Origin of the sequence: Streptomyces sp. NPDC057950, assembly GCF_042887295.1 — a bacterium.
In the GTDB taxonomy this organism is placed as follows: Bacteria; Actinomycetota; Actinomycetes; order Streptomycetales; family Streptomycetaceae; genus Streptomyces; species Streptomyces kaempferi.
In genome coordinates this window covers 141,704-197,153 of the sequence record NZ_JBHVPP010000001.1, presented here as the reverse complement: position 1 = coordinate 197,153, position 55,450 = coordinate 141,704, and the positions used below count along the sequence as shown (strand labels likewise).

Below are 55,450 nucleotides of genomic sequence, written 5' to 3'. Positions count from 1 at the left end.
CTGCTTGAGTCCGTGCGCACCCACGTGGGGCAGGGGCTGAACGTGGGCGCCGTGTGCGAGGAGCTGGTGGAGGCGGTCGTACCCGGGTTCGCGGGCATCACCGTGGTCGAGGTGATCGAGGACGTCGTCCACGGAGAGGAGCCTCCGCAGGTGCCCGTGCACGAGGACACCATGCTGCGGCGGGCCGCCTTCCGCGGTCCGTTCTCGGCCTACCCGGTCGGAGACGTGCGCCCCCTGCCGAGAGGCACCCCGTTCGCGCGTGTGCTGTCCGACCTCCGGCCACGCCTTCTCCCCATCGGGGAGGACACCGACTGGCTCACCGCCGACCCGCCCCGCGCCGAAGCCATCGAGCGGTCCGGCGCCCACTCCCTGATCGTGGCCCCGCTGGCGGTGCGCGGCCAGGCTCTGGGCGTGGTCAGCTTCTACCGCCACGGGCAGGAGGACCCCTTCACCCAGGACGACGTCGCGGTGGCCTCGGCCGTGTGCGCGCACGCTTCGCTCTGCGTCGAGACCGCCCGTCGGTTCATGCGTGAGTGGATCATCGCCGCCACGGTCCAACGCAGGCTTCTGCCCCAGCACTCGGGCACACCGAACACCATGGAGATCGCCCGGGTGTTCCTTCCCGACCCGGACGGCGGCGGGGCCTGGTCCGACGCGATCGCGCTGCCCGGCGCACGGACCGCGCTGGTCGTCGGTGACGTGGCGAAGGAGGGCATCGGAGCGGCCGTCACGGTGGGAATCCTGCGCACGGCCGTCCACACTCTCGCCGCCCTGGACCTGGAGCCCGACGATCTGCTGGCACGGCTGAGCGACACCGCGGGCCGTCTCGCCAGGGCCTGCGCCTCCCTGCCGCCGGGGGACCCGATGTGCCGCGAGTCGCTCACCGCCGGCTGTGCCGTCGCGATCTACGACCCGGTGGAGCTCACCTGCACCCTCGCCCGAGCCGGGCTCCCACAGCCCGTCGCCGTCCTGCCCGACGGCACCTCCAGCGAACTGCCCGTCCCACCGGGCCCCCTCCTCGCCGAGACGAGCAGCGCCCCCTTCCCCTCGACCACCGTGGACCTCCCCGAAGGCAGCACCCTGGCGATCGGTACGACCACCGCGGCGGGCAGGGTCCTTGCCCCCTCCGGTTCCCTGCGCCCGCTCCTCGACTCCGTCGGTACCAGACCCCTGCCGGAACTCTGCGGAGACCTCGCGACCGCGCTCGCGGATGACCGCCCCACCGGTGACACACTGATACTGCTCGCTCGTACGCATGCGCTGCCCGCGGACCGGGTGCGGACGGTCCCGCTGCCGGCCGACACCGAGGCCGCGCCCATCGCCCGTCGCGCGGCGCGCCACCAGTTGGAAGTCTGGGGGGTGGACGAGGAAACGGCCTTCACCACCGAACTCATCGTCAGCGAACTGGTCGGCAACGCGATCCGTCACGGCGCCCCGCCCCTGCGCCTACGGCTGATCCTCGACCGGATGCTGACCTGCGAGGTCAGGGACGGCTCGAGCAGCGCCCCCCACGTCAAACACGCCCGCACGGTAGACGAGACGGGCCGTGGGCTGTTCATCGTCGCCAGCCTCGCCGGCCAGTGGGGCGCCCGCCATCACCAGCACGGAAAGACCGTCTGGGCGGAACAGCCCCTGCAGGACGCGGGGTCCTCCGGATGAACCGGATCGCCCCCAGTGAGTCGAAGTGCCCGCGCGACAGGGAAACAGGGTGGCGCGGACCACGCCCTCACCGCCGGGCCGCGCACGGCCGGGCCGGACGGTCCGTCGACGGAAGGTGAACGCACGTGCGTCATTACGAACTCGTGGTTCTGGGAGCGGGCAGCGGCAACATGCTGCCCGACGAAGAACTCGCCCATCTCCGCACCGCCATCGTCGAACCCGACCGCTTCGGCGGCACGTGCCTGAACCGAGGCTGCATTCCGAGCAAGATGTTCGTCGTCGCCGCCGACGCGGTCGAGGACGCGCGAGCGGCGGCCCGTCTCGGTGTCCACGCGACCGTCGAGCACGTCGACTGGAAGGCCATCCGCGACCGGGTGTTCCACCGCATCGATCCGCTGCACGCGAGCGCGCTGGACTACCGCAGGGAGAACGGCATCGACGTGTTCACCGAGGAGGGACGGTTCGTCGCGCCGAAGGTGGTGCAGGCGGGGGACGAGCGGATCACCGCCGACACGTTCGTCGTCGCGGTCGGATCACGGCCCGTGGTGCCGGACATCCCCGGTCTCGACACCGTCAGGTACCACACCTCGGACACCATCATGCGGATCGACGAGGTGCCCGCGTCCATGGTCGTCATCGGTGGCGGTTTCATCGCCGCCGAGTTCGGCCATGTCTTCGGCGCGTTCGGCTCCGACATCACGATCGTGCAGCGGGGGCCGCGCCTACTGATGGCGGAGGACGAGCAGGTGTCGGCGCGCTTCACCGACCTGGCGTCGCGGCGCCATCGTGTGCTCCTCGACGCTGCGGTCACCTCCGTCGAAGGGCGTGAGGACGGCGTCGCGGTCACCGTGTCCTGCCCGGACGGCGACCATGTCGTGCGCGCCGCGGCGCTGTTGGTGTGCGTCGGCCGCCGGCCCAACACCGACAGGCTGGACGCCGCCGCCGGTGGTCTGGACCTCGACCGGCACGGCCACATCGTGACCGACAGCGCCTACCGCACGTCCGTACCGGGGGTCTGGGCCCTGGGCGACACGGCGAATCACTTCCAGCTCAAGCACGTGGCGAATGCCGAGGTCCGGCTCGTGCGGCACAACCTGCTCCACCCCGAGGACGTACGCGCGCTGCCCCACCAGGTCGCCCCGCACGCGGTCTTCACCAGCCCGCAGATCGCCGGCATCGGGCTGACCGAGCAGGAGGCCCGCCGTCGCGGCATCGACCACCTCGTGAGTGTCCGCGCCTACGGGGACGCCGCGTACGGATGGGCGTTGGAGGACACCACCAGTTTCGTGAAGATCCTGGCCGATCCCGTCGAGCGGACGATCCTCGGCGCGCACATCATCGGGCCCCAGGCCGCCACGCTCATTCAGCCGTTGATCCAGGCCATGGAGCTGGGTCTGACGGTGGACCGGATCGCCCGGGACCAGCTGTACATCCACCCGGCACTGACCGAAGTGGTCGAACAGGCCCTGCTGGCCCTGTAGTCCCCGCCCGGGAGGGGGCGGCCGCGCGCTCCCCGTCCCCGTCCGCGGCGGGCGGGCGACGGGAGCGGGAACGGCCCGACGTACGGTGACCGCGTGCTCCGCCGTAACAGTTCCTCCCCCATCCGCCCCCGGTGGTGCGCGTACCACTCGAGCTGGAGACCTCATGAATGACAAGATCGCCCTGTCGACATGGCCCACCCCCCTGGAGCGTGCGCCGCGGCTGGCGGCGGCGCTGGGGCTGGGCGGGGCCGACCTCTGGATCAAGCGGGACGACCTCATCGGTCTGGGAGGCGGCGGCAACAAGGCCCGCAAGCTGGAGTGGACCGTCGGCGCCGCCCTCGCGGCCGGTGCGGACACACTGGTCACCACCGGTGCCGCGCAGAGCAACCACGCCCGTCTCACCGCGGCCGCCGGCGCCCGCCTCGGGCTCGACGTCGTGCTCGTCTTCCCCGGTACCCGCGAGAGTGCCGTGAACGGCTCCGGCAACCTCGTTCTCGACAGTCTCTTCGGAGCCAGGGTCTTCTGGGCCGGCGACAGCGACCCGAGCACGATGGCCGACGTCGCCGACGAGGTGTGCCGTCAGCTGCGCGACGACGGGGCACGCCCCTTCGCGATCCCCTTCGGCGGTTCAAGTCCCCTCGGGGCGCGGGGATATGTGGACGGCGGTGAGGAGTTGCTCTCCCAACTGCCCGACGTGGAGCACGTCGTGGTCGCCCTGGGTTCCGGCGGCACCATGGCGGGACTGATCGGCGCGCTCGGGGAGCGGCGTGTCCTCGGCGTTCACTGCGGGGCGGTGGCGGAGCCGGCCGTCACCGTCGCCGGACTCGCGGGCGCGCTGACCGGCCGCGACATCGCCCCCGATGCCCTGCGGATCCGCGCCGACCAGGTGGGCCCGGGATACGGGGTGCTGCACGAACCGGTCCTGGAGGCCATGCGAACGGCCGCGCTCACCGAGGGTCTCGTCCTTGACCCGGTGTACAGCGGGCGCGCCATGGCCGGCCTGGTCGCCGCGGTCCGGGACGGCGACATCCGCCCGGGGCAGCGCAGTGTCCTCCTTCACACCGGCGGGCTGCCGGGCCTTTTCGGGCATACGGAGACCGTGCACCGCGCCGTCGACGGCCTGCGTGCCTACGAGCCCGAGGGGGCGTCGCCCCGCACGGAAGAGTAGAGTCACTGGTTCAAGGGGTGACGATTCCCGGGTTTCAGGGATACGCCGGGATACGCCCGATCGGGGGTACGCGCGATCTGGGGTACGCCCGATCGGGGGATGCATTGACGTCTAAGACGACCGGTCATATTGTCTTCGTAGCGCCTCCGCGGATCGTCCGCGGGCCCGGCCGTGCCGCCCGCAACCGCGAGGACCGGCAGGCCGATGGGGGTCCCCACGCGGGACTCGGACCGGGCGCCGCGCATCCCCAGGAGAAACGTGTCCACGTACCAGGCATTCGAAGTCACCGGATCACGGCAGTTCGCACGGACCACCCGTGAGCTCGTCCCGCCCCGCGCGGGCCACGTACGGATCAGGGTGGAGAGCTGCGGGGTGTGCCACTCCGACGTGCTCGCCGTCGAGGGCCTCAGGCCCGATCCGTCGCAGCCCGTCGTCCCGGGTCACGAGGTGGTCGGGACGATCGACGCCGTGGGCGAGGGAGTGCGGGCGTGGCAGGTCGGCGAGCGCGTGGGCGTCGGATTCCTGGCCGGTCACTGCGGTGAGTGCGATCCGTGCCGACGCGGCGACTTCGTCAACTGCGCCGACCAGGAGCAGACGGGCACGAGCGTCGACGGCGGGTACGCCGAGGTGATGTACGCCAGGTCCAACGCGCTGGCCCGGATTCCGGAGGGCATCTCGTCGGCCGAGGCGGCCCCGCTGCTGTGCGCCGGCCTGACGAGCCTCAGCGCCCTGCGCCAGCTGGACAGCCGGCCCGGGTCGCTCGTGGCCGTGCAGGGCATCGGGGGGCTCGGACATCTCGCGGTGCAGTACGCGGCCAGGCTCGGCCACCGGGTCGTGGCGATCGCCCGCGGGGCGGAGAAGGCGTTGCTGGCGGCCTCGCTCGGCGCGGACGACTACATCGACAGCGCCGCCGAGCACCCCGGGGAGGCGCTGGCGCGACTGGGCGGCGCCGACGGCATCGTCGCGACGGCGGCCAGCGGCAGCTCGATGACCCCCCTGCTCACCGGGCTCGCCCCCCGCGGCCGCATGATCGTGGTCGGGGTCGGCACCGACCCGATATCGGTGTCCACGCCGGACCTCGTGCTCAGCACGCGCACCATCACCGGCAGCCTGACGGGAACCCCGATCGAGAACGAGGACAACCTGGCCTTCAGCGTGCGGCACGGCGTCCTTCCGCTGATCGAGCGGATGCCGCTGGCCGAGGCACCGAAGGCATACGAGCGCATGATGTCCGGCGAGGCGCGCTTCCGTGTCGTGCTCGACGCCGCACAGGCGTGACCGGGCGTGACCCGGCCTGACCCGGCCTGACCCGGCCTGATCGGGCCCGACCGGGCCTGGTCTCGGCCCCCGCCTCCAGGTCGCGCACCGGGAAGTACCCGGGGCCTGCGCCGAAGCGGTCGTCGGAGCGGGCCGGCGCGCCCCGTACGGGTTGCGAGCGGCCACCCCCGGCCCAACCGTGGACGTAGAGAGGACCGGCCGATGTCAGCTGATGTCCTCTGATGCCGGTCGACAGCAACGTATGCCCGAGGACAGGAGCAAGCCGTCATGGACATGAAGCTCGAGGTCGTGGTGGTGCCGGTCGCCGACGTCGACCGGGCCAAGGCCTTCTACGAGAAGCTCGGATGGCGGCTCGACGCCGACGTCACCGACGGGGAGGACTTCCGGGTGGTGCAGGTCACCCCGCCCGGCTCACCCTGTTCGGTCATCTTCGGCACCGGCATCAGCACGGCCTCGCCCGGCTCGTCGGAGGGCCTGCACCTCGTCGTCTCCGACATCGAGGCGGCCCGCGCCGAGCTCGCGGACCGGGGCGTCGAGGTGAGCGAGGTGTTCCACGACGCGGGCGGAGTCTTCCATCGCGTCGGAGCCGGGGGCCGGGTACCGGGCCCGGACCCGGAACGCCGGAGCTACTCCTCGTTCCTGTCGTTCAGCGATCCGGACGGCAACGGATGGGTGCTGCAGGAGATCACGACACGGCTCCCGGGCCGCTGACCGAACTCCCGGCGGCCTCCGTCCGGGCCACCGGGGCCTTCGGCACTCGCGAACCCGTTGGCCGCCGGGGGCCGCTGGCACCCGCGGACCCGGTTGCCGCCGCGAGCCTCTGACACCCGCGGACCCGGTTGCCGCCGCGAGCCTCTGACACCCGCGGACCCGGTTGCCGCCCCGGGCCTCTGACACCCACAAACCCGGTTGCCGCCCCGGGCCTCTGACACCCACAAACCCGGTTGCCGCCGCGGGCCGCCGGCACTCGCGGACCCGGTTCCTTGCGCGCGATCCGAATCTACGAGACCGGCCGGGTGACCCGCTCATCGGGCATCTCGGCGGTCATCTCGTCGGACATGTCGTGGGGGAAGCCGATCCGCAGGACGACCGCGGTGAGGGCGGCGGCGAGGACGACGGCCGAGGCCAGGATCAGGGCCTGGTGGTAACCGTGGTGGAGCAGTGGCGCGACGGCCAGGGGCCCGATGATCTGGCCGACGGAGTATCCCGCGGTCAGCAGAGCCACCGAGCGGGGGAACCGCAGATGGGCCCCGGTGGCCAGCGCGATGGTACCGATCCCGAGGAACGTCGCGCCGAACAGGAACGCGGAGATCAGCGCCGCCGCCACTCCTGCGACCAGAGCGGGCAGCGCGATGCCGACGGCCTGGATCACGAGCGCGGCGAACAGCAGGTCGGGGCGGGACCAGCGGCGCCCCAGCCAGGCCCACAGCGCCGAGGACGGCACGGCCGCCAGCCCGACCAGCACCCAGGCGCCGCTGCCGATCCACCCCGGGGACGCCTGGTCGATGGCGGCGACCAGGAAGGTGCCGGCCACGATGTAGCCGACGCCCTCGAGGGTGTACCCGGCGAACAGCGCGGTGAACCAGCGGTGCGTACGCGCGGACCGCGTCGGAGTCACGGCCCCGGCGCCTGTGACCTCGGCGCGCGGCAGTTCGACGCGCAGGTTCCAGGACAGTGCGGCGAAGACCGCGGCGAGGCCCGCGGAGGCCCACCACGCGGCCTGCCAGTCGGCGACCGAGCGCAGGGCGAGGACCAGCAGGCCGGACAGGGCGATCCCGGCGCCGACTCCGCCGAAGGCCCAGCCGGGCAGGTGCGCGGGGTGGTCGCGCAGGTGACTGAGCAGCGAGCTGACGGCGATGACGAAGATCAGGGCGCTGGCCGCACCGGCCGTCAGCCTCAGCCCGATCCACCCGGTGGTGCTGTGCGTGAAGGGCATCGCCGCCAGCGTGCCGGTCAGCACGATCAGGGAGCCGCGCAGGGCTCCGGGCGAGCGGACCAGCGCGGGACGCAGGATGCCGACGAGCGCGCCCATCAGGTAGCCGACGTAGTTGGCGGTGGCGAGGTGCGCTCCGGCCCCGGCGGACAGACCCGCCTGAGCGTGCATCAGGGGAAGGATCGGCGTGTAGACGAAGCGCCCGACGCCCATACCGGCCGCCAGGGCCGCGGCCGCCTGAGCCACGTGGCCCCAGGGTGAACCGAGCGGGCCCGCCGACCGGTCCGGGGAGCGTCGCAGGATGGGTGCGCTCATGAGGAAGTCCTTGTGGGTGCGTACGCGGTCCTCGCGGGGTGACGCGTCGGTCACGCGAGGGCGTCGGGTCCGGCCGGGTCGTCGGGGTGGGACACGAGCGGGGTGACCCTGGCCGTCATCCACGCGCGCAGCGGCAGTGTGCCGATCACTTTTTCGTGCAGCTCGTACTCGTCCGCGGCGAGCCAGACACCGATGCTGCGCGGCTCACCGACCGGGCGCCACAGTCTGAACAGGTGTCCGGCGGCCGCCAGTTTGGCGGCCCGTACCGCTTCCGCGGCGCGACGCCGGTCGACCTCGGCGGGGTCGGTGCCTTCGGGGATGGTGGTGGTCAGCTCGACCAGGAACTCTCGCACGATGTCTTCTCCGCGGGGTGTCTCGAGACCGAGATGGGCTGACGCGGCACGCCGGGTGCCGATAGCCGTGGCCCGGTCGGTTCGAAGCCGATGACGGCGGCGGCCGCCGCTCCGGGGGCGCGCTGTCGGGTGTCCATGTCCTCATCGTGTGGCTACGGCCGGGGCGGACGCCACGACCGGCTTCCTCCCCGGTGGAAGGCACCGCCTTCCACCGACGGTGCGGCGAGCGCGACTCCTCGGCGACCGTGCGGACGGGACGCGCGCGAACGGCACCGCCGCCGACACCCGGGTCAGTGCGAGGCCGCACCTACCAGCAGGGAGGAAGCCGGTCGTGGCCTCGACCGCGTCGGAGGCGGCACCGTGGAGGTTGGAGGTCCGCCGTTGTCCCGGCCGCGAGCACCGCGCGTCGGTGCCGGGCGTTCCCCTGCGTCGGCGCCGCCCCGTGACCCGCCACGGGCCGGCGGCCACGACGGGCCGGCCGGCCATCAGGAAGCGTCACCGTCGGTGTCACCGCGACCGTCACGGTCAACGTCAGGAAGAAGGGCACAGCACCATGAACAGCCTGCTCGCGGCTCTCGGCGTCACGGCGCCGGTCCTGGCCGCGCCGATGGCGGGTGGTGCCACGACCACCGCGCTGCTGGTGGCCGCGGCTCGCAGCGGTGGCCTCGGCTTCGTCCCGGCCGGTTACGCCACCACTCGGACGCTGGCCGAGCGCGTCGCCGCGGCGCGTGCCGAGCGGATCCCGTTCGGCGTCAATGTGTTCGCACCCAATCCGCTCCCGGTGGACCGCGCGGCCTTCGACCGCTACGCCGCGCTCGTCCAGGGAACGGCCGACCGCCACCACGTCGACCTGAGCGGGCACGTCCCGGTCGAGGACGACGACGCGTTCGCGGAGAAGATCGACCTGCTCACCGAGAACCCCGTACCAGTGGTCAGCTTCACGTTCGGGATCCCCGAACGGGCCGTGGTGGCCAGGCTGCGTACGGCGGGAAGCCTGGTGGCCCAGACGGTGACGAGTGTCGACGAGGCGCGCGCCGGGGCCGAAGCGGGCGTGGACGTCCTCGTGGTGCAGGCCGCCGCGGCAGGCGGCCACTCCGGCACCCTGACACCGCGGCTGCCGCCGCCCGAGGTGCCGGTCAACGATCTGATCGCCTTGATCCGCCGGGCTGTCGGCCTGCCGTTGATCGCCGCGGGCGGACTCGCCACGCCCGACGACGTCGCCCAGGTCATGGCGGCCGGCGCACAGGCCGCCATGGTCGGCACCGTGCTCCTGCGCACCGAGGAAAGCGGGGCCTCCCCCGTCCACCAAGCGGCTCTCGCCGACCCCGGGGGCCGAGGCACCGTGCTGACCCGTGCCTTCACCGGCCGCCCCGCCCGCGCCCTGCGCAACCGTTTCACCGATCTGTACGGCGACCACGCCCCGTACGGGTATCCCGCGCTGCATCACCTCACGGGCCGGCTCCGCCAACGGGCGGCCGCAGCGGGGGACGCCGACGCTCTGCACCTGTGGGCGGGCACCGGCCACCGGCAGGCGCGCCGTGAGGGTGCCGGCCAGACCTTGGCGCGCCTGGCCTCGGCTCTGTGACGCGGTCGCTCCCCGTGCCGTCGCCCGCTCGGGGGTTGCTCCACCGCCAGGCCCTCGCCCGCTCAGGAGTCGCTCCACCGTCTTTCCCGCAGCCCATTCCCCGCCGACCGCCGACCAGGCCCTCGGCCCGCCACCACCACCGCGTTTGGAACCTCTCATGAACGACTCGCTCCCCCGCACCAACGTCGACTTCTGGTTCGACCCGGTGTGCCCGTGGACCTGGCTGACATCCCGCTGGCTGCTGGAGGTCGGCAAGGCCCGGCCCCTCACCATCAGCTGGCACGTCATGAGCCTGGCCGTCCTCAACGAGGGCCGGCTCGGCGAACTGCCCGAGCAGCACCGCGTGCTGATGGGCCAGGCATGGGCACCGGTACGCGTGCTGATGGCCGCCGCCCGGGCTCACGGCCCCGCCGTACTGGAGCCCCTCTACACCGCGCTCGGTACTCGCTTCCACCTGCGGGAGGAGCCGAGGACGCGCCCGACCATCGAGGCCGCGCTGCGCGACGCCGGACTGCCCACGAGCCTCGCCGACGCGGGTGACACCGACGCCTGCGACACGGAGCTGCGCGCCTCCCACCGCGAGGGCATCACCCTCGTCGGGTCCGACGTGGGCAGCCCGATCATCGCGGTGCCCGGACCCGGCACGGACAAGATCGCCTTCTTCGGTCCCGTTGTCACACCGGCTCCTCGGGGCGAGGAAGCCGTCCGTCTGTGGAACGCCACACTGACCGTCGCCTCCACACCCGGCTTCTACGAGATCAAGCGGACCAGGACGGTCGGCCCGCTGTTCGATTAGGCAGCCCGGCCACCCGGGCTCGGGCCACCCGGGCTCGGGCCACCAAGGCTCGGGCGGCCGTGCCCGAGCGGCCAACGCCCGGCCACGGCCCGCGCACGTCAGCGCTGGAGCGCCTCGAAGGCCATGCGGAAGAACGTGTCGAAAGCGGCGGCGGACTTGGTGGCGCGCGCCTCGATCAGGGTTCCCTCCCACGCGTTGACGAGGAAGCGGGCCGTGGCATCGGGGTCGAGGTCCGCCCGTACGGCACCGTCGCGGCGGGCCTCCGTCAGGGCCGCCGCGATCGCGCCGTTCCACGTCCGCAGGCTGTCCGCGACGGCCGAGCGGATCTCCTCGCTGTGGTCGATCACGTCCGTGGCGAAGTTGCCGAACATGCAGCCCCGTGTGAAGTCCCGGTCGACGACCTCGTCCCGCAGGAACTCGAAGTGCCGGCGGATCCTCTCCAGCGGGGGCGACGTGGTGTCAGCGAGCATGTCCATGCGGCGCTCGGCGCCGTAGAGCCGCAGGGCCTCGATGGCACACTCCTCCTTGCTGGAGAAGTGGTTGTAGAACGACCCCTTGGGCGCTCCGGCGGCGTCGGCGATCTCCTTGATGCCGGTGCCGTGGAAACCGCGCGTGTGGAACGTCTCCAGCGCGGACGCCAGCAGGTCGTCACGCTTGGACGGCTTGGGCACGACGCGACACCTCCTCTGTCCTGTGGGCCCCCAGGGACGCCCAGGCAGTCAATATGACCGGACACTTTACCTGGACAGTACACCTCGGGCGAGGTTCACTCCACGGCGCCGCGGCGGCCGCAGCCCGTCAGAAGATCTGCGCGAAACAACCGACCGAAATGACGACCACGGCCGCGATCGCCGTCAGCCCTTTGAGAATCCTCGATGCCTTCATGGGGTTTCCCTCTCCTTGGTCTTTGCGGGTTCTTGTGGTCCCTGGTCCTCACCCCGGTCGCCCTGGGCTCCATGTCGCGACCATCACCGGTTCGCCTGGTGACGATGCTTGTCGTTCATCGCGTCACCTGTCAAGGTGGTGACGCACAGGGTTCGGTGCGACCAGGGCGCAGGCCGCGCGACGCGGCCGTGGAGGAGTGACATGAAGAGCAGCAATCCGGTCTTCTCCCGACGGGGGTTCGCGCGCGACGCCGCCCGCACCGAGCGGCACCCCGAGGAGCCGCGAACCGTCGGCGCAGCGGCCGGAGGCTCGGTCGGACTCCGGGTCGGCGCCGGGTCGTACGGGCCGTACACCGCGAACCCGTACGCCGATGACGGTTCTCGGAGCCCGCGCCCGTCGAAGGACGCTCCGCCCCCTGACCGATCCCGCGCCGTGGCGGCCGACGGCGCCATGACGATCGACGACGTGGTGACGCGCTCGGCCCTGACGCTCGGCACGGTGGCACTCACCGCGGTGCTCTCATGGGTCCTTGCGCCTCTGCACGACGCGGGCACGGGCGGCTCGTACGGCATAGCGGCGGGCGCGGGCCTGCTCGCGTTCGCCCTCTCACTCGTCCAGTCCTTCAGGCGCGAGCCGTCACCGGCCCTGATCCTGGCGTACGCGGCGTTCGAAGGCGTGTTCCTCGGCGTGATCTCCCACGCGACCTCGGCGTACGTCGCACCTGGTGCGGTCGTCCAGGCGGTCCTCGGCACCCTGACGGTCTTCGCCGGTGTACTGATCGCCTACAAGTCGCGCTGGATCCGCGTCACGCGCCGCTTCCACGGCTTCGTCCTGGCCTCGGCCACGGGCTTCCTGCTCCTGATGGTGGTCGACCTGGCGGCTTCCGTGTTCGGCGGCGGCGACGACCTCGGCCTGGGCAGCGGGGGGCTCGGCATCCTCTTCGGGGCCGCCGGCATCGTCCTCGGCGCCTGCTTCCTGGCACTGGACTTCAGGCAGGTCGAGGACGGCGTCGCGTACGGCGCTCCCCGGAAGGAGTCGTGGATCGCGGCGTTCGGCCTCACGGTGACCCTGGTATGGATCTACCTGGAGGCACTCCGCGTGCTGTCCGTCCTGATGCAGCAGGGCGACGACTGACTCCGCCCCGAGACCCTGGAGCCGCTCCGATCGGGCGGGAGCCTCGTACGCGCGCACGGAGCTCCTGCATGCGTCCGGCCCCCCGACCGACCGGTGGCCCTGGCACGCCCGCGCCCAAGCGTGACAGGGTCGGTGGTGATCGTGGACCGTCCGAGGACGAGGGTGAAGGGGAGTCCGTGGAGACCCAGATGTGGAACGCGCTGGCCGACTCGATGAAGGGGGCCTACGCGGCGGGGCTGGCCGAGGGCGCCGTGCCGCGGCCGGTGATCATGCCCCTGGTGCGGGGCCGACTGGTCGGGCTGATCTGGGTGCGCCCGCTCAAGTCCGGCGAGGACGCGCTCACCGGCATCGCGCAGCTGTCGAACATTGCGGCGGCGGCGGGCGCGGACGAGGTAGTCCTCGCCTGGGAGACCCACGACGTGGCCACCGCGTGCGAATTGCCCCTCAGCGACCCGGCCCCGTGCCTGAACATGGTCCACGCCACGCGGGACGGCCATGTGCTGCACCGGTTCCCCTACGAGGAACGGGTGCTGGCCCGCGATCCGGAGGGCGTCGCCTCGATCGATCCCGACTGGCGGGACGCGCCCGCGCCGCAGCCCGGCGGCGAGCTCGTGCCCCCGATCCGGGCCGCGGTCGAGTTCTCCTTCGTCCCGATGGAGATGGACCATCCCAACCCGTTCGGCGTGACCGTCGTCCTCATGGAGGAGGACGGCTACAAGGTGCGCCTGACCGAGGCGTGATCCGAGGCATGATCCGAGACGTGATCCGCGCTTCCCCGATCCAGCCGCGCGGGGCCGGGTCCGTGCCGTCACCGTCGCGGTGACCGCCTGGAAGCCGGAGCACTTCCAAGGCGACCCGGGCCTTCGGCCACGGTCACGACGGTTGCCCAGAAACCGTGGGAGCGGGCGAGCCGGCCGGGGTGGCGCTCGGCGCGGCGGCCGCGCCGCGGCCGGCCATGCGACAGCCGAGGCAGTCGGGGTGGCCGAGCCGGGCGGAGGTGTCACGCACACGCCAGTGCTGTTTGCCCACGGGGCGCGGTCCGCCGGCCTTTCCCCAGCCCGCCAGGTGGAGAAGCCAAGTGGTGAGGGCGGCCAGGACGACGACGGCACCGCCCAGCCAGAGCCCGGTGGAGGATCCGGCCGCGAGGGCCACCGCCGTCACCGCGCAACCGGTGACGGCTATGGTGGTCCCGGCCCAGCCCGCGACCGTGTGGCCCAGATCATGGTCTCCGTGCATGCCCACTTCTGCTCCTCGGGAAGGCGGGTCGGGCGAACAAGTCCGGCGGACACCCGACGCGAACCATCTTAGCTCGCGAGATAAGTAACTTAGACACTAAGGGGATGCGTGGTGGAGGGCAAGCAGCGCCCGGCGGCGACGGCCGGCCAGGCGCTCTACGCGATGGACCGGATGATCGCGACCGCGCAGTTCGGCCAGCAGGACATCGCACGGCGGCTCGGCCTCAACGTCACCGACCTCACCTGCCTGGGCTTCATCATCGAGGCCTCCACAGAGGGCCGGACACCGGCGGCGGGCGACCTCGCCGAGCAGGCCCGCCTGACCACCGGAGCGATGACCGGCGTCCTCAACCGGCTGGAGAAGGCCGGCTACGTCCGCCGCCGGGCCGACCCCCAGGACAGGCGCCGCGTCCATGTGGTCATGGAGGAATCCGCCCAGGAGCGCATCCTCCAGGTCTACGGCCCCTTCTACGAGCGTCTCGGTGCCCTGTTCGCCGACTACACCCCGGACGAGATCGCCGTGCTGGCGGACTGGCTCACCCGTGCCAAGGCCCTGCTCGGCGACTCCCTGGACGAGATCGGCCGGGAGCCGTAGCCGTCCCAGGAGTCGTCCCAGTCGTCCCGGCACTAGTCCCTCTTGCCCCGGCCGCCGGACGCCGGACCGCGCCGCACCGCACCGCACCGCACCGCACCGCACCGCACCGCACCGCACCGCACCGACGCACGAAACCCCCGTGGGCGCCGTGGCCATCGGCCAGCCGCGTCGGAGGGAATCAGCGGGCGGGTGCCCGGCTCGGCACGGTCAGACGTCCGCCACCGTCGCGGTGACCGGGGTACCGGTCTCGACCGTGCGACTGACCGTGCACAGCCGCTCGTGGGAGGCGGTGACCGCCCTCGGGAGAATCGCTCGGGCGCGGTCGCCGGGCGCGCCGTCGGGGAAACGGACGGTGAAGGTGACCGTGAGGTCGGTCATCCGGTTGCCCAGCTCGTCACTGATCTTTTCGCCGCTCACCATGACGGTGAACTCGGTGGGCTCCGCGTGGCGGGCGGTGGCGACATCGACATCGGCCGCGGTGCATCCCCCGATCGCGGCGAGCAGCAACTCGACCGGGGTGAAGCCGGTGGCGTCCTCGGGGTCGGAACCTGTGCCGGAACCGGTGCCGAAGACGATCGTGCCGCCGCGGGCGTTCGTCGCGGTGAAGTGGCCGGTACGGGTCCGCTCGATGCTGACGGAACGCAGGCTGTTGTCGGTCATGCCGTCGACAGTAGTGCCGGGTGCCGCCGGCTCGCGCGAGTGCCGGCCCGCTTCCTCTCGGGGGGCCGCGCGGGTCCGCGGGGGCCCTCTTCCCGCCCTTCACCCGTCCTTCAGCCGTCGTCCCCGGGTACGTCGTAGGACGTCTCGGGCCGTGCCACGCACAGCGCCCAGATGATCAGCGCGGAGAAGGCCATCATCACGACGGACCAGACCGGGTAGTACGGCAGGGACAGGAAGTTGGCGACGATGATGAGTCCGGCGATGACCACGCCGAGGACACGCGCCCAGAACGCCGCCTGGAACAGTCCGAGGCTGACGACCACGGCGACCGCCCCCAGGACGAGGTGGATCCATCCCCAGCCGGTGAGGTCGAACCGGAAGACGTAGCGCGGGGTCGAGACGAAGACGTCGTCGTCGGCGATCGCCATGACGCCCCGGAAGAGGTCGAGGAGTCCGGCGATCATGAGCATCACGCCCGCGAAGACCGTCAGGCCCCCGGCCCATTGCTGCCTCGTCGAGCGTGTGTGTCCGTGCCCGGTGTGTGTCGCGGCCATCGTGCTCCCTCGTCTCCTGTCGCCGGGGCGTTGCGTGTCTGCCCTCCCGTGGACGCGGCGTCGGCGTCCCGTCCGGGACGTGGGGTCGGCGTCGGCGTCGGCGTCGGCTCAACGGTCCGACGGGCCGTGGCCGCTCAGGACCAGTTCCTTCGCCCTGCGGAACTCCTCGTCCGTGATGTCCCCGCGGGCGCGGATCTCGGACAGCCTGGCGAGTTCGTCGACGCTGCCGGACCGGGACGCGCCGGCCGCGGTCTCCCGGATGTAGGAGTCGAGGGCCTCCTGCTGCGCGCGTGCCTGCTTCATCTCCCGCGTGCCCATGTTCCTGCCACGGGCGATCACGTAGACGAGGACGCCGAGGAAGGGCAGCACGATGACGAACACCAGCCAGCCGGCCTTGGCCCACCCGCTGAGCGCGTCGTCGCGGAAGATGTCCACGATGACCCGGAAGAGCAGGACGAACCACATGATCCACAGGAAGAACCAGAGCATGGTCCAGAAGATGCTCAGCAGCGGGTAGTCGTACGCGAGGTACATCGGCTCGCTCATGTCTCTCTCCCTCCCGGGGCGTGTGCCCGGCAGTCGTTGCCGTCCTCAGCATGCGCACGGCCCGGATCGGGCGGCATCACCCGAGGCGGGTGATCAGGCGGGTGAGCGGGGCGCCGCGGGCGCGACCACGGTCGGGCACCGGACCGGCGGTCAGCGGACCGGCGACGCGCGGACCGGCGCATCGCGGACCGGCGCGCGACGGCCGTGCTCACAACGGTGCGGCGATACCGCCCTGGTGCGCGGCGGCCGCCCTGCGCAGTGCGGCCCGCCACGCGAAGGCGACGCCGAGTTCGACCAGACCGAGCAGCACGAGCCACAGACCGAGCAGCCGGGTGAGGGCACGGGCCGACTCGGTCGGCAGCGCCAGCACCACGACACCCGCGACGATGCCGAGCGCGGCGGCGGCGAGGACGACGCCGCGGTGCGGCAGGTCCCGGGTGGCGAGGGCCGTGTAGGCGGTCAGCATGCCGGACACCAGCCAGACGACCCCGACGATCAATGAGAGCGCGGCGATGGTCTGCATCGGGTTCCGCAGGCAGAGCACGCCCGCCAGGACGAACAGCAGGGCGAGAAGCAGTCCTGGAAGCCGTTCACCCTGTTCGCGCCGGGAGAAGGCCGCGACGAAGCGGAAGACCCCGATCACGAGCAGGTACAGGCCGATGAGAACCGCCAGGACATGCAGGCTCTCGTTCGGCCAGACCAGCACCAGGACGCCCGGCACCAGCGTCGCCACCGCCGAACCGAGGATCCAGGTCCACGAGCCGCCCAGTGCCGCCAGCAGCTCCGCGGGGTCACCCGCCGGAGTGGGCGCCGGTCCGTCGGGCCGGTGTTCCGGTCCGGTCGGCGGCGCCGAACCACGCGGTACGGTCATGGCTCCTCCTCGCACGGTCGAGCAGGTCACCGCCGGACCGCCGGCAGGCGGGCGCGTGGGAACCTCACCGGGCCAGCGTGCTCCGCGCCGGCGTCCGCCGGGTCACCCGCGGCGGGTGATCCCTTCCGGCCGCCAGGGCGATGAGGTGGGGGCTGGACGGGCCGACCGCCCGGCTCCCGGCGAACCGAACGAAGAGACACGCGATGAGCGATCGAGCGGCCGGCCGAAGCGAACGCCCCCGGCCGCGGAAGGGCCCTTACCGGCGGGGCCGAACGAAGCGCCGCACCCGGTGGACGAAAGTCGTGGTGGTGGCCCGCGCCTTCCTGATCGCGGCCGGACTCGTCACCGCCTACTACCTGCTGCCCCTGGACGGGTACAGCGCCCGCGGCACCTCGGTGCTGCTGCTGTCCGGTCTGCTGGCGGTGGTCCTGGTCTTCGTGTGGGAGCTGCGGACCATCATCCGCTCGCCCCACCCCAGGCTGAAGGCCGTCGAGGCCCTGGCCGCCACGCTGGTGCTGTTCCTGGTGCTCTTCGCCAGTGCCTACTACCTGCTGGACCGTTCCGCCCCGGGCTCGTTCACCGAGCCGCTGTCCAGGACGGACGCCCTGTACTTCACGCTGACCACGTTCAGCACTGTCGGTTTCGGCGACATCGCCGCCCGCTCCGAGACGGGCCGGGTGATGACCATGCTGCAGATGGCCGGAGGGCTGGTCCTGGTGGGCTTCGCCGCGCGCGTGCTGGCGAGCGCGGTCCAGGCGGGGTTGCGGCGCAGGGGGCCCGTCGGGCAGGAGACCGGGGCGGACACCGAGGACGCCGGAGACACCAAGGACGGCGAGGACGGCGAAGCTGAGCCGGAGGCAGAGACGTAGGCGATCCGTCGACGAGGCCGGAACCGACCGGAGACGAGGCCGGAACCGACCGGAACCGAGCGCCGAGCCGCGGCCGGGGCGCCTGGGCACCGGACCGGCGCGGAGGGTGACGATCCCGCCGCCCGTGTTCACTCGGGCAGCTGACGCATCTCCAGGACGCGCAGTCCCAGTGACCGGCAGCGCGCCAGCAGACCGTACAGATGGGCCTCGTCGAGGACGGGCCCGAACAGGACGGTCTGACCGGACATCACCACGTGCTCCATGTCCGGGAATGCCTGGGCCAGCGTCTCCGACATATGTCCGTCGACACGGATCTCGTAGCGCATCAGCTGCTCTCCCGCGGGCGGCCCGGGGCGGACGGACGACGCCCTACCCGTGATCCTCCGCCTCGGCGCGCGGGCCGCCCTCACCCTGGGCAGGTGACCCGGCGCCCGGCCGGCCGTCCACCGGTGTCATCGCACCGGCATCGATCCGGGCCGGTGTCATCGCACCGCCTCGCACCCGCATCGCCGCGGGTCACAGCAGTCCCAGTTCGCGCGCACGGCGCACCGCCTCGTTGCGCCGGTTCACCGCGAGCTTCCGGTGGACGCTCTTGAGGTGGGTCTTCACCGTGTTCACCGACACGTAGAGGTCGGCCGCGATCTCCTCGGTGGACATCATCTCGGCCAGCCGCCGGAGAACGTCGAGTTCGCGCCCGCTCAGTTCCTCCACGACGAGCGCCGGAGGAAGGGACGGAAGCCGGGGAGGATCGCCGTCGTGGGTCGGACCGGCCTGGAGCCAGCCCTCGGCCAGCGCCCGGAGCGGCGCCTCGCCCAGCGGTCGCCCGATCCAGGGTCCGGCGTCGAGAAAGGGGCGCCGCAGCCGCTCGCGGCGGGCCTCGACGAGCGCGCGGGCGACGAGCCCGCGGGCGGTCACGGTGTCCCCCGCCTCTTCCGCGGCCTGGGCCCGTACCAGCGTGGCCCGCACGGTCAGGGCGGGACCCGTCCGGCCCGGCCGGCCCTCCAGGTGAAGACGGTCGAGGATCCCGATCGCCTCGCCGGGGTGGCCCGCCGCGAGCTGGACGCGCGCGGCCTGTACCGCGCAGGCCGTCTGGCCGTCCGGTACCCGGCGCAGCGCCTCGGCGGCTCTCTCCGTACGTCCCTCGGCCAGGTGGACGGCGGCGGCGACCAGCGCCGCGTGGCCGTCCGCCCAGGGTGAGGCCACGGCGGCGGGGATCGCGGCGCACGCTGCCGTCAGCGCGGCTCCCGCCCTGCCGCGGGCCAGCAGCAGCCCGGCCGCCGTGAGGGCCCGGCCCGCCGCCGTCACCGGATCCCGCGGCCCGCGCCCGGCGTCGGCCGACTCGTCCAGGAGGGCTTGGGCCCGGTCCAGCTCGTCGCGGTCGACGGCCACGGCCGCCAGCACCAGCCGGCCGAGGGTGGAGCCTGACGACCGCCGCGGGCCGAGGTGCTCCGTCCCGGCCGTGGCCGCGAGGGCCTTGCTCTCCGCCCGGCCGGGCCAGCCGTCCAGGTAGTCCATGAGCGCAAGGTGCGCCAGGGACTCCTCCCGGGGCAGCCCCGCCGAAACCGTGCCGCACGGGTCGGCGACCGTGGACAGGGCGGCGCGCGCCTCCTCGAAGCGTCCCGCCCACACAAGCGTCGAACCAAGATGGGTCAGGAGCAGGGCGGAGAGTTCGGGATGCCGCTCCAGGAGGTGGGCGGGGACCGCCTGCCGCAGCTCCTCGGCGGCCACCGCCGCCGTCTCCGCGTTCGCGGGGGAACCGGCCAGCCGGGCCGCCAGCGCCTCGAGCAGGGCGCAGCTGAGCCGAGCCGGGCCGAGGTCCGGGCCCGTCCCGGCCGGACCCTCCTGGGCCGCGCCCTCCGCTGCCAGGCCCTCCCGGGCGTGACGCAGGTGGGCCAGGCCACGGTCGAGGTCGTGGCGGGCGAGGTCGCGGGCCGCCCGCACGAGGTCGGTCGCGGGGCCCGTGGCCTCGGGCCCCATACGGGAGAACAGCGCGGTCAGGTCCTCGGAGCGCAGTCCGGTGAAGAGCTGCCCGATGGCCAGGTCGTCGACCAGGGCGGCGGCGGTGAATTCCCAGTCGCCCGCCGCGGCCCCGTGCGCGAGTGTCTCGGGGAGCGATCCGGACCGCCGCAGCCAGCGCGCGGCGCGCCGGTGGAGTTCGGGTTCGAGTCCGGGAGAGCGGACCCTGAGATGGGCGCGGAGGATCTCCCCGAACAACGGGTGGAGGCGGTACCAGGAGTGTCCGAGGCTCTCGACGAACGCGTTCTCGCGGTGCAGCCCGGCGAGGATGGGCTCGGCGTCGGCGCGCTCCGTCAGCGCGTTCGCCAGTTCGGGGCAGAAGCGCTCCAGGACGCTGACGCGCAGCAGGAGGTCCTGGGTCTCGGCCGTGCGCCGCTTCAGCACTTCGGCCAGGAGATAGTCGGCGACCGTGCTCTGCCCTGCCTCGAACTCCTTGAGGTAGGTCTCCGGGTCCGGGGCCTCCCGTGCGGCCAGGGCGCACAGGCGCAGGCCGGCGGCCCAGCCGCGGGTGCGGTCCACGAGTGCGCGTACGCCGGCCGGGGGCAAGTGGAGACCGTGCGTGTCCAGGAGGGCGGACGCCTCCTCGGGGGTGAAGGCCAGCTCGGCGTCGCGTATCTCCGTCAGGTCCCCGGCCGCGCGGTAGCGGTGCAGCGGCAGCAGCGGTTCGGTGCGTGTGACGAGGATCAGGCGCAGGCCCTGCCCGGCGTGGTGGAGCACGAACTCCAGCTGCTCGGCGATCTCGGGGGCGGTCACCCGGTCGTACTCGTCGAGCACGAGGATCACGGGCCGGTCGCGGCCGCTCAGTTCGGCGGCGAGACGGGCCGGCAGTTCGTGGTCGACCCCGTTCGCGTCCGCGGGGCGGGGGATCCCGGGGGGCACCGGCACTCCGGAGGCGTCCAGGGCCTGGAGGAGGTACGCCCAGAACATCCCGGGGCCCTGACCCGCCGCGTCGGTGGTGAGCCAGGTGACCGGCCTCCCCAGGCCGGCGGCCCAGTCGGCGACCAGCAGGGTCTTGCCGGCCCCGGCCGCTCCGTTGACCATCGTCAGGGGTGTCAGGAGAGCCTCGTCGAGGTGCGCGGTGAGCCGGGCGCGGCGCAGGAAGGTGGCGGGTCTGGTGGGCAGGGCGAACCGCGTGCGCAGAAAGGGGTCGCCCAGGGGATCGACCTGTGCCGGAGCCGGAGCCGGACCCGTACCGTTCTCGTCGAGGGCAGCCACGGCGCGCACCACCGCTTTCCGTCAGGTCTCGGGCAGCGTTCCCTCCCTCACGATCCCAGCTTTTCCGCAGGTACGCGGATCGGGCGTGGTCCGGCGGTCGCTGCGTGAGGTCCGCCCGGCGGCCCCTTCGCGAGGCCGATGCCCCTCCGTGAGGCCGGTCCGCCGGTGCGCGCGCGGAGCCGGACGGGTCCGGCCGGGTGGTCTCCTGGTGGGGCCGTGCCTCCCCGCGTCGCCGCTTTCGATTCGTGCAACCCTCTCGCAACCTGCCGGATGGTCGGATGCACGGTGGCCCGCCCCGCTCTCCACCACGGCCGGCTCCCGCCCCTGTCACCGTTCGTCCCCGACCCGACGGAGATCCCCGATGGACGTCGTCCCGCGCGTAACGCTCACTCCGGCGGCCGCCGACCTGGTGCGGCGGCTGCGGGCGGTCCACGGCCCGCTGATGTTCCACCAGTCGGGCGGCTGCTGCGACGGCAGTGCGCCCATGTGCTATCCGGCGGGCGAGTTCCGCACCGGCGGCTCCGACATCCTGCTCGCGGAGCTGGAGGTGGAGGGGCTCGACGAACCGGTGACGTTCTGGATGTCGAAGAGCCAGTACGAGCTGTGGAGTCACACGCGGCTCACCGTCGACGTCGTCCCGGGCCGGGGCAGCGGCTTCTCGCTGGAGGCTCCCGAGGGAGTGCGCTTCCTCATTCGCTCCCGCGTCGTCGGCTGAGGGCCGCCTCGCCGGGCATCGCCCTCCGGTCGACGCCCCTTGATCGCGGCGCGTTCGACGGGACGTCAGGGGCCGCTGTCGCACGCCGTGGCGGACGGTTCAAAACCGTACCGGCGATTCTCCCGGCATGCAGCGCGCCCACCGGTGCCGCCCTGGCGGGAGGCGGCACCGGTGGGCGCGGCTCGGGCCGTCTGCCCGACGGCGTCGGCGTCGTCCCACGGGACTGAGGTCAGGGATGCAGACTGCTCACGATGTCCGCCGTGGCCGTGAGCCCGTTCTGGATCGTCGGCGCCATGCTGCTGCCCGACAGGAAGAAGCCGAGCAGGACGCACACCACCGCGTGCGAGGGCTTCAGCGCGCCGTTGCGCAGGAACACCACCGCGAGGATCAGCAGCAGTACCACCACAGAGATGGAAATGGCCATCGTCAACCTCCTCCGCCACGTCGACACCGCGGCTTTCGGCGGCAAGTGTCGCGTAGCGGAGGGTTCGTCCGGGCGGCTGACGTGTCCTCCGAACGTGTGGTGTCTATGACCGCTCGTGCGGCTGTTCGCGTGTCCGTTCGTGTGTGTCGAGGAACGCCTCGAGTCCGGCGAGGTCGTCGGTGTTGAAGAAGTCGACGTCGGCGGCCAGCAGTTCGCGCCACAGCGCGTCCCGGGCCGGTCCCGCGAGGTCGGGTGTGGCCCAGAACCGCACCTTCTGCCGACGTGAGTGCGCCGCCGCGATGATCTCGCGCAGTTTCGCGCGCTCCGCCTCGGGGAACGGGCCGTCCCCGAGCCAGGTGAAGTTGAGTGTCCAGTTGTCGCTGATGAGCGGGACGAAGGACGCGGTCGCCGCGCTGCCGAGGTCGGTGAGCCGGCCGTCGTAGAAGGCACGCCGCAGGTTCTGCGCCTCCATGGGGGTGCGGGCGGCGCGGTCGCCGGAGATGACGGCCGTGACCGGACCGGGGCGCACCCGGCCGTGGTCGTAGGTCGTGAACAGGTTCGGGAAGCGGCGCAGATGACGGTCGAGTTCGAGGTATGTCGAGGAGCCCTCGGTCTTGATGTCGATCAGGAGCTGCAGCGGCCTGCGGTAACCCCGGTACACGGAGCCGTGGTTGGCCCTGACCCGGGAGACGAGCGGGTCGAGGTAGAGCGCTTCGAGGGTGCGGGTCGGATCGAGATCGACGGGATCGTGGGCGACGAGGAGCTGGTTGCCGACGAGGTAGATGTCGGCCTCGACGCTCCCGAAGCGGTGGGCGAGGGCGTCGAACAGGGGACGCGGGTGGTCGTAGTCGTTGTGGGCGTGGGCGCGCCACAGCGGGCGCCCGCCGTGTCCCCGTTCGTCGGCTCGCGCGTGCACGGCGGGCAGCGCGACGGCGCCCGCGAGGGCGGCGCCGAGGGTGGTGAGGGCTCTGCGACGGGTGGTGCGGTCCATGCTCTGCCTCCCTGGAAGTGCCGTACCGGATACCGGCGAGTATGAGGCGCGCGAAAGCCAAGGAGCGGTGAGGTGTGGGGAGTTGGCCGGACTGCCGTCATGGGTTCACTTCGTCGCGGCGGCGCACACCGGGAAGCCCGCCCCAGGTGGGACGGGCTTCACGTGAGCTTGGCGGTCAGGGCGCCTGGAGGTCGACCAGCCGCGCCAGTGCCTCACGGTGCGCGCCCGCCGTGCCGTAGGCGATCGAGTCCGCCTTCGCGCGCTTCAGGTACAGGTGGACCGGGTGCTCCCAGGTCATGCCGATGCCACCGTGCAGCTGGAGTGCCTCCTCGGCGGCGTGGACGGCGACCGGGGCGGCGTACGCCTGGGCGACGGCGACCGCCACGTCGGTGTCCGCGCTGCCTGCCGCGAGCGCGTCGGCGGCGTTGCGGGCGGCGGCCCGCGTGTTGACGACCTCGAGCCACAGCTGCGCGAGCCGGTGCTTGAGCGCCTGGAAGCCGCCGACGGGCCGGTTGAACTGCTTGCGTTCCTTGAGGTGGCGGACCGTCTCCGTGAGGCACCAGTCGGCGAGCCCGAGTTGCTCGGAGGTGAGCAGTCCGGCGCCGGCCCGCAGGCCCCGTCGTACGGCGGGTCCGGCGTCGCCCAGTCGGCGGCCCCGCACCCCGTCGAGGGTGACCGTGGCGAGCGGCCGGGTGAGGTCGAGCGAGATCTGCGGTGTGACCGTGACGGCGCTCGCGTCCACCGCGTACAGGCCGCCGTCCGCCGCCGGGACCAGCAGCACGTGCGCCGCCGTCGCGTCCGCGATCCCCGTCACCTCGCCGTACAGCAGGCCGTCTTCGTCGCGTACGGTCCGGTGGGCACCGTCCGGTGCCGTGGAGAGGGCGACGGCGAGCGCGCCGACGGTCCGCCCGGACGCCAGCTCCGTCAGCAGGGCGTCGACGTCCTCCCCCGTGCAGGCCAGCAGCGCCTCGGTCGCCACGACGGCGCTCGTGAGATAGGGCACGGGAGCGACGGCTCGGCCCAACTCCTCCAGGACCACGGCGACTTCACGGTGGGTGGCCCCCTGGCCGCCCAGCGCCTCGGGCACCAGCAGGCCCGCCAGGCCCATCCCGTCCGAGAGCGCCTTCCACAGCGCGGGGTCGTAGGGCGTGTCCGACTCCGTGCGGGCGATGACACGGCCGGCGTCGCAGTGGTCGGCGAGGAGGTCGCGCACGGCGGCGCGCAGCGCCTCTTCCTCCTCCGAGTACAGCAGATCGGGTTGCGTGCCCTGCGTAGTCATCGGGCGAGGTCCTTCCACGCGACGTCCTTGTCGGTGCGCGGCTCGGACGGCAGTCCCAGCACGCGTTCGGCGACGATGTTCAGCAGGACCTCGCTGGTCCCGCCCTCGATGCTGTTGCCCTTGGAGCGGAGGTAGCGGTAGCCCGCGTCGCGGCCGGTGAAGTCGACCAGCTCGGGGCGGCGCATCGTCCAGTCCTCGTACAACAGGCCCTCTTCGCCGAGGAGTTCGACCTCCAGGCCGCTGATCTCCTGGTTGAGCCGGGCGAAGCCGAGCTTCAGGCCGGAGCCCTCGGGGCCGGGCTGTCCCGCGACGAGCTGCTGGCGCAGCCGCTCGCCGGCGAGTCGGCCGACCTCGGACTCGACCCAGAGCTTCAGCAGCCGCTGGTGCAGGTCGTGGGTGCGCAGTCCGGGCCGCTCGCGCCAGGTCTTCGCGACCGGGCCGATCATCCCGCCCTCGCGCGGGATGCGCATGCCGCCGATGGACACGCGCTCGTTCATGAGCGTGGTCTGCGCGACCCGCCAGCCGTCGCCGACGTCGCCGAGGCGGTGGCTGTCGGGGATGCGTACGCCGGTGAGGAAGACCTCGTTGAACTCGGCCTCGCCGGTGATCTGGCGCAGCGGCCGTACCTCGACGCCCGGGTCGGTCATGTCGCAGACGAAGTAGGTGATGCCGCGATGCTTGGGGACGTCCGGGTCGGTGCGGGCGATGAGGATGGCCCAGCGGGCCAGATGGGCGCTGGACGTCCAGACCTTCTGGCCGTCGACCACCCAGTCGTCGCCCTCCCGGACCGCGCGCGTACCCAGCGCGGCCAGGTCCGATCCGGCGCCGGGCTCGCTGAACAGCTGGCACCAGACCTCCTCGCCGACCCACAGGGGCCGCAGGAAGCGCTCCTTCTGTTCCCGGGTGCCGAAGCCGAGGATCGTCGGCGCGGCCATGCCGAGGCCGATGCCGATGCGCCGGGGGTCGTTGTCGGGTGCGCCCGCGGCCTCGAGTTCGGCGTCCACGACGGCCTGGAGGGTGCGCGGGGCGCCGAGTCCGCCGAGGCCCTCGGGGTAGTGCACCCAGGCGAGTCCGGCGTCGAAGCGGGCCTCCAGGAAGGCCGTCCGTCCGGTCTCCAGGGGCGGGTGGGCGGCCAGCAACTCCCTGGTGCGGCGGCGCAGTTCGGTGGCGTCGGGCGCACCGCCCCGGTGTGCGGCGTCGGTCATGCCGAGGCTCCGTTCTCAAGTGAGGGCAGCACGGCGACCCGGCCCGTGGTGACGCCGTCGGCGACGCGCTGCACGGCCGCGGCGGCACCGGCCAGCGGCACCCGCTCGCTGATCAACGGCTTGATCGAACCCCGCGTGGCGAGTTCGGTGAGCTGCTCGTGACAGTGCTGGATCAGCTTGGGGTTCTTGGTGCCGTACAGGCCCCAGTGCAGACCGAGGATCGAGTAGTTCTTCACGAGGGCGTGGTTCAGCGCCGGGCTGGGGATGGTCCCGCTGGCGAAGCCGACGACGACGATCCGGCCTTCGAAGGCGACGACCTTGGTGGACTGGGTGAAGGCATCGCCACCGACGGGGTCGTAGATCACGTCGGCGCCCCGGCCGCCGGTGGCCTCCTTCACGGCGGCGATGACGTCCTGGCCGCGCCGGTCGATGACCACGTCGCAGCCCAGCTCCCGGGCGACGGCGACCTTGTCGGCTCCGCCGACGACACCGATGACGGTGGCCCCGGCCGCCTTGCCGAGCTGTACGGCGGCGCTGCCGACGCCGCCCGCGGCCGCGTGCACGAGCAGGGTCTCGCCCGCTTCGAGGCCGGCCCGGCGGTGCAGACCGAACCACCCCGTCTGGTACCCGATGTGCAGGGCCGCCGCCTCGGCGTCGTCCAGGGCGTCGGGGGCGGGCAGCAGGGCGGCGGCGTCCGCGACGGCGTACTCGGCGAATCCGCCGTAGGGCAGTGCGGGGTTCGCGAGCACGCGGCGCCCGTCCTCGGTCTCGCCGCAGATCTCGACGCCGGGTGTGAACGGCAGCGGCGGCCGGACCTGGTAGTGCCCGCGGCACATCAGCGCGTCCGGGAAGTTTATGTTCGCCGCGCGCACCTTGAGCAGGACCTGTCCGTCACCGGGGACCGGCCGCTCCACGTCCTGGAGCCGCATCACCTCGCTCGGTTCGCCGAGCTGGTGCACTTGCCATGCCTGCATGCGGGGCCTCCACGGGACTGCTTCGTCTGACCGGGGTCGACCGCATACTAAGCGGTCGCTTGCCGATCGGGGAACAGTCTCGTGCGTCACGCGCGCGAAAGGGCCCGTCTCACCGGCGGGTCGGCCGGGCCCGTACGTGCATCCGCTCCCCCTGCGGCCCGAACAGGCTCAGGAACTCCACCGGCCCCTCCCCCGTCGACCCGAACCAGTGCGGAACACGCGTATCGAACTCGGCGGCCTCTCCGGCCCCCAGCACCACGTCGTGCTCGGCCAGCACGAGTCGCAGCCGCCCGGAGAGCACGTACAGCCACTCGTAGCCCTCGTGGGTCCGCGGGTCCGGGTCGAGCTCGCGCTGCGGTTCGAGCACCTTGTACGCCTGGAGTCCGCCGGGCTGCCGCGTCAGGGGCCAGTGCGTGCGGCCGTTGCGGACGATCGGTTCGGAGCGGACGCGCGGGTCGCCGACCGGCGGCGCTCCGACCAGTTCGTCGAGCGCCACCTGGTGGGCGCGGGCGATCGGCAGCAGCAGTTCCAGACTGGGCTTGCGCAGCCCGGACTCCAGACGGGAGAGGGTGCTGACGGAGATCCCCGTCACCTCCGACAGCCCGGCCAGCGTGGCACCGCGCTCCTTCCTGATCCGGCGCAGCCGGGGTCCGACGTCGGCGAGGACTTCATCCGTGGTCATACGGGCATTGCAGTTTCGGCAAAGCCGTTTGTCAATCCGTGAACGGTCGGGCGACGGTCTTCTCGGAGGTGGTCACCATGACCGACAAGTACGAGGCCGTCGTGGTCGGAGGCGGCGCGGCCGGGCTGTCCGCGGCTCTGGTGCTGGGACGGGCACGGCGCCGCACGCTCGTCGTCGACGCGGGCGAGCCGCGCAACGCGCCCGCCGCGCATCTGCAGGGCTATCTGACCCGGGACGGCGTGCCGCCCGCCGAGTTCCTCGCCCTGGGACGCGAGGAGGTCGCGCGCTACGGGGTCGAACTGGTCCGGGACCGGGCCCTCGACGTGATCCGGATCGGCTCCGGGGACTTCCGGGTGACGCTCGAGTCCGGGCGGACGGCGTACGCGCGACGGCTGGTCCTCGCCACCGGGCTGGCCGACGAGCTGCCGACGGTGCCGGGTGTCGCCGAGCGCTTCGGGCGGGACGTGCTGCACTGCCCGTACTGCCACGGCTGGGAGGTCCGCGACGAGGCCTTCGGGGTGCTGGCCGGTTCGGCGACGGGTGTCCACCAGGCGCTGATGGTCTCCCAGTGGTCGAAGGACGTCACCCTGTTCCTGCACGAGGTGGCCGAGGAGGAGCTGTCGCCCGACGACCGGCGCCGGCTCGCCGCCGCCGGGGTCGCCGTGGTGCCCGGCGAGGTCGCCGCGCTCGTCGTCGAGGAGGACCGGCTCACCGGGGTCCGGCTCACGGACGGCTCGTCGCACGCCCGTTCGGTGCTGTTCGTGGCTCCGCGCGCCGTCCCCCGCAACGACCTCTTCGAGCGGTTGGGGGCCGAGCTGCGCGAGACCCCGTTCGGCACGTATCCCGTGGTCGACGAGACCGGGCTGACGAGCGTGCCGGGCGTCTGGGCGGCGGGCAACGCGGCCGCCTTCGCCGAGCAGGTGGTGAACGCCGCGAGCGCCGGTTACCGCGCGGCCGCCACCCTCAACGGAGAGCTGCTCTTCGCCGACCTCGACGCCGTCCCGCGACGGGACTGAACGCCGGGGTGTGGACCGCCCGTCCGCGTTGCACCATGGCTGCATGCTGCTGAGCCGGCTCGCCCACGTGTCCCAGGAGGTCGCCGCCGCCTCCGCGCGGTCCCGGAAGATCGCTCTGCTCGCCGAGCTGTTCCGGGACGCCGACGCGGACGACGTACCGATCGTGATCCCGTATCTCGCCGGGCGCCTACCGCAGGGGCGGCTCGGCATCGGCTGGAAGCTGCTGAGCCGTCCGGTACCGCCCGCCGCCGAGGCCACGCTCACCGTGCGGGACGTGGACGCCCGGCTGACGGAGATCGGCGCGGTGACGGGCACCGGCTCGCAGGCCGCGCGCGGACGTCTGGTGGACGCCTTGCGGGCGGCGGCCACCGAGAGCGAGCAGCGCTTCCTGTTCGGGCTGCTCACCGGCGAGGTGCGGCAGGGAGCGCTGGACGCGATCGCGGTGGAGGGGCTCGCCGGGGCGACCGGCGCGCCCGCCGCCGACGTACGCCGGGCGGTGATGCTCGCCGGGTCGCTGCGGACGGTGGCGCGGGCGCTGCTCGCCGAGGGCCCCGGGGCGCTGGACGGGTTCCGGCTCACCGTCGGCCGTCCGGTGCTGCCGATGCTCGCGCACAGCGCCGCGTCCGTGTCCGAGGCCGTCGACAAGCTGGGGGCGTGTGCCGTCGAGGAGAAGCTCGACGGCATCCGGGTACAGCTCCACCGCGACGGCGACGACGTACGGATCTACACCCGCACCCTCGACGACATCACCGACCGTCTCCCCGAACTCACCGCGGCCGCCCTGCGGTTGCGGGACAGCCGGTTCATCCTGGACGGCGAGGTCATCGCACTGGACGAGGACGGGCGACCGCGTTCCTTCCAGGAGACCGCCGGTCGTGTGGGCTCACGGGTGGATGTGGCCACGGCCGCGCGGAGCGTACCCGTCTCACCCGTCTTCTTCGACGCCCTCTCGTCGGACGGCCAGGATCTGCTGGACCTGCCCTTCGCGGAACGGCACGCGGCGCTCGCGCGTCTGGTGCCCGAGCCGATGCGGGTGCGGCGCGCGCTCGTCGAGGGACCCGCGGACCTCGCCGCGGCGGAGGAGTTCCTCGCCGACACCCTGCGCCGCGGCCACGAGGGAGTCGTCGTCAAGGCCCTGGACGCGACGTACAGCGCGGGCCGCCGCGGCGCCTCCTGGCTGAAGGTCAAACCCGTGCACACCCTCGACCTCGTGGTCCTGGCCGCCGAGTGGGGCCATGGGCGGCGCACCGGAAAGCTCTCCAACCTGCACCTCGGCGCGCGTGCGGGGGACGGGTCGTTCGTGATGCTCGGCAAGACCTTCAAGGGCATGACGGACGCGGTGCTGGCCTGGCAGACCGGGCGGCTCCAGGAGCTGGCCGTGGGGGACGACGGCCATGTCGTGACCGTACGCCCCGAACTCGTCGTCGAGATCGCCTACGACGGCCTGCAGCGGTCGACCCGGTACCCGGCCGGTGTCACCCTCCGCTTCGCCCGCGTGGTGCGCTATCGCGAGGACAAGACCGCCGACGGGGCGGATACCGTCGCGGCGCTGCTCGCCGCGCATCCGGAGGTGGCCCCGTGACGGGGAGGCGCAGCGCGGGACTGCTGCTGTACCGGCGCGCCGAGGACGGCCTTGAGGTACTGCTCGGCCATATGGGCGGCCCGTTCTTCGCCCGCCGCGACGCCGGGGCGTGGACCGTGCCCAAGGGCGAGTACGAGCCCGACGAGACCGCCTGGGACGCCGCGCGCCGCGAGTTCCGGGAGGAACTGGGACTGCCCCCGCCCGACGGGGTTGCGGTGCCGCTCGGCGAGGTCCGGCAGGCGGGCGGCAAGGTCGTCACGGCCTGGGCGATCGAGGCGGACCTCGACCCGGCGACCGTGGTCCCGGGCACCTTCGAGATGGAGTGGCCGCCGAGGTCGGGGCACCGCCAGGAGTTCCCCGAACTGGACCGGGTGGAGTGGTTCGGCCTGGACCGGGCGCGGGCCGTCATGGTTCCGGCGCAGGTGGCGTTTGTGGACCGGCTGGCGGAGCACCAGGACTGAGCAGCCCCCTTCGCGTTGCGCCGCGCCCCGGCGCGCGCGAGGGTCGAGGAACAGCCCGCTCCAGGAGGTCGGCCATGCCCATCGCGACGGTGAACCCGGCGAACGGCGAGACGCTCAGGACGTACGACGCGCTCGGCGCCGAGGAGATCGAGCGCAGGCTCGAGACGGCCGAGACCACGTTCCGCACCTATCGCACCACGTCCTTCGCCGAACGGGCCGACCTGATGCACCGGGCCGCCGACCTCCTCGACGCGGACCAGGACGCCATCGGCCGGGTGATGACCACGGAGATGGGCAAGCCCGTCAAGCAGGCCCGCGCGGAGGCCGCCAAGTGCGCGAAGTCGATGCGCTGGTACGCCGACAACGCGGCCGCGCTGCTCGCCGACGAGCTTCCCGCCGACTCCGACGTGAAGGACTCCGGCGCCTCCCGCGTGCTGGTGCGCTACCGCCCGTTGGGCCCGGTCCTGGCCGTCATGCCGTGGAACTTCCCGCTCTGGCAGGTGATCCGGTTCGCCGCGCCCGCGTTGATGGCGGGCAACGTCGGCCTGCTCAAGCACGCCTCCAGCGTGCCGCAGACCGCCCTCTACCTGGAGGACCTGTTCCGTCGGGCGGGCTTCCCCGAGGGCTGTTTCCAGACGCTTCTGATCGGCTCGGGCGCCGTCGAGGACGTCCTGCGCGACCCACGGGTCAGGGCGGCGACGCTCACCGGGAGTGAACCTGCCGGGCGCGCCGTCGCGTCGGTGGCCGGGGACGAGATCAAGAAGACGGTCCTCGAGCTCGGCGGCAGCGACCCGTACGTCGTGATGCCGTCCGCCGACGTCGACCGGGCGGCACGGACCGCCGTGACCGCGCGGGTGCAGAACAACGGGCAGTCGTGCATCGCCGCCAAGCGGTTCATCGTCCACACGGACGTGTTCGACGCCTTCGCCGAGCGCTTCACGGCGGGCATGGCGGCCCTGAAGGTCGGCGACCCGCTGGACGAGGACACGGACGTCGGTCCGCTCTCCAGCGAGCAGGGCCGTCGCGATCTGGAGGAACTCGTCGACGACGCGGTGGAGAACGGTGCGAGCGTCCTGTGCGGCGGTGAGCGCCCCGAGGGGTTCGGCGAGCGCGGCTGGTACTACGCGCCGACCGTCCTCGCCGACATCACCCCCGAGATGCGCGTCCACCAGGAGGAGACCTTCGGTCCCGTCGCCACGCTGTACCGCGCCGCCGACCTGGACGAGGCGGTGGCACTCGCCAACGACACGCCGTTCGGCCTGAGTTCGAACGTGTGGACGCGCGACGAGAGCGAGATCGACCGGTTCGTACGGGATCTGGAGGCGGGGGCCGTGTACGTCAACGGGATGACGGCCTCGCACGCGGCGTTCCCGTTCGGCGGGGTGAAGCGGTCCGGCTACGGTCGCGAGCTCGCGGAGCACGGGATCCGCGAGTTCTGCAACATCACCACGGTATGGCACGGAGCGTGAGCGTTCCACGGCTACGATCCCCTGTGTGAACCGCGAAGTTACCCTGCCTCTGATCGTCGACGACCGCGGCACGTTGCAGGTGGCGGCCGCCGACGTCAGCAAACTGCTGCGCACGCTGGGCGGCCGGTGGCTGCGTCTGGTGGAGGCCGGCGAGGGCGGGCTCGACGAGGACACGGTGGCGGAGCTGACCATCGAACTCGCCAAGCTCGCCGACCGGATCGATGTGGCGTGCATCGCCCACAGCAGCGGGGGCGCCTCCGGCTAGGGTCGGAGGGGTGGGGTTGTGGGTGACAGGGGTGTCTTCTTCGGGTGCGGGTCCGTCGTGGCTGTGGCCGGGTGCGCAGTTCCCCGCGCCCCTCAAAGCCCTACCCGACCCTGCGCCTCTCAAAGCACCGCCTGACCCCCACGGCCCTCAGAGCCCCGCCTGACCCTGTGCCCCGAAAAGCCGGGGACCGGCCCGCGCCCCGGAAGAGTTGAGCCGGTCCCGCCCCCTCAAGCCGGGGGCCGCTCCGCGGCGCGGTCCCGGGAGCGGGGCTCGAACCGGGTCCCGGAGTGCGTGGTCGTTCGTTCACCGGGGTGCCTGGCGCCCGGTGCGACCGTGATCCCGGCGGCGCGGGCGCCGACGGTGTCCGGCCCCGAGGGCGTGTCACGCCACGCGTTGGTCCTGTTCCCACAGGGCGTGCCTGGCGCCCGGTGCGACCGTGATCCCGACGGCGCCGGCGCCGACGGTGCCGGGCCCCGAGGGCGTGTCACGCCACGCGTTGGCCCTGTTCCCACAGGGCGTGCCTGGCGCCCGGTGCGACCCTGATCCCGACGGCGCCGACGGTGCCGGGCCCCGAGGGCGTGTCACGCCACGCGTTGGTCCTGTTCCCACAGGGCGTGCCAGAAGGCGGTCTCGTAGGCCTGGAGCAGACACCCGTGGTGATGTGCCCGGCCCTCGTCGATCCGGTCGGCCCCCAGCCCCTCCTGCACGGCGGCGAGCGCCCGCTGCCGCAGTTCCGGCGCGGGCTCGGCGAAGTGGTCGAAGAAGCCGCAGGCCTCGTCGTCGAAGCCGTAGTGATGGCGCAGGGCCTCGGCGATCGTCCCGCAATAGCCGCCCCAGGCCGCGAAGTTGGCGGTCAGGGCCAGGACCACGTCAGCGGGTGAAGCGTTCATGGCGAGCCAGGCGACATACGCGGGATAGCTCTGACAGCCCGCGAGCGGCTCGTACGCCGCCCTTCTCGCCTCGTCCGCCCCGCAGGCGTCGGCGTAGGCGGCCAGCCGGTCCAGGGCGAGGGCCTCGCCCTCCGCGAGCTCGGTGAAGAAGGCCGCGCCGTCGGGTCCGGTGTCCGGCCGTTCGGCCAGATGCAGGAACGCCCGGCGGTCCGCGGGAATCACATGGCCCTGTTCCAGGGCGAGGGCGGTGAGCGTGGAGCGCCGCGCCGCGCCCCGGGCGATCAGCGGCAGCAGCCGGTTGGCATGGGGGTCCGGGGCGAGTTTCCCGGCCGTGCGTTCCAGCAGCTCCCTGGCCGTGCGCGCCATGACGTACTCCTTCGATTCGCCTGTCCGGGGGACCTTCCACCAGCATCCCACTTCGTCCCGAAATTCCCCGCAATGGAGTAGTCCGACGCGATATCCCCACGCTTCCGGGTGATCGTGGGTGGACCACCCTTCGCATCGTGGGTGATCCATCCTTCCGCCGGGGGACGCGAGTTCCCCGGAAGGCGAAAGAAGGCGCGCTCAATGGCGACTTTGTGCAAACCCTCGGTCTCCGTCCCGGAACACGTGATCACGATGGAGGAGACGCTGGAACTGGCGAGCTCCCGCCACCCGGACCACCCCCAACTGCCGCTGGCACTGCGACTGATCGAGAACACCGGTGTCAAGACCCGGCACATCGTGCAGCCCATCGAAGAGACGCTCAAGCACCCCGGCTTCGAGGACCGCAACAAGGTCTACGAGAGCGAGGCGAAGGCCCGCGTCCCCGCGGTCGTGCAGCGCGCGCTGGACGACGCCGAACTCCTCACCACCGACATCGACATGATCATCTACGTGTCGTGCACCGGGTTCATGATGCCCTCGCTCACGGCCTGGCTGATCAACACGATGGACTTCAGCAGCGACACCCGGCAGATGCCCATAGCCCAGCTGGGCTGTGCCGCGGGCGGCGCCGCGATCAACCGGGCGCACGACTTCTGCACCGCCTACCCCGAGGGCAACGCCCTCATCGTGGCCTGCGAGTTCTGCTCGCTCTGCTACCAGCCGACCGACCTCGGCGTCGGCTCCCTGCTGTCCAACGGACTGTTCGGCGACGGCATCGCCGCGGCCGTCGTCCGGGGCCGCGGCGGAACCGGGATCAAGCTCGAACGCAACGGCTCGTACCTGATCCCCAAGACCGAAGAGTGGATCATGTACGACGTCCGGGCCACCGGTTTCCACTTCCTGCTGGACAAGCGGGTGCCGGGGACCATGGAGCCGCTCGCCCCCGCCCTCCACTCGCTCGCCCGACAGCACGGCTGGGACGCCTCCGACCTGGACTTCTACATCATCCACGCGGGCGGCCCGCGGATCCTCGACGACCTCAGCAAGTTCCTCGAGGTCCCGCCGGACGCCTTCCGGTTCAGCCGGGCCACGCTCACCGAGTACGGCAACATCGCCAGTGCCGTCGTCCTGGACGCCGCGCGCCGGCTGTTCGACGAGGGCGGCGCCGAGCACGCCTCGCGCGGACTCCTCGCGGGCTTCGGTCCCGGCATCACCGCCGAGATGTCTCTGGGCCGCTGGAACAACGACGGGGAGCCGGCATGAGCGGCATGACCGAAGAGACGATCGCCGAGGCGGTCCCGGCCGTCCGCGACTGGCCCGCCCTCGACCTGTCCGGCGTGGAGTTCGACCCCGTGCTGGCCGAGCTGATGCGCGAGGGCCCGGTCACCCGGGTCAAGCTGCCCAACGGCGAGGGCTGGGCCTGGCTGGTGACCCGCCACGACGACGTGCGCATGGTCGCCAACGACCCCCGGTTCAGCCGTGAGGCGGTCATGGACCATCCGGTCACCCGGCTCGCCCCGCACTTCATCCCGGCCCGCGGAGCGGTGGGTTTCCTCGACCCGCCCGACCACACCCGGCTGCGCCGCTCGGTGGCCGCCGCCTTCACGGCGCGCGGGGTGGAACGGGTCCGCGAGAAGTCCCGGCGGCTGCTCGACGAGCTGATCGACGAGCTGCTCCAGGACGGTCCGCCCACCGATCTCACCGAGACGGTCCTCGGCCCCTTCCCGATCGCCGTCATCTGCGAGCTGATGGGGGTGCCGGCCATCGACCGGCACACCATGCACAGCTGGACCCAGTTCATCCTGTCCTCCTCGCACGGCGCCGACGTCAGCGAGAAGGCGAAGAACGAGATGGGGTCCTACTTCGCGAAGCTCATCGGCGACCGCGGGGGCAGTACCGACGAGGACGTCACCTCGCTGCTCGGCGCGGCCGTGGGCCAGGGCGAGATCACCCTGGAGGAGGCCGTCGGACTCGCCGTCCTCCTCCAGATCGGCGGCGAGGCGGTCACCAACAACTGCGGGCAGTTGTTCTTCCTCCTCCTGACCCGCCCGGACCTGGCCGAACGGCTGCGGGCCGAGCCGGACATCCGCCCACAGGCCATCGACGAACTGCTGCGCTACATCCCGCACCGCAGCGCGGTGGGTCTGTCCCGCATCGCGACCGAGGACGTCGACATCAAGGGCGTACGGATCCGGGCGGGCGAGGCGATCTACGTGTCGTACCTGGCCGCGAACCGCGACCCGGAGGTCTTCTCCGACCCGGAGACCATCGACTTCTCCCGCAGTCCCAACCCGCATGTGGCGTTCGGTTTCGGCCCGCACTACTGCCCGGGCGGAATGCTCGCGAGGCTGGAGTCGGAGCTCCTGGTCGACGCCTTCCTCGACCGGATGCCGGGCCTGCGGCTCGCCGTCGCCCCGGAACAGGTCCCGTTCAGAAAGGGAGCGCTGATCCGCGGCCCCGAGGCCCTGCCCGTCAGGTGGTGAGCGGACGATGACCGCGCCCGAAGGACTCCTCGTACCGCCGGGTCACGGCCGGGTCGTGCGGACGCCCGCCCAGCACGTGACGTTCAAGGTGACCGGCTCGCACTCCCGCACGGCCTCCACCTTCGAGGTACTGGTGCCGCCCGGGTTCGACGTGGGCGCCCATGTGCACACCCGCAGCGAGGAACTGTTCTACGTGCTCGAAGGCGAGCTGGACGTGCTCGCCTTCGAACCCCGGATCCGCACACCCGACAACTGGCAGAAGTGGGAGTCGCGTTCGGGCAGCCGGGTGGTCCGGGCGACACCCGGCACGGTCATCGTCGTCCCGCCGGGCTGCCCGCACGCCTTCTCCAACCCCACCGAGACACCGGCGAAGTTGTTCTTCCAGGCGTCACCGCCGCCGGACCACGAGCGCTACTTCGAGGAGCTGCTGGAGATCCTGGGCAACGGGGGCCCACCGGATCACGCGGCGATCGAGGCGCTGCGCAAGCGGTACGACATCGAACAGCTCACCCCTCTGAAGCACCGGTGAGGCCGGCGCCCCGCTCTGAAGCACCGGTGAGGCCGGCGCCCCGCCACTACCGGATCGGCATCCCGGAGAGCGTCCTCGCGATCACCAGCCGCTGGATCTCGCTCGTACCCTCGAAGATCGTGTAGATGGCGGCGTCCCGGTGCATCCGCTCCACCGGGTACTCGCGGGTGTAGCCGTTGCCGCCCAGGATCTGGATCGCCTGTCCGGTGACCTTCTTCGCCGTCTCACTCGCGAACAGCTTGGACATCGATCCCTCGGCCGCCGTGAACGGCCTGCCGTTGACCGCCATCCACGAAGCACGCCACACCAGCAGGCGCGCCGCGTCGATGGAGGTACGCATATCGGCGAGCTGGAACGCGACACCCTGGTTGTCGATGACCGGCCGCCCGAACTGCTCGCGGGTCATCGCATAGTCGAGGGCGACCTCGTACGCGGCGCGGGCGGTGCCCACCGCCATCGCGCCGACGGCCGGACGGGACGCCTCGAACGTGGCCATCGCGGCGTTCTTCACGCGCTCACCGCCACCCGCCCTGGCCCGCTCACGGGCGCGGGCGAGCCGCTCGTCCAGCTTCTCCTTGCCGCCGAGCAGGCAGGAACCGGGGACACGGACGTCCTCCAGGACGACCTCGGCGGTGTGCGAGGCGCGGATACCGTGCTTCTTGAACTTCTGGCCCTGCGAGAGACCGGGGGTGCTCGGCGGCACGATGAAGGAGGCGTGGCCCTTGGAGCCGAGGTCCGCGTCGACGACCGCGACGACGACGTGCACGTTGGCGATACCGCCGTTGGTCGCCCAGGTCTTGGTGCCGTTGAGGACCCATTCGTCCTTGGCCTCGTCGTACACGGCCCGGGTGCGCATGGAGGCGACGTCGGAGCCGGCGTCGGGCTCGGAGGAGCAGAAGGCCGCGACCTTGACATCGTTGGCATCCCCGTACATCTGGGGAATCCAGGTACCGATCTGCTCCTCGGTGCCGTTGGCGAGGACGCCCACGGCGGCGAGACCGGTGCCGACAATGGAGAGCGCTATGCCCGCGTCGCCCCAGAACAGTTCTTCCATGGCCATCGGTATTCCGAGGCCGGTGGCGTCGAAGTACTGCTGGGCGTAGAAGTCCAGGGAATAGATTCCGACCTTCGCGGCTTCCTGGATGACCGGCCAGGGAGTCTCCTCACGCTCGTCCCACTCGGCGGCCGCGGGGCGGATCACATCGGCGGCGAACCCGTGGAGCCAGTCGCGGACCTCCTTCTGTTCGTCGTTGAGCTCCATGGTGAACTCGGCCATGTCCCCTCCAGCGGTGCACTAAAATGTTACTTGCGGTAACTGGAGTCTGTTACTGACCAGTAGAGAAAGTCAACTCCCGAGGCCCGCCCGGCAGCCCGTTCGATGTGCATGGGCTGATGAGTGTTAGTTTGCGCAGGCGTCACCGAATCACCATGGGTGGGGAGAGATCATGGACACCACACAGCGGACCGATCAGCAGAGGTCCGCCGACCGCCGCCGGCGAGAGCTGCTGGAGGCCGCGGACAGAGTGGTGCTCCGCGACGGCCCCGGCGCCTCGATGAACGCCATCGCCGCCGAGGCGGGCATCACCAAGCCCATCCTGTATCGGCACTTCGGCGACAAGGGCGGTCTCTACGCGGCGCTCGCCAAGCGGCACACCGACGCCCTCCTCGGAGCGCTGCGGGCCGCGCTGGACGCGCCCGCCGAGCGCCGGGAGCGGGTGGAGGCGACCCTCGACACCTATCTGGCGGCCATCGAGGCACGCCCCCAGGTGTACCGCTTCCTGATGCACCCCTCCGAGGGCGGACAGCCGGGTGACCCGGGCTTCGACGTGGGCAAGCACTCCGCGCCGCTGCTGCGGCGCATGGGCGAGGAACTGGCCGAGGTCATCGAGGAACGGGTGGATCTCGGTCCGGGCAGTCAGCAGCTGGCGCGCGTGTGGGGCCACGGGATCGTCGGCATGATGCATGCCGCCGGGGACTGGTGGCTGGGCGAGCGGCCGTGCACACGCGCCGAGTTGGTGCGGAGCCTGGCCGATCTTCTGTGGGGCCGGCTGGCCGCGGCGGGAGACCGTGTCGGAGGTCCCGGGTTCTGAGGCCGGGCGACGAGGCTCACCCGCCCCAAGGCGCCCGCGCCGCCTGCCGCATCACCCGGTGCCGGCGCCACCCGCTCAGCCGGTCCACGTAAAGGCCACCCTCCAGGTGGTCGTACTCGTGCTGCAGGCACCGGGCGAACCATCCCGTGCCGTGCACCCGCACCGGCTCCCCGTCCGCGGTGAACCCCTCGACGACGGCATGGTCGTACCGTTCGGTGCCCGCCTCCAGGCCCGGCAGTGAGAGACAGCCCTCAGGACCACGCAGGACCACACCATCCGCCTCGACAAGACGTGGGTTCACCACATGTCCCAGATGACGGACCTCGTCGTCGTCCGGGCAGTCGTACACGAACACCCGCAGGGCCGCACCGACCTGGTTGGCGGCGAGGCCGACGCCCCGCGCCGCGTACATCGTCGCGAACATGTCCTCGACGAGCCGGGCCAGTTCGGGGCCGAAGTCGGTGACCTCCTCGCACGCCGCGTGCAGGACGGGGTCGCCGAGCAGGGTCACCGGGCGGACGCGCCCTCGGGAGCCGGGGATGGAGCCGTGTCGCATGGCGGCAAGGGTACGGTCCTTACTGGCGCGCGAACGTCGCGCGGGCACCGTCGTGGTGCCGCGATTCGGGCACGTGAGTGGATCTCGATAGGCTGAGGCCCACACGGTGCCGGGGGCAGAGGCGCGGCGCGTACGCAAGGAGGATCGAGAAACGATGTCAGGCAACTCGGACCCGCTGACGCCGCGGGCCAAGCTGGCCGTGACGGCGGGCAAGGCGGCGGCGGCCGTCTCGCGGGCCGCCGGACGCGGCAGCGGATCGGTGATCGGCGGCCGGGTGGCACTCAAGCTCGACCCCGACCTGCTGGCCAGGCTCGCCACACACCTGGACGTGATCCTGGTGTCGGCGACCAACGGCAAGACCACGACCACCCGGCTGATCGCGGAGGCACTGGGCGCCGCGGGCCCGGTCGTGTCCAACGCGCTCGGCGCCAACATGCCCGCGGGCATCACCTCGGCGCTGGCCGGCGGCTCGGAGGCCAAGTTCGCGGTCATCGAGGTCGACGAGAAGTACCTCTCCGGTGTGGCGCGCGACACCGACCCGAAGTGCATCGCGCTGCTCAACCTCTCCCGCGACCAGCTCGACCGGGCCGCCGAGACCCGGATGATGGCCGAGCACTGGCGTGAGGGTCTTGCCGGTTCCAAGGCCGTCGTGGTCGCCAACGCCGACGACCCCCTGGTCGTATGGGCCGCGTCCTCCTCGCCGAACGTCATGTGGGTGGCGGCCGGTCAGATGTGGAAGGACGACGCCTGGTCCTGCCCGTCCTGCGGCGGTGTCATGCAGCGCCCCGGCGACGACTGGTTCTGCGGCGACTGCGGTTTCCGCCGTCCGACGCCGACCTGGGCGCTCTCCGGCGACCACGTCCTCGACCCGCACGGCTCCGCCTGGCCGATCCACCTCCAGCTGCCCGGCCGTGCCAACAAGGCGAACGCCGCCTCGTCGGCCGCCGTCGCCGCCGTCTTCGGAGTGCCCCCGCAGGTCGCCCTGGAGCGCATGTACCAGGTGCAGGCGGTGGCCGGACGCTACGACGTGGTGCAGTTCATGCAGCGCGACCTGCGTCTGCTGCTCGCCAAGAACCCCGCGGGCTGGCTGGAGACGTTCTCCCTGATCGACCCGCCGCCCACCCCGGTCATCCTGTCCGTGAACGCGCGGGGCGCCGACGGCACCGACACCTCCTGGCTGTGGGACGTCGACTACACCCGGCTGACCGGGCACCCGATCTTCGTCCTCGGTGATCGAAAGCTCGACCTCGCGGTGCGCCTCGAGGTCGCCAACCAGTCCTTCCAGGTCTGCGAGACCCTCGACCAGGCCGTGCAGCTCGCGCCGCCCGGCCGCATCGAGGTCATCGCGAACTACACCGCGTTCCAGGATTTGAGGCGTCGTGTCGGCAACTGAGCCACGGAGGACGAAGAGAATGAGTGACAACAGCCTGCGTCTGGTGTGGATCTATCCGGACCTGCTGAGCACCTACGGTGACCAGGGCAACGCGCTCGTCGTGGAACGCCGGGCCCGCCAGCGCGGACTCGACGTCGCCCGCCTCGACGTGCGCAGCGACCAGCCGATCCCCACCTCCGGTGACATCTATCTGATCGGCGGCGGCGAGGACCGGCCGCAGCGGCTCGCCGCGGAGCGGCTGCGCCGCGACGGGGGCCTGCACCGCGCGGTCGGCAACGGCGCGATCGTCTTCTCGGTGTGCGCCGGCTACCAGATCCTCGGCCACGAGTTCATCAACGACCTCGGGCAGCGCGAGCCGGGCCTCGGTCTGCTCGACGTGGTCTCGACGCGGGGCGAGGGAGAGCGCTGCGTCGGCGACGTGCTCGGCGACATCGACCCGCGCCTGAACCTGCCGCAGCTGACCGGTTTCGAGAACCACCAGGGTGTCACCCACCTCGGCCCCACCGCGCGCCCGTTCGCGCAGGTGCGGCTCGGCAAGGGCAACGGCACGGGCGACGGCACCGAGGGCGCGTACAACGACACGGTCTTCGGTACCTACATGCACGGGCCCGTGCTCGCCCGTAACCCGCAGATCGCCGACCTGCTGCTGAAGCTGGCGCTCGACGTGAACGCGCTGCCGCCGATCGACGACCGCTGGTACGAGGCGCTCCGGGGCGAGCGCATCGCCTCCGCCCAGCAGCCGGCCTGAGCCGACCGGCCACCACCGGGACGCGCCACCGCGTGAACCGGCAGTCCGGCAGTCCGGCAGTCCGGCAGTCCGGGCATGACGTCCACAGGGCGCGCTTGAGGGAAACCTCAAGCGCGCCCAAGGTGTTTACGGCACGGTGTGCGCAAGAGCCCGCCTGACAGCTGGTCCGCTCACTTGTGCGGCCGAGTCCACCAGGCGGACGCCCGCTACGGCACGACCCCGTCCCGCCGGTAGGGTGATCGGGATTCCAGCCGGACAACGTGGTCCGGTCCCCGGCCCACGTTGAGAAGGTATTTCGGGCTATGCGCATTGGTGTCCTCACGTCCGGCGGCGACTGCCCCGGCCTGAACGCCGTCATCCGGTCCGTCGTGCACCGCGCCGTCGTCGACCACGGCGACGAGGTCATCGGCTTCCGGGACGGCTGGAAGGGGCTTCTGGAGTGCGACTACCTGAAGCTCGACCTCGACGCGGTGAGTGGCATCCTGGCCCGCGGCGGCACGATGCTCGGCTCCTCCCGGGTCCAGCCCGCGCATCTGCGTGACGGCGTGGAGCGGGCCAAGGGGCATGTCGAGGAGCTCGGCCTCGACGCGATCATCCCGATCGGCGGCGAGGGCACCCTCAAGGCCGCCCGGCTGCTCTCGGACGGCGGCCTGCCGATCGTCGGCGTGCCGAAGACCATCGACAACGACATCGCCGTCACGGACGTGACCTTCGGCTTCGACACGGCCGTCGGCGTCGCGACCGAGGCCCTGGACCGGCTGAAGACCACCGCCGAGTCCCACCAGCGGGTGCTGATCGTGGAGGTCATGGGCCGCCACACCGGCTGGATCGCGCTGCACTCCGGCATGGCGGCCGGCGCCCACGCCATCGTCGTACCGGAGCGCCCGTTCGACATCGAGGAGCTGGCGGCCAAGGTGGGCGAGCGCTTCGAGGCGGGCAAGCGGTTCGCCATCGTCGTGGCCGCCGAGGGCGCCAAGCCGCGCGCGGGCACGATGGCGTTCGACGAGGGCGTGAAGGACGTCTACGGGCACGAGCGGTTCGCCGGCATCGCCCGCCAGCTCTCCCTCGAACTGGAGGAGCGCCTCGGCAAGGAGGCCCGTCCGGTGATCCTCGGACACGTCCAGCGCGGCGGCACGCCGACCGCGTACGACCGTGTGCTCGCGACGCGGTTCGGCTGGCACGCCGTGGAGGCGGCGCACCGGGGTGAGTTCGGCATGATGACCGCGCTGCGCGGGACCGACATCGTGATGGTGTCCCTCGCGGAGGCGGTGGAGACGCTGAAGACGGTGCCCGAGGAGCGGTACGCCGAAGCGGAGTGCGTGCTCTGAGGCCCTGAGGCGGCCGTCCGGCCGCGGGGTTCGCGGTGCCTTGTCCGCGGGTTGCCCGTGCCCCCCGCCGGGGCACGGATGCCCACCCCGGCCGGAACGGTGACCGGGGCCGGTTCTACTCTGGTGCGGACAGACAGCACAACCCGTACTAATCAGGAGCCGGCGGATGGAACACAGCGGGCACGGCATGACCATGGATCTGCCGCCGTTCACGCTGGGCAGGGGGCTCGGATGGTCCCCGGACCCCTTCTTCCTCGTGGCCTGTCTGGTGGGGCTCGGGCTGTACGGCTGGGGGGTCGTGCGCCTCGTCCGCCGCGGCGACAAGTGGTCGGCGGGACGGACCGTCTCCTTCGTCGTCGGTGTGCTGACCGTGCTGCTGATGATGTGCACGAGGCTGAACGACTACGGCATGGTCATGTTCAGCGTGCACATGGTGCAGCACATGGTGATCAGCATGCTGACGCCCATCCTGATCCTGCTCGGGGCACCGATCACGCTCGCGCTGCGGGCCCTCCCGGTGGCTGCCACGCGGGGCACCAAGGGGCCGCGTGAACTGCTGCTGATGTTCCTGCACAGCCGTTACATGCGGATCATCACGCACCCCGCGTTCACGATCCCGCTGTTCATCGCGAGCCTCTACGCCCTGTACTTCTCCCCCATCTTCGACTTCCTGATGGGGTCGAGGACGGGGCACACCGTGATGATGTGCCACTTCCTCGCCGTCGGCCTGGTCTTCTTCTGGCCGATCATGGGTGTGGACCCCGGACCGCACCGGCCGGGCTACCTGATGCGGATGCTGGAGCTGTTCGCCGGCATGCCGTTCCACGCGTTCTTCGGTATCGCGCTGATGATGGCGTCCACGCCGATGGTCGACACGTACAAGAACCCGCCCGCCTCGCTCGCCATCGACGCGCTCACCGACCAGAACGCGGCGGGCGGCATCGCCTGGGCCTTCAGCGAGATCCCCTCCGTCCTGGTGCTGCTCGCGCTGCTCTTCCAGTGGTACGGCTCCGAGCAGCGGCAGGCCCGCCGCACGGACCGGGCGGCGGACCGCGACGGCGACAAGGAACTCGAGGCGTACAACGCCTATCTGGCGTCGCTCAACGCCCGCAGCAACTGAATCACCTCTCGACGGCTGAACCAGCCCTGGCGAACCTTCTCCCGCCGGGTGAAAATGGCCGCAGGCCACGGCCCGCGCAGCGGACCCGCCGGGAGAGGGGTGTGCCGCGATGCCCGGTTCGACGAAGACCATGGGGGTGCTCACCGTCGGTGGGCTGGTTGTCGTGACGGCCTATACGGTCGCGCTCGGCAGCAACGGCTGGCTGTGGTTCGGCTGGGTGGTGCTCGGCCTGATCACCATCGCGATGGTCGCCGCCCGCGGGGCGTGACGGGCGCCGCGCTCACTGCCGGGGACGCCGGCCCGCCGAGTGCACGCCCGGCTGGTACTTGGGCAGCCGCGCGGTGATCTTCATACCGGCCCCGACGGCGGTCTCGATGACGAGGCCGTAGTCGTCCCCGTAGACCTGGCGCAGTCGGTCGTCGACGTTGGACAGCCCGATACCGTCCGAGGGGCTGACCTCGCCGGTGAGGATGCGGCGCAGCCGTTCGGGCTCCATTCCGGTGCCGTTGTCCTCGATGACGACCAGCGCCTCGGCGCCCGCGTCCTGCGCGGTGATGCTGATGTGGCTCTTGTTCGACTTGTCCGCCTTGCCCTCCAGACCGTGTTTGACGGCGTTCTCCACCAGGGGCTGGAGGCAGAGGAAGGGCAGCGCGACCGGCAGCACCTCGGGCGCGATCTGCAGGGTGACCGAGAGCCGGTCCCCGAAGCGGGCCCGCACGAGTGCCAGGTAGTGGTCGATGGCGTGCAGTTCGTCGGCGAGGGTGGTGAAGTCGCCGTGCCTGCGGAACGAGTAGCGGGTGAAGTCGGCGAACTCCAGGAGCAGTTCGCGGGCGCGCTCGGGGTCGGTGCGGACGAACGAGGCGATCACCGCGAGCGAGTTGAAGATGAAGTGCGGGGAGATCTGGGCGCGCAGGGCCTTGATCTCGGCCTCGATCAGGCGGGTACGGGACCGGTCGAGGTCGGCGAGTTCCAGCTGCACGGAGACCCAGCGGGCGACCTCGCCCGCGGCCCGGACGAGCACGGCGGACTCGCGGGGCGCGCAGGCCACGAGCGCGCCGTGCACCCGGTCGTCGACGGTGAGCGGTGCGACCACGGCCCACCGCAGGACGCAGTCCGGCTCGTCGCACCGCAGCCGGAAGGCCTCACCGCGGCCGTTCTCCAGCGGGCCGCCGAGCCGGTCCATGATCTCGGTGCGGTGGTGCTCCCCGACGCCTTCCCAGGCCAGGACGGTGTCCTGGTCGGTGAGGCAGAGCGCGTCGGTGCCGAGCAGGGTGCGCAGCCGGCGCGCGGACCTGCGGGCGGTCTCGCCGGTGAGGCCCGCGCGCAGCGGGGGTGCGGCGAGCGAGGCGGTGTGCAGGGTCTCGAAGGTGGCGTGCTCGACGGCGGTGCCGAGCCCGCCGAGGTTCTCGGGCCGCGCGGTCCGCCTGCCGAGCCAGAACCCGGCGGCGAGCAGCGGGAGCACGGCCACGCACAGCCCGGCCAGGAATCCGCTCACGCCTCGGCCCCCCTGCTGTGCGCGGCCGCGCGCACCTGGCCGTCGGACAGTTCCTCGGGGAGGTGAAACCGGGCCAGGATCGCCGCCGTGCCCTGCGGTACCCGGCCCGGCGTCGCCAGCGACACCAGGATCATGGTGAGGAAGCCGAGGGGCACCGACCAGAGCGCGGGCCAGGCGAGCAGTGCGTGCAGCGCGCCGGAGCGCGGGTAGCCCGCCATGGTCGCAGCGACCGCCACGAAGGCCGCGCCGCCGCCGGTCAGCATGCCCGCGGCCGCGCCGGGCGGTGTCAGGCGCCGCCACCAGATGCCGAGGACCAGCAGCGGGCAGAAGGAGGAGGCGGACACGGCGAAGGCGAGTCCCACGGCGTCGGCGACGGGAAGTCCGCCCACGATCACGCTGGCGGCGAGCGGCACCGCCATGGCGAGCACCGTGCCGAGCCTGAAGTGGCGCACGCCGCGTGAGGGCAGCACGTCCTGGGTGAGGACCCCGGCCACAGCCATGGTCAGTCCGGACGCGGTGGACAGGAACGCCGCGAAGGCGCCGCCCGCCACCAGCGCGCCCAGGAGGTCCGCGCCGAGTCCGCCGATCACCCGGTCCGGGAGCAGCAGGACGGCGGCGTCCGCGTTCCCGGTGAGACTGAGTTCGGGGGCGTACAGCCGGCCCAGCGCCCCGTACACGGGCGGCAGGAGGTAGAAGGCGCCGATCAGGCCGAGGACGGCGACGGTGGTGCGGCGGGCGGCGACTCCGTGCGGGCTGGTGTAGAAGCGGACGACCACGTGCGGGAGTCCCATGGTGCCGAGGAAGGTGGCGAGGATCAGTCCGTAGGTGGCGTAGAGGGGGCGTTCCTCGCGGCCGGCCGCGAGCGAGGTCGACATGCCGCCGTCGCGGGCGCGGTCGGCGGCCGGTACCGGGTCCCCCTTCTCGAAGGTCAGCCGGGTGCCGCGCGCGATGCGGTGGACGCCGGCCGGGAGCCGGACCCGCTCGCCCTGGTAGCGGTGGCCGTCCACGGTTCCCGTCGCCGTGACGGCGAGCGGGTCCGGCAGTCTCAGGTCGAGGGTGTCGTCGACGCGGACGACCCGCTGCGCGCGGAAGGTCGCCGGTTCGTCGAAGGCGTCGCGTGGAGCGCCGTCACTCTGCCAGGCGAGGACCAGGAAGATCGCCGGGACCAGCAGGGCGGTGAGCTTCAGCCAGTACTGGAAGGCCTGGACGAAGGTGATGCTGCGCATGCCGCCGGCGGCGACCGTGGCGACCACGACGACGGCTACGAGCACGCCGCCGAACCAGTCGGGCGCGTCGGTCAGTACCGCCAGCGTGAGTCCCGCGCCCTGGAGCTGGGGCAGCAGGTAGAGCCAGCCCACGCCGACGACGAAGGCACCGGCGAGCCGTCGGACCGCCTGCGAGCCGAGTCGCGCCTCGGCGAAGTCGGGCAGCGTGTAGGCGCCGGAGCGGCGCAGCGGGGCGGCGACGAACAGGAGGAGTACCAGGTAGCCCGCCGTGTATCCCACGGGGTACCAGAGCATGTCGGGGCCCTGGACGAGGACCAGGCCCGCGATGCCGAGGAAGGAGGCCGCGGAGAGGTATTCCCCGCTGATCGCGGCCGCGTTCAGCCGGGGGCCCACGGTGCGGGAGGCGACGTAGAAGTCGGAGGTGGTCCGGGATATGCGCAGGCCGAACGCCCCGACCAGGACGGTCGCGACGACGACGAGGGCGACGGCGGGGACGGCGTAGTTCTGGTTCACCGGACGGGGCCTCCCGCGCCACGGCCGCCGGGAACCGCTCTCCCGCGTCCCGCGAATCCCCTCACGCGTCGCCCCTCGCCGGTCGTCGACGGCCGGTCAACGGTCCTCGACCAGACGCACGAAGTCCCTCTCGTTGCGCTCCGCGCGGCGCACGTACCAGCGGGCCAGCAGGACCAGGGGCGGGTAGACGCAGAATCCGAGCACGGCCCATTCCAGGCCCGCGCCGTCCGGGATCGCCGCGAAGACCAGGGGCAGCGGTCCGACGAGGAGGACCAGGACGGCGAACACCACCAAGGCCGCTCGTAGTTGACTGCGCATCAGCGAGCGCACGTAGGTGTGGCCGAGCGTGGTCTGCTCGTCGATCTCGGTCCTGGGCCGGTAGTAGCCGGACGTCCTTCGGGTGCGCCGGGGCGCTCCGGTGACGACCACGCGACGGTCGGTCGGGTCCTGCGGCACGCCGTCCCCCCTCAGCCGGTGGTCCGGCGCATCAGCAGGTCACGCAGTTCGCGCGTGTGCCGACGGCTGACCTGGAGTTCGACGGAGTCCACGAGAACGCTCACCGTACCCGCGTCGAGGCGGAGTTCGCCTATGTGGCGCAGGGCGACCAGGTGGCGCCGGTGGATGCGGACGAAGCCGCGGGTCCGCCAGCGTTCCTCCAGGGTGGACAGCGGTATGCGGACCAGATGGCTGCCCTGCGCGGTGTGCAGGCGCGCGTAGTCGCCGTGCGCCTCGACGTGGGTGATGTCCTCCACGGCCACGAAGCGGGTCACGCCGCCGAGTTCGACCGAGATGTGGTCCGGGTCGGGTTCGTGCACCGGGATCAGCGGTGCGGTGCGCCGGAGTTGGTCCGCCCGGCGGACGGCCTCGGCGAGGCGCTCCCTGCGCACCGGCTTCAGTACGTAGTCGACGGCCTTGAGGTCGAAGGCCTGGACGGCGAATCCCTCGTGCGCCGTGACGAAGACGACGAGCGGCGGGTGGGCGAATCCGGTGAGCAGCCGGGCCAGGTCGAGTCCGTCGAGTCCGGGCATGTGGATGTCGAGGAAGACGACGTCGATCGCCTCGGGCCCGTCGGGTCCCGAGGCGAGGGCCCGGTTGATCCGGCGCAGCGCCTCGGTCGCGTCGCTCGCGCCCTCGGCGGCGGCGACCCGGGGATCTGCGTTGAGGAGATAGAGAAGCTCCTCCAGGGACGGTTGTTCGTCGTCGACGGCGAGCACGCGCAGCATGGAAGTGGAGTGTAAGAGCGATTCGTACGTCTGGACATGTGCGGGGCATGGACGTTCTCGCTGGATACAGTGCCGCCATGAACAGCAAGTCCGGGATGTTCGACGAACTCGACCGCAAGATCATCACAGCCCTGATGGCCAATGCCCGGACGAGCTTCGCCGAGATCGGCGCGGCGATCGGGCTGTCGGCGACCGCCGTCAAGCGGCGGGTGGACCGGCTCCGGGAGACCGGCGTGATCACCGGGTTCACGGCCACGGTGAAGCCGACGGCGCTCGGCTGGCGCACGGAGGCGTACGTCGAGGTGTACTGCGAGGGCGCGGCGCCGCCCCGGCGGCTCGCGGAGGTGGTCCGCAACCATCCGGAGATCACCGCCGCCATGACCGTGACCGGGGGCGCGGACGCGCTGCTGCATGTGCGTGCCACCGATGTGGACCACTTCGAGGAGGTCCTGGAGCGGATCCGTACCGAGCCGTTCATCCGGAAGACGATCAGCTACATGGTGCTGTCCCATCTGCTGCCGGAGGCTCCTGAGGCGGGCGCGACCCATGCCGCCCCGCAGGAGACCCAGGACGCATCGAACGTGCGCTGACCACCGCGATTGCGCAGCGATGCTGCGCACACGCGCAGCTCTCGTCGCTTGTCGCCCGTATCCCCCGTTTCCTACCTTTGAGGCACCCCCGTCAACACCGCAGGAAGCGGAGGAACCTCTCTGTGCCTGACAGCCGTGTGCCGCGCCCCCGGCGCTTTCTCGTCTGCGAACCCAGACACTTCGCCGTGCAGTACGCGATCAACCCCTGGATGCACCCCGACACCCAGGTGGACGTCGATCTGGCCCATGGCCAGTGGAAGGCGCTGATCAGCGCCTATCGTGCCCATGGGCACACCGTGGACATCGTGGAGCCCGTGGCGGATCTCCCCGACATGGTGTTCGCGGCGAACTCCGCGCTCGTCCTCGCGGGCCGTGTCTTCGGTTCGCTCTTCCACGCGCCCCAGCGCCGTCCTGAGTCCAGCGCCTACGAGACCTGGTTCAAGGCGGCCGGCTTCGACGTCTACCGTCCCGAGTCCGTGTGCGAGGGCGAGGGCGACCTCGTCCCGGTGGGCCGCTACCTCCTGGCGGGCACCGGCTTCCGTACGACCCCGGAGGCGCACCGGGAGGTCCAGGAGTTCTTCGGTGTCCCGGTGATCAGCCTCCAGCTGGTGGACGCGCGCTTCTACCATCTGGACACGGCCCTGTTCGTCCTGGAGGAGGGGCCGGGGGCGAACATCGCCTACTACCCGCAGGCGTTCTCGCCCGGCAGCCGCGAGGTGCTGGCACGGCTCTTCCCGAACGCGGTCATCGCGACCCGCGAGGACGCGATGACCTTCGGTCTGAACTCCGTCTCCGACGGCCGTCACGTCTTCATCTCGCCGCGTGCCGAGGCCCTCGCCGGCCAACTCGCCCGGCACGGTTACGTCCCCGTCCCCGTCGACCTCTCCGAGTTCCACAAGGCCGGCGGCGGCATCAAGTGCTGCACCCAGGAGATCCGCTCATGACCGCTCCCGCCCGTACACGCACGTCCGCCGACCTGATCCGCGCGGAGGGCCCCGTCCTCGCGCACAACTACCACCCGCTCCCCGTCGTCGTCGCCCGCGCCGAGGGCACCTGGGTCGAGGACGTCGAGGGCCGCCGCTACCTCGACATGCTGGCGGGCTACTCGGCCCTCAACTTCGGCCACCGCAACCCCGTGCTGATCGAGGCGGCGCACCGCCAGCTCGACCGGCTCACCCTGACCTCCCGCGCCTTCCACAACGACCAGCTGGCCCACTTCGCCGCGTCCCTGGCCACGCTGACGGGTCTGGACACCGTCCTGCCGATGAACACCGGCGCCGAGGCGGTGGAGAGCGCCGTCAAGGTGGCCCGCAAGTGGGCGTACGAGGTGAAGGGCGTCGCCCCGGACCAGGCCACGATCGTCGTGGCCGCGGACAACTTCCACGGCCGTACGACGACGATCGTCAGCTTCTCCACGGACGAGACGGCCCGCAGCGGCTTCGGCCCCTTCACCCCGGGCTTCCGGATCGTTCCGTACAACGATCTCGCGGCGCTCGAAGCGGCCGTCGACGAGACGACCGCGGCCGTGCTGCTCGAGCCCATCCAGGGCGAGGCGGGCGTCGTCATCCCCGACGACGGCTATCTGGCCGGTGTGCGCGAGCTGACCAGCCGGGCGAACTGCCTGTTCGTCGCGGACGAGATCCAGTCGGGTCTGGGGCGGACGGGCACCACCCTCGCGGTCGACCACGAGGGCGTCGTCCCGGACATGCTGCTGCTCGGCAAGGCGCTGGGCGGCGGCATCGTGCCGGTCTCGGCGGTGGTGGCGCGCCGCGACGTTCTCGACGTACTGCGGCCCGGCGAGCACGGCTCCACGTTCGGCGGCAACCCGCTCGCCGCGGCGGTCGGCTCGGCGGTCGTCGAGCTCCTGGAGACGGGGGAGTTCCAGCGCCGGGCGGCCGAGTCGGGTGTGGTCCTGCGAGGCGGCCTCGAGGCGCTCGTGGGCCGAGGAGTGCTGGGCTTCCGCTCGCGCGGGCTGTGGGCGGGCGTCGACATCGACCCGTCCATCGGGACCGGCCGCGAGATCAGCGAGGGCCTCATGCGCGAGGGGATCCTGGTCAAGGACACCCACGGTTCGACCATCCGGCTGGCCCCGCCGCTGACCATCACCGCCGACGAACTCCGGTCAGCTCTCGCGGCCCTCGAGAAGGTTCTGACGCAAGGGGTCTGATACCGGCCACGAGGCCACAGAGAGTGACCCCCGAACGGTTACCCCCGGCGACGGGCACGCCTAAACTGATCGCTCCCCGGGGAGGACCCGGAGGAACAGAGGAGCGCCTCAGGTGTTTTATTACGTGCTCAAACATGTGCTTCTGGGTCCGCTGTTGAGGCTGGCGTTCCGGCCTCGGATCGAGGGCCTTGAGCACATACCGTCGTCGGGGGGCGCCATCGTGGCGGGCAATCACCTGTCCTTCTCCGACCACTTCCTGATGCCCGCGATCCTCAAGCGGCGGATCACCTTCCTCGCGAAGGCGGAGTACTTCACCGGGCCGGGTATCAAGGGCCGGCTGACGGCCGCGTTCTTCCGCAGCGCGGGGCAGATCCCGGTGGACCGCTCCGGCAAGGAGGCGGGACAGGCCGCGATCCGCGAGGGGCTCGGTGTGCTGCGCCAGGGCGAGCTGCTCGGCATCTACCCGGAGGGCACCCGCTCGCACGACGGGCGCCTCTACAAGGGCAAGGTCGGCGTCGCGGCCATGGCCCTGAAGGCCCGGGTGCCGGTCGTCCCCTGCGCGATGATCGGCACCTTCGAGGCGCAGCCGCCGGGCCAGAAGATCCCGAACCTCCACCCCGTGGTGATCCGCTTCGGCGAGCCCCTCGAGTTCTCCCGCTACGCCGGTATGGAGAACGAGAAGGCCATCCTGCGGGCCGTCACCGACGAGATCATGTACGCCATCCTCACCCTCTCCGGGCAGGAGTACGTCGACCGGTACGCGGCCGACGTCAAGGCCGAGGCGGCCGCCGAGAGCGCGGAGAAAGCGCGCAGGTTCCCGCGGATGCCCTTGAGCTGACCGTCCGGTGGGACGGGTCGCGGTGCGGTGCGGTGCGGCAGCGACACCGACGCGAAAGGGGCGGCCGGAGGACCGGCCGCCCCTTCGTGTGCGGTGTGTTACGGCGCCGGCGTGGCGTGCGGCGTGCACGTCACATCGGCCGCGTCCGTCCTGCCGGTGAGCAGGTAGGTGTCCACCCGCGTGTTGATGCACGGGTTGACCAGGCCGGTCACACCGTGCGAGCCCGCGCCCTGCTCGGTGATGAGGCGGGAGCCCTTGAAGCGCTTGTGCAGTTCGACCGCGCCCGGGTACGGGGTGGCGGCGTCACGCGTGGACTGCACGATCAGGACGGACGGCAGCCCCTTGCCGGTCCTGACCTCGACCGGCGTCTGCTGCTTGACCGGCCAGGTGGCGCACGGCAGGTTCAGCCACGCGTTGGCCCACGTCATGAACGGGTAGTCCTTGTTGAGCCGCGTGTTGTCCCTGTCCCACTTGTTCCAGCTGGTGGGCCACTTGGCGTCGGTGCACTCGACGGCGGTGTAGACGGCGTTGCCGTTCTCCGAGCTGATGTTGCCCGCGGTGTCGGACAGGTCCGGAGCGGCGGCGTCCACCATCGCCTGGGTGTCACCGGCGACGTACTTGCTGAACACCGTCGCGACCGGCACCCACGAGGAGTCGTAGTACGGGGCGCTCTGGAAGAAGGAGATCAGCTCGGCGGGTCCGACGACCCCGCCCAGCGGGCTCTTCTTCGCGGCGGCGCGCAGCTTCAGCCACTGGTTCTGCACCTTCGCGCGGGTGTCGCCGAGGTGGAAGGCCGCGTCGTTCTTGGCGACCCAGTCCTCCCAGTCCTTCCAGCGGCCCTCGAAGGCGACGTCCTGCTCCAGGTTGGCCTGGTACCAGATGTTCTCCCGCGACGGGTTGACGACGCTGTCCACGAGCATGCGGCGGACGTGTCCCGGGAAGAGCGTGCCGTAGACGGCGCCGAGGTAGGTGCCGTACGAGACGCCCAGGTAGTTGAGCTTCTTCTCACCGAGTCCGGCGCGGATGACGTCCAGGTCGCGCGCGGTGTTCGGCGTGGTCATCTGCGCCAGCACGGCCCTGCCGCTGCGCTCGGCGCAGCCGTCCGCGTACTCGGCGGCGAGCTTGCGCTGGGCGCGCTTGTCGGCCTGGGAGTCCGGGACCGGGTCGGCCTTGGGCGCCTTCACGAACTCCTGCGGGTCGATGCAGGAGATGGGCGCCGAGTGGCCGACACCGCGCGGGTCGAAGCCCACGAAGTCGTAGGCCTTCGCGGTGTTCGCCCAGATCGGGTTCTTGCCGGTGACACGAGTGGGGAAGCGCATGCCGGAGCCGCCCGGACCGCCCGGGTTGTAGACGAGGGCGCCCTGGCGCTCCGCCTTCGTCCCGGTGTTCCCGATGCGGTCGACGGCGAGCTTGATCTGCTTGCCGTTCGGGTGCGCGTAGTCCAGCGGCACGCTGACCCAGCCGCACTGGATGGGCTTCACGAAGCCCCAGTCCGCCGGGCAGTCCTGCCAGTTGATGCCGGCCTTCTCGGCCCGTGCGGCGGCGATCGCCGCACCACGGGCCTCGCGGTCCTGGCCGTGGCGCGAGGCGGCGGTGGCCGACGGCGCCGCCATGGCTCCGGCTATCAGGGTCGCCGTGACGAGCGCTCCGGCCGAGCCGAGCGCTGTCACTCGTCTCGTCGGTCTCAAAGCCCTCAAGTGGGACCTCCCCGTACATCGTTGCGATTGGTACGGGGATCCTTTCGGCTGTGAGGTCCCTGAGAACAGGGGGGACAGGGCTTCTTTACTAATCCGATAAGCGGTGTACAGCGCTCCGTTGAGCGGATAGTCAGCCGAAGGACCTCAACGCCTCGTCCAGGACCCGCCGCAGCCGCAGCGCGTCAGGTGCCAGCGCGCTCACCAGAACGGCCGGTCCGGCCAGGGGATTGACGGCCGCGCACTCCCCCAGCAGGCGTGCTCGCGGCATGTCCTTCTCGAACTCCGGTCGCACGATGAGAAGTTGTCCGAGAGCACGGTGTCCCCCGAGGACGGCGGGCCCGTCCCAGCCGCCGGGCGCGCCGGGGCCGCACGACAACTCCTGGTCCAGCAGCGTCCGTCCGCCGAGGCGCAGGGTGAGCCGGCTGGTGAGCCGCCCCGGTTGCTCACCGACGCGACCGAGCACCTGCTCCTCACGGAACACCAGCCGCGCGCCGGGCTCCAGCCCGATTCCCGAGGTGACGTGAAGATCACTCCCGCTCGCGGAGATCAACTGCTCCGGAAGCCAGTGCAGTTCACCGCCGGTGGCGACGCGCAGCCGTACGTCGTAGCGGGCCTCGCCCTTGGCCTGCCCCGGCAGGGCGATGGTCGCGGCGACCGAACCGACGTGCAGTCGCGCCCCTTCCGCGACGGTCGCCTCCACGGCGAGACGGTCGTTGCCGAGCGGGCCGCTCATCGCGCCGACCAGCATCACCCGCGCCTCGTCGCCGTGTGCCCGGGTGCGGCGCGGCGCGATCGGGCCCTCGCCGTCCAGCACCGGCAGCGAGGTGCCTCCCCGGCCGTCCGCGCGTGCCCCGATCCGTGCGGTGGCCCGCACACCGGCTGTCGTCACGCCGTCCACGCGGCGAGCCGCTCCCGCACCCAGTCCGCGACGGCCGCGACGCCGCCCTCGCTCCTCAAGGACTGGAAGACGACCGGAAGTTCGGCTCGTTGGGCCTTGGCGTCGGCCGCCATCCGCGCCAGGTCGGATCCCACGTAGGGCGCGAGGTCGGTCTTGTTGACGACGAGCAGATCGGCGGTGGTGACCCCCGGGCCGCCCTTGCGCGGGATGTCGTCCCCGCCCGCCACGTCGATCACGAAGATCTGCGCGTCGACCAGCCCCTTGGAGAAGGTCGCCGTGAGGTTGTCGCCCCCGGACTCGACCAGGATCAGGTCCAGCGGCCCGGCCTCGTCCTCCAGGTCCTCCACCGCTTCGAGGTTCGCCGAGATGTCGTCCCGGATCGCGGTGTGCGGGCAGGCCCCCGTCTCGACGGCGGTGATCCGCTCGGGCGGCAGCACCGCCTCCCGCAGCAGGAACTCGGCGTCCTCACGCGTGTAGATGTCGTTCGTCACGACCGCGAGCGACAACTCGTCGCGCAGGGACCGGCAGAGTGCGGCGACGGTCGCGGTCTTACCGGATCCCACGGGCCCGCCGAGCCCGATCCGCAGGGCCCGGCGCGAGCCGTCGGGACGCCGCGCGTCGGCACTCACGGCGGACGTCCCGCCGTGAGTGTGAAGAGGGTCGAGATGCATGAGTGCGGCTCCGTTCCCCGGCCGAGGCCGGATTCTCCGACGATTACGACATTTCCGGCACCCTAGGACCACCCGGCGCCTTCGACATTTCAAGGCGCCCTCGGACCATCCGGCGCCTTCGACATTCCCGGCACCCTCGGACCATCCGGCACCCTCGACATTCCCGGCGTTTTCGAACCTTCCGGCGCCTTCGGATCAACCGGCACCTTCGAACCTTCCGGACCCCTCGGGCCGTCTCCTGCTCCCGGCCTTCCGGCTCCGGCCCGCGCATCCAGCCCGTCCGGCGTCTGAGGACGAGCCCTCAGGGCGAACGGGGGTCCGGGGGCGGAGCCCCCGGGGGCAGGGCCACCAACGGCCCCCCCCCCCGCCCGCGGCGGCGCCGCGGCGGCCCCGGCGGGCGCGGGGGCGGCGGCGGGCG

General features: G+C 71.9%; 56 protein-coding genes (1 of these 56 only partly in view). 30 read left to right on the top strand and 26 right to left on the bottom strand.

The annotated features are described in order from the left end of the window. From ACFVTC_RS00955 to ACFVTC_RS00935, 5 genes are all read left to right on the top strand, one after another. Positions 1-1,659, top strand: partial view of a SpoIIE family protein phosphatase gene (locus tag ACFVTC_RS00955; protein WP_390122587.1) — the 3' portion only. 651 nt of this gene lie to the left of the window's left edge; only the last 1,659 of its 2,310 coding nucleotides appear in the window; the start codon falls outside the window, past its left edge; its stop codon occupies positions 1,657-1,659. Positions 1,660-1,784: 125 nt separating this feature from the next. Continuing rightward, positions 1,785-3,140, top strand: a complete 1,356-nt coding sequence (locus tag ACFVTC_RS00950; RefSeq protein WP_390122585.1) for a mycothione reductase — start codon at positions 1,785-1,787, stop codon at positions 3,138-3,140. Between the two features lie 163 nt (positions 3,141-3,303). Beyond that, positions 3,304-4,308 (top strand): D-cysteine desulfhydrase family protein, encoded by a 1,005-nt coding sequence (locus tag ACFVTC_RS00945; RefSeq protein WP_390122582.1) that lies wholly within the window; start codon positions 3,304-3,306, stop codon positions 4,306-4,308. Between the two features lie 258 nt (positions 4,309-4,566). Next, a complete protein-coding gene (locus tag ACFVTC_RS00940) occupies positions 4,567-5,586 on the top strand; it encodes an alcohol dehydrogenase catalytic domain-containing protein (RefSeq protein ID WP_390122580.1) in 1,020 nt (339 codons plus the stop codon). A gap of 267 nt (positions 5,587-5,853) precedes the next feature. Continuing rightward, complete coding sequence (locus ACFVTC_RS00935) at positions 5,854-6,297, top strand: VOC family protein (protein WP_390122578.1); 444 nt, start codon at positions 5,854-5,856, stop codon at positions 6,295-6,297. Positions 6,298-6,586: 289 nt separating this feature from the next. Here the strand turns inward: ACFVTC_RS00935 and ACFVTC_RS00930 are convergent, their stop codons facing one another. Beyond that, entirely contained in the window at positions 6,587-7,732 is a 1,146-nt protein-coding gene (locus tag ACFVTC_RS00930; protein WP_390123722.1) for a YbfB/YjiJ family MFS transporter, read from the bottom strand. A 152-nt stretch (positions 7,733-7,884) separates the two neighbouring features. Continuing rightward, entirely contained in the window at positions 7,885-8,187 is a 303-nt protein-coding gene (locus ACFVTC_RS00925) for a muconolactone Delta-isomerase family protein (RefSeq protein WP_390122575.1), read from the bottom strand. A gap of 553 nt (positions 8,188-8,740) precedes the next feature. Here ACFVTC_RS00925 and ACFVTC_RS00920 point away from each other — a divergent pair. Both ACFVTC_RS00920 and ACFVTC_RS00915 read left to right on the top strand, forming a co-directional pair. Beyond that, positions 8,741-9,772 carry a nitronate monooxygenase gene (locus ACFVTC_RS00920; RefSeq protein ID WP_390122574.1) on the top strand — a complete coding sequence of 344 codons (1,032 nt, stop codon included), beginning with the start codon at positions 8,741-8,743 and terminating at the stop codon, positions 9,770-9,772. A 157-nt stretch (positions 9,773-9,929) separates the two neighbouring features. After that, complete coding sequence (locus ACFVTC_RS00915; RefSeq protein ID WP_390122571.1) at positions 9,930-10,568, top strand: disulfide bond formation protein DsbA; 639 nt, start codon at positions 9,930-9,932, stop codon at positions 10,566-10,568. A gap of 98 nt (positions 10,569-10,666) precedes the next feature. On the opposite strand, the gene ACFVTC_RS00910 is transcribed toward ACFVTC_RS00915, so the two are convergent. Beyond that, positions 10,667-11,239: a TetR family transcriptional regulator C-terminal domain-containing protein gene (locus ACFVTC_RS00910; RefSeq protein ID WP_390122569.1), complete on the bottom strand. Its 573-nt coding sequence runs from the start codon at positions 11,237-11,239 to the stop codon at positions 10,667-10,669. Positions 11,240-11,654: 415 nt separating this feature from the next. Here ACFVTC_RS00910 and ACFVTC_RS00905 point away from each other — a divergent pair, with 415 nt between their 5' ends. Then, entirely contained in the window at positions 11,655-12,587 is a 933-nt protein-coding gene (locus ACFVTC_RS00905; RefSeq protein ID WP_390122567.1) for a Bax inhibitor-1/YccA family protein, read from the top strand. Between the two features lie 176 nt (positions 12,588-12,763). Then, positions 12,764-13,327 carry a hypothetical protein gene (locus ACFVTC_RS00900; protein ID WP_390122565.1) on the top strand — a complete coding sequence of 188 codons (564 nt, stop codon included), beginning with the start codon at positions 12,764-12,766 and terminating at the stop codon, positions 13,325-13,327. Between the two features lie 133 nt (positions 13,328-13,460). On the opposite strand, the gene ACFVTC_RS00895 is transcribed toward ACFVTC_RS00900, so the two are convergent. Continuing rightward, positions 13,461-13,829: an HGxxPAAW family protein gene (locus ACFVTC_RS00895; protein WP_390122563.1), complete on the bottom strand. Its 369-nt coding sequence runs from the start codon at positions 13,827-13,829 to the stop codon at positions 13,461-13,463. 105 nt (positions 13,830-13,934) lie between these two features. Here ACFVTC_RS00895 and ACFVTC_RS00890 point away from each other — a divergent pair, with 105 nt between their 5' ends. Continuing rightward, complete coding sequence (locus tag ACFVTC_RS00890) at positions 13,935-14,417, top strand: MarR family transcriptional regulator (RefSeq protein WP_390122561.1); 483 nt, start codon at positions 13,935-13,937, stop codon at positions 14,415-14,417. 207 nt (positions 14,418-14,624) lie between these two features. Here the strand turns inward: ACFVTC_RS00890 and ACFVTC_RS00885 are convergent, their stop codons facing one another. From ACFVTC_RS00885 to ACFVTC_RS00870, 4 genes are all read right to left on the bottom strand, one after another. Next, on the bottom strand, positions 14,625-15,077 hold the full coding sequence (locus tag ACFVTC_RS00885; RefSeq protein ID WP_390122558.1) for an OsmC family protein: 453 nt from the start codon (positions 15,075-15,077) through the stop codon (positions 14,625-14,627). Positions 15,078-15,187: 110 nt separating this feature from the next. Then, on the bottom strand, positions 15,188-15,631 hold the full coding sequence (locus ACFVTC_RS00880; RefSeq protein WP_390122556.1) for a hypothetical protein: 444 nt from the start codon (positions 15,629-15,631) through the stop codon (positions 15,188-15,190). 108 nt (positions 15,632-15,739) lie between these two features. Next, the gene (locus ACFVTC_RS00875) at positions 15,740-16,177 is read right to left on the bottom strand and encodes an SHOCT domain-containing protein (protein ID WP_390122553.1); all 438 of its coding nucleotides are present in this window, start codon (positions 16,175-16,177) and stop codon (positions 15,740-15,742) included. A gap of 208 nt (positions 16,178-16,385) precedes the next feature. Further along, a complete protein-coding gene (locus tag ACFVTC_RS00870; protein WP_168526950.1) occupies positions 16,386-17,048 on the bottom strand; it encodes an HdeD family acid-resistance protein in 663 nt (220 codons plus the stop codon). A gap of 203 nt (positions 17,049-17,251) precedes the next feature. Between ACFVTC_RS00870 and ACFVTC_RS00865 the strand changes: the two genes are divergently transcribed. Further along, positions 17,252-17,917 carry a potassium channel family protein gene (locus tag ACFVTC_RS00865; RefSeq protein WP_390122551.1) on the top strand — a complete coding sequence of 222 codons (666 nt, stop codon included), beginning with the start codon at positions 17,252-17,254 and terminating at the stop codon, positions 17,915-17,917. 128 nt (positions 17,918-18,045) lie between these two features. On the opposite strand, the gene ACFVTC_RS00860 is transcribed toward ACFVTC_RS00865, so the two are convergent. Together ACFVTC_RS00860 and ACFVTC_RS00855 are read right to left on the bottom strand one after the other, a co-directional pair. Further along, a complete protein-coding gene (locus ACFVTC_RS00860) occupies positions 18,046-18,243 on the bottom strand; it encodes a hypothetical protein (protein ID WP_390122549.1) in 198 nt (65 codons plus the stop codon). A 190-nt stretch (positions 18,244-18,433) separates the two neighbouring features. Beyond that, a complete protein-coding gene (locus tag ACFVTC_RS00855) occupies positions 18,434-21,148 on the bottom strand; it encodes a LuxR C-terminal-related transcriptional regulator (protein WP_390122548.1) in 2,715 nt (904 codons plus the stop codon). 361 nt (positions 21,149-21,509) lie between these two features. Between ACFVTC_RS00855 and ACFVTC_RS00850 the strand changes: the two genes are divergently transcribed. Continuing rightward, positions 21,510-21,863, top strand: a complete 354-nt coding sequence (locus ACFVTC_RS00850; RefSeq protein WP_390122545.1) for a DUF779 domain-containing protein — start codon at positions 21,510-21,512, stop codon at positions 21,861-21,863. Between the two features lie 229 nt (positions 21,864-22,092). Here ACFVTC_RS00850 and ACFVTC_RS00845 read toward each other — a convergent pair whose 3' ends face one another. From ACFVTC_RS00845 to ACFVTC_RS00820, 6 genes are all read right to left on the bottom strand, one after another. Beyond that, positions 22,093-22,287 (bottom strand): hypothetical protein, encoded by a 195-nt coding sequence (locus tag ACFVTC_RS00845; RefSeq protein ID WP_148008049.1) that lies wholly within the window; start codon positions 22,285-22,287, stop codon positions 22,093-22,095. Between the two features lie 103 nt (positions 22,288-22,390). Beyond that, positions 22,391-23,278 (bottom strand): phosphatidylinositol-specific phospholipase C/glycerophosphodiester phosphodiesterase family protein, encoded by an 888-nt coding sequence (locus tag ACFVTC_RS00840; protein ID WP_390122543.1) that lies wholly within the window; start codon positions 23,276-23,278, stop codon positions 22,391-22,393. 175 nt (positions 23,279-23,453) lie between these two features. Continuing rightward, positions 23,454-24,557 (bottom strand): acyl-CoA dehydrogenase family protein, encoded by a 1,104-nt coding sequence (locus ACFVTC_RS00835; protein WP_390122540.1) that lies wholly within the window; start codon positions 24,555-24,557, stop codon positions 23,454-23,456. Beyond that, on the bottom strand, positions 24,554-25,762 hold the full coding sequence (locus tag ACFVTC_RS00830) for an acyl-CoA dehydrogenase family protein (protein WP_390122538.1): 1,209 nt from the start codon (positions 25,760-25,762) through the stop codon (positions 24,554-24,556). The genes ACFVTC_RS00835 and ACFVTC_RS00830 overlap by 4 nt, the downstream gene beginning before the upstream one ends. Continuing rightward, complete coding sequence (locus ACFVTC_RS00825) at positions 25,759-26,736, bottom strand: NADPH:quinone oxidoreductase family protein (RefSeq protein WP_390122536.1); 978 nt, start codon at positions 26,734-26,736, stop codon at positions 25,759-25,761. Before ACFVTC_RS00825 ends, ACFVTC_RS00830 begins: the two co-directional genes overlap by 4 nt. A 109-nt stretch (positions 26,737-26,845) precedes the next feature. After that, positions 26,846-27,418: a helix-turn-helix domain-containing protein gene (locus tag ACFVTC_RS00820; protein WP_390122534.1), complete on the bottom strand. Its 573-nt coding sequence runs from the start codon at positions 27,416-27,418 to the stop codon at positions 26,846-26,848. A 77-nt stretch (positions 27,419-27,495) separates the two neighbouring features. On the opposite strand from ACFVTC_RS00820, the gene ACFVTC_RS00815 reads away from it, so the two are divergent. The 5 genes from ACFVTC_RS00815 to ACFVTC_RS00795 all read left to right on the top strand — a co-directional run bounded on the left by ACFVTC_RS00815 (position 27,496) and on the right by ACFVTC_RS00795 (position 32,211). Further along, a complete protein-coding gene (locus ACFVTC_RS00815; protein WP_390122532.1) occupies positions 27,496-28,434 on the top strand; it encodes an NAD(P)/FAD-dependent oxidoreductase in 939 nt (312 codons plus the stop codon). A 43-nt stretch (positions 28,435-28,477) separates the two neighbouring features. Next, positions 28,478-30,016 carry an ATP-dependent DNA ligase gene (locus ACFVTC_RS00810; RefSeq protein ID WP_390122530.1) on the top strand — a complete coding sequence of 513 codons (1,539 nt, stop codon included), beginning with the start codon at positions 28,478-28,480 and terminating at the stop codon, positions 30,014-30,016. After that, entirely contained in the window at positions 30,013-30,477 is a 465-nt protein-coding gene (locus ACFVTC_RS00805) for an NUDIX domain-containing protein (protein ID WP_390122528.1), read from the top strand. The genes ACFVTC_RS00810 and ACFVTC_RS00805 overlap by 4 nt, the downstream gene beginning before the upstream one ends. Positions 30,478-30,551: 74 nt before the next feature. Continuing rightward, complete coding sequence (locus ACFVTC_RS00800; protein ID WP_390122526.1) at positions 30,552-31,946, top strand: NADP-dependent succinic semialdehyde dehydrogenase; 1,395 nt, start codon at positions 30,552-30,554, stop codon at positions 31,944-31,946. Between the two features lie 25 nt (positions 31,947-31,971). After that, positions 31,972-32,211, top strand: a complete 240-nt coding sequence (locus tag ACFVTC_RS00795) for a DUF6213 family protein (RefSeq protein WP_390122524.1) — start codon at positions 31,972-31,974, stop codon at positions 32,209-32,211. Between the two features lie 581 nt (positions 32,212-32,792). Here ACFVTC_RS00795 and ACFVTC_RS00790 read toward each other — a convergent pair. Next, entirely contained in the window at positions 32,793-33,467 is a 675-nt protein-coding gene (locus ACFVTC_RS00790; protein WP_390122522.1) for a transcriptional regulator, read from the bottom strand. A gap of 144 nt (positions 33,468-33,611) precedes the next feature. Here ACFVTC_RS00790 and ACFVTC_RS00785 point away from each other — a divergent pair, with 144 nt between their 5' ends. Genes ACFVTC_RS00785 through ACFVTC_RS00775 form a run of 3 tightly spaced genes read left to right on the top strand, consistent with a single transcriptional unit; the run spans position 33,612 to position 36,479 of the window. Beyond that, the gene (locus ACFVTC_RS00785; RefSeq protein ID WP_390123720.1) at positions 33,612-34,730 is read left to right on the top strand and encodes a type III polyketide synthase; all 1,119 of its coding nucleotides are present in this window, start codon (positions 33,612-33,614) and stop codon (positions 34,728-34,730) included. Positions 34,731-34,735: 5 nt separating this feature from the next. Then, a complete protein-coding gene (locus ACFVTC_RS00780) occupies positions 34,736-35,950 on the top strand; it encodes a cytochrome P450 (RefSeq protein WP_390123718.1) in 1,215 nt (404 codons plus the stop codon). Between the two features lie 7 nt (positions 35,951-35,957). Further along, positions 35,958-36,479: a cupin domain-containing protein gene (locus tag ACFVTC_RS00775; protein WP_390122520.1), complete on the top strand. Its 522-nt coding sequence runs from the start codon at positions 35,958-35,960 to the stop codon at positions 36,477-36,479. A gap of 46 nt (positions 36,480-36,525) precedes the next feature. Here the strand turns inward: ACFVTC_RS00775 and ACFVTC_RS00770 are convergent, their stop codons facing one another. Next, positions 36,526-37,755, bottom strand: a complete 1,230-nt coding sequence (locus ACFVTC_RS00770; RefSeq protein WP_390122518.1) for an acyl-CoA dehydrogenase family protein — start codon at positions 37,753-37,755, stop codon at positions 36,526-36,528. Between the two features lie 169 nt (positions 37,756-37,924). On the opposite strand from ACFVTC_RS00770, the gene ACFVTC_RS00765 reads away from it, so the two are divergent. Then, positions 37,925-38,569: a TetR family transcriptional regulator gene (locus ACFVTC_RS00765; protein WP_148008033.1), complete on the top strand. Its 645-nt coding sequence runs from the start codon at positions 37,925-37,927 to the stop codon at positions 38,567-38,569. A gap of 16 nt (positions 38,570-38,585) precedes the next feature. Here the strand turns inward: ACFVTC_RS00765 and def are convergent, their stop codons facing one another. Continuing rightward, positions 38,586-39,125 carry a peptide deformylase gene (gene def, locus ACFVTC_RS00760; protein WP_390122516.1) on the bottom strand — a complete coding sequence of 180 codons (540 nt, stop codon included), beginning with the start codon at positions 39,123-39,125 and terminating at the stop codon, positions 38,586-38,588. A gap of 154 nt (positions 39,126-39,279) precedes the next feature. Here def and ACFVTC_RS00755 point away from each other — a divergent pair, with 154 nt between their 5' ends. From ACFVTC_RS00755 to ACFVTC_RS00735, 5 genes are all read left to right on the top strand, one after another. Beyond that, entirely contained in the window at positions 39,280-40,518 is a 1,239-nt protein-coding gene (locus ACFVTC_RS00755; protein ID WP_390122514.1) for a MurT ligase domain-containing protein, read from the top strand. A 19-nt stretch (positions 40,519-40,537) separates the two neighbouring features. After that, a complete protein-coding gene (locus tag ACFVTC_RS00750; RefSeq protein WP_168526968.1) occupies positions 40,538-41,266 on the top strand; it encodes a type 1 glutamine amidotransferase in 729 nt (242 codons plus the stop codon). Positions 41,267-41,568: 302 nt separating this feature from the next. Further along, positions 41,569-42,594: a 6-phosphofructokinase gene (locus tag ACFVTC_RS00745; protein WP_390122512.1), complete on the top strand. Its 1,026-nt coding sequence runs from the start codon at positions 41,569-41,571 to the stop codon at positions 42,592-42,594. Positions 42,595-42,760: 166 nt separating this feature from the next. Then, positions 42,761-43,714: a cytochrome c oxidase assembly protein gene (locus ACFVTC_RS00740; protein ID WP_390122510.1), complete on the top strand. Its 954-nt coding sequence runs from the start codon at positions 42,761-42,763 to the stop codon at positions 43,712-43,714. Between the two features lie 109 nt (positions 43,715-43,823). Then, the gene (locus ACFVTC_RS00735; protein WP_153291893.1) at positions 43,824-43,982 is read left to right on the top strand and encodes a hypothetical protein; all 159 of its coding nucleotides are present in this window, start codon (positions 43,824-43,826) and stop codon (positions 43,980-43,982) included. Between the two features lie 12 nt (positions 43,983-43,994). Here the strand turns inward: ACFVTC_RS00735 and ACFVTC_RS00730 are convergent, their stop codons facing one another. The 4 genes from ACFVTC_RS00730 to ACFVTC_RS00715 form a co-directional block, all read right to left on the bottom strand. Further along, complete coding sequence (locus tag ACFVTC_RS00730) at positions 43,995-45,209, bottom strand: sensor histidine kinase (protein WP_390122508.1); 1,215 nt, start codon at positions 45,207-45,209, stop codon at positions 43,995-43,997. Continuing rightward, positions 45,206-46,948 (bottom strand): cation acetate symporter, encoded by a 1,743-nt coding sequence (locus ACFVTC_RS00725; RefSeq protein WP_390122506.1) that lies wholly within the window; start codon positions 46,946-46,948, stop codon positions 45,206-45,208. The genes ACFVTC_RS00730 and ACFVTC_RS00725 overlap by 4 nt, the downstream gene beginning before the upstream one ends. Positions 46,949-47,044: 96 nt before the next feature. Next, positions 47,045-47,404, bottom strand: coding sequence for a hypothetical protein (locus ACFVTC_RS00720; RefSeq protein WP_390122504.1), 360 nt, complete (start codon positions 47,402-47,404; stop codon positions 47,045-47,047). A gap of 11 nt (positions 47,405-47,415) precedes the next feature. Next, positions 47,416-48,171 carry a LytR/AlgR family response regulator transcription factor gene (locus ACFVTC_RS00715; RefSeq protein WP_390122502.1) on the bottom strand — a complete coding sequence of 252 codons (756 nt, stop codon included), beginning with the start codon at positions 48,169-48,171 and terminating at the stop codon, positions 47,416-47,418. A 77-nt stretch (positions 48,172-48,248) separates the two neighbouring features. On the opposite strand from ACFVTC_RS00715, the gene ACFVTC_RS00710 reads away from it, so the two are divergent. From ACFVTC_RS00710 to ACFVTC_RS00695, 4 genes are all read left to right on the top strand, one after another. Continuing rightward, the gene (locus tag ACFVTC_RS00710; protein WP_390122500.1) at positions 48,249-48,761 is read left to right on the top strand and encodes an Lrp/AsnC family transcriptional regulator; all 513 of its coding nucleotides are present in this window, start codon (positions 48,249-48,251) and stop codon (positions 48,759-48,761) included. A 122-nt stretch (positions 48,762-48,883) separates the two neighbouring features. After that, complete coding sequence (gene ddaH / locus ACFVTC_RS00705; protein ID WP_390122498.1) at positions 48,884-49,705, top strand: dimethylargininase; 822 nt, start codon at positions 48,884-48,886, stop codon at positions 49,703-49,705. Further along, positions 49,702-50,928 (top strand): ornithine--oxo-acid transaminase, encoded by a 1,227-nt coding sequence (gene rocD / locus ACFVTC_RS00700; RefSeq protein WP_390122496.1) that lies wholly within the window; start codon positions 49,702-49,704, stop codon positions 50,926-50,928. The genes ddaH and rocD overlap by 4 nt, the downstream gene beginning before the upstream one ends. A 112-nt stretch (positions 50,929-51,040) precedes the next feature. Next, the gene (locus tag ACFVTC_RS00695; RefSeq protein WP_390122493.1) at positions 51,041-51,766 is read left to right on the top strand and encodes a lysophospholipid acyltransferase family protein; all 726 of its coding nucleotides are present in this window, start codon (positions 51,041-51,043) and stop codon (positions 51,764-51,766) included. Positions 51,767-51,864: 98 nt separating this feature from the next. Here ACFVTC_RS00695 and ACFVTC_RS00690 read toward each other — a convergent pair whose 3' ends face one another. From ACFVTC_RS00690 to ureG, 3 genes are all read right to left on the bottom strand, one after another. Beyond that, entirely contained in the window at positions 51,865-53,463 is a 1,599-nt protein-coding gene (locus ACFVTC_RS00690) for an alpha/beta hydrolase (RefSeq protein ID WP_390122491.1), read from the bottom strand. A gap of 130 nt (positions 53,464-53,593) precedes the next feature. Further along, a complete protein-coding gene (locus ACFVTC_RS00685) occupies positions 53,594-54,352 on the bottom strand; it encodes an urease accessory protein UreD (protein WP_390123716.1) in 759 nt (252 codons plus the stop codon). Next, positions 54,349-55,032 carry an urease accessory protein UreG gene (gene ureG, locus ACFVTC_RS00680; RefSeq protein ID WP_390122489.1) on the bottom strand — a complete coding sequence of 228 codons (684 nt, stop codon included), beginning with the start codon at positions 55,030-55,032 and terminating at the stop codon, positions 54,349-54,351. Before ureG ends, ACFVTC_RS00685 begins: the two co-directional genes overlap by 4 nt. Between the last annotated feature and the right edge of the window lie 418 nt (positions 55,033-55,450).

Coding starts and splice junctions, on each gene's coding strand:
- ACFVTC_RS00945 (WP_390122582.1), top strand. CDS start 3,304: ATGAATGACAAGATCGCCCTGTCGACATGGCCCACCCCCCTGGAGCGT.
- ACFVTC_RS00935 (WP_390122578.1), top strand. CDS start 5,854: ATGGACATGAAGCTCGAGGTCGTGGTGGTGCCGGTCGCCGACGTCGAC.
- ACFVTC_RS00930 (WP_390123722.1), bottom strand. CDS start 7,732: ATGGGCGTCGGGCGCTTCGTCTACACGCCGATCCTTCCCCTGATGCAC.
- ACFVTC_RS00920 (WP_390122574.1), top strand. CDS start 8,741: ATGAACAGCCTGCTCGCGGCTCTCGGCGTCACGGCGCCGGTCCTGGCC.
- ACFVTC_RS00915 (WP_390122571.1), top strand. CDS start 9,930: ATGAACGACTCGCTCCCCCGCACCAACGTCGACTTCTGGTTCGACCCG.
- ACFVTC_RS00905 (WP_390122567.1), top strand. CDS start 11,655: ATGAAGAGCAGCAATCCGGTCTTCTCCCGACGGGGGTTCGCGCGCGAC.
- ACFVTC_RS00885 (WP_390122558.1), bottom strand. CDS start 15,077: ATGACCGACAACAGCCTGCGTTCCGTCAGCATCGAGCGGACCCGTACC.
- ACFVTC_RS00880 (WP_390122556.1), bottom strand. CDS start 15,631: ATGGCCGCGACACACACCGGGCACGGACACACACGCTCGACGAGGCAG.
- ACFVTC_RS00875 (WP_390122553.1), bottom strand. CDS start 16,177: ATGAGCGAGCCGATGTACCTCGCGTACGACTACCCGCTGCTGAGCATC.
- ACFVTC_RS00870 (WP_168526950.1), bottom strand. CDS start 17,048: ATGACCGTACCGCGTGGTTCGGCGCCGCCGACCGGACCGGAACACCGG.
- ACFVTC_RS00865 (WP_390122551.1), top strand. CDS start 17,252: ATGAGCGATCGAGCGGCCGGCCGAAGCGAACGCCCCCGGCCGCGGAAG.
- ACFVTC_RS00860 (WP_390122549.1), bottom strand. CDS start 18,243: ATGCGCTACGAGATCCGTGTCGACGGACATATGTCGGAGACGCTGGCC.
- ACFVTC_RS00850 (WP_390122545.1), top strand. CDS start 21,510: ATGGACGTCGTCCCGCGCGTAACGCTCACTCCGGCGGCCGCCGACCTG.
- ACFVTC_RS00845 (WP_148008049.1), bottom strand. CDS start 22,287: ATGGCCATTTCCATCTCTGTGGTGGTACTGCTGCTGATCCTCGCGGTG.
- ACFVTC_RS00840 (WP_390122543.1), bottom strand. CDS start 23,278: ATGGACCGCACCACCCGTCGCAGAGCCCTCACCACCCTCGGCGCCGCC.
- ACFVTC_RS00835 (WP_390122540.1), bottom strand. CDS start 24,557: ATGACTACGCAGGGCACGCAACCCGATCTGCTGTACTCGGAGGAGGAA.
- ACFVTC_RS00830 (WP_390122538.1), bottom strand. CDS start 25,762: ATGACCGACGCCGCACACCGGGGCGGTGCGCCCGACGCCACCGAACTG.
- ACFVTC_RS00825 (WP_390122536.1), bottom strand. CDS start 26,736: ATGCAGGCATGGCAAGTGCACCAGCTCGGCGAACCGAGCGAGGTGATG.
- ACFVTC_RS00820 (WP_390122534.1), bottom strand. CDS start 27,418: ATGACCACGGATGAAGTCCTCGCCGACGTCGGACCCCGGCTGCGCCGG.
- ACFVTC_RS00815 (WP_390122532.1), top strand. CDS start 27,496: ATGACCGACAAGTACGAGGCCGTCGTGGTCGGAGGCGGCGCGGCCGGG.
- ACFVTC_RS00810 (WP_390122530.1), top strand. CDS start 28,478: ATGCTGCTGAGCCGGCTCGCCCACGTGTCCCAGGAGGTCGCCGCCGCC.
- ACFVTC_RS00800 (WP_390122526.1), top strand. CDS start 30,552: ATGCCCATCGCGACGGTGAACCCGGCGAACGGCGAGACGCTCAGGACG.
- ACFVTC_RS00790 (WP_390122522.1), bottom strand. CDS start 33,467: ATGGCGCGCACGGCCAGGGAGCTGCTGGAACGCACGGCCGGGAAACTC.
- ACFVTC_RS00780 (WP_390123718.1), top strand. CDS start 34,736: ATGACCGAAGAGACGATCGCCGAGGCGGTCCCGGCCGTCCGCGACTGG.
- ACFVTC_RS00775 (WP_390122520.1), top strand. CDS start 35,958: ATGACCGCGCCCGAAGGACTCCTCGTACCGCCGGGTCACGGCCGGGTC.
- ACFVTC_RS00770 (WP_390122518.1), bottom strand. CDS start 37,755: ATGGCCGAGTTCACCATGGAGCTCAACGACGAACAGAAGGAGGTCCGC.
- ACFVTC_RS00765 (WP_148008033.1), top strand. CDS start 37,925: ATGGACACCACACAGCGGACCGATCAGCAGAGGTCCGCCGACCGCCGC.
- def (WP_390122516.1), bottom strand. CDS start 39,125: ATGCGACACGGCTCCATCCCCGGCTCCCGAGGGCGCGTCCGCCCGGTG.
- ACFVTC_RS00755 (WP_390122514.1), top strand. CDS start 39,280: ATGTCAGGCAACTCGGACCCGCTGACGCCGCGGGCCAAGCTGGCCGTG.
- ACFVTC_RS00750 (WP_168526968.1), top strand. CDS start 40,538: ATGAGTGACAACAGCCTGCGTCTGGTGTGGATCTATCCGGACCTGCTG.
- ACFVTC_RS00745 (WP_390122512.1), top strand. CDS start 41,569: ATGCGCATTGGTGTCCTCACGTCCGGCGGCGACTGCCCCGGCCTGAAC.
- ACFVTC_RS00740 (WP_390122510.1), top strand. CDS start 42,761: ATGGAACACAGCGGGCACGGCATGACCATGGATCTGCCGCCGTTCACG.
- ACFVTC_RS00735 (WP_153291893.1), top strand. CDS start 43,824: ATGCCCGGTTCGACGAAGACCATGGGGGTGCTCACCGTCGGTGGGCTG.
- ACFVTC_RS00715 (WP_390122502.1), bottom strand. CDS start 48,171: ATGCTGCGCGTGCTCGCCGTCGACGACGAACAACCGTCCCTGGAGGAG.
- ACFVTC_RS00710 (WP_390122500.1), top strand. CDS start 48,249: ATGAACAGCAAGTCCGGGATGTTCGACGAACTCGACCGCAAGATCATC.
- rocD (WP_390122496.1), top strand. CDS start 49,702: ATGACCGCTCCCGCCCGTACACGCACGTCCGCCGACCTGATCCGCGCG.
- ureG (WP_390122489.1), bottom strand. CDS start 55,032: ATGCATCTCGACCCTCTTCACACTCACGGCGGGACGTCCGCCGTGAGT.